49 protein-coding genes (2 of these 49 running past the window's edge) are annotated in these 57,671 nt (G+C 53.3%); 13 read left to right on the top strand and 36 right to left on the bottom strand.

What is annotated here, in order from left to right; all coding sequences use genetic code 11:
• Together ACFVTB_RS08960 and pepT are read left to right on the top strand one after the other, a co-directional pair.
• Window positions 1-309, top strand: partial view of a hypothetical protein gene (locus ACFVTB_RS08960; RefSeq protein ID WP_387747590.1) — the 3' end only. The gene continues 375 nt to the left of window position 1, outside the view; only the last 309 of its 684 coding nucleotides appear in the window; the start codon falls outside the window, past its left edge; the stop codon is at window positions 307-309.
• 279 nt (window positions 310-588) lie between these two features.
• Complete coding sequence (pepT, locus tag ACFVTB_RS08955; protein ID WP_387747588.1) at window positions 589-1,821, top strand: peptidase T; 1,233 nt, start codon at window positions 589-591, stop codon at window positions 1,819-1,821.
• A gap of 150 nt (window positions 1,822-1,971) precedes the next feature.
• Here the strand turns inward: pepT and ACFVTB_RS08950 are convergent, their stop codons facing one another.
• The 9 genes from ACFVTB_RS08950 to ACFVTB_RS08910 all read right to left on the bottom strand — a co-directional run bounded on the left by ACFVTB_RS08950 (window position 1,972) and on the right by ACFVTB_RS08910 (window position 13,382).
• Window positions 1,972-5,610 (bottom strand): S-layer homology domain-containing protein, encoded by a 3,639-nt coding sequence (locus tag ACFVTB_RS08950; protein WP_387747586.1) that lies wholly within the window; start codon window positions 5,608-5,610, stop codon window positions 1,972-1,974.
• A gap of 252 nt (window positions 5,611-5,862) precedes the next feature.
• Window positions 5,863-6,429, bottom strand: a complete 567-nt coding sequence (locus ACFVTB_RS08945) for a flavin reductase family protein (RefSeq protein WP_387747923.1) — start codon at window positions 6,427-6,429, stop codon at window positions 5,863-5,865.
• A 61-nt stretch (window positions 6,430-6,490) separates the two neighbouring features.
• Window positions 6,491-7,099 (bottom strand): alpha/beta hydrolase, encoded by a 609-nt coding sequence (locus ACFVTB_RS08940; protein ID WP_387747921.1) that lies wholly within the window; start codon window positions 7,097-7,099, stop codon window positions 6,491-6,493.
• Between the two features lie 14 nt (window positions 7,100-7,113).
• Window positions 7,114-8,058 carry a ring-cleaving dioxygenase gene (locus ACFVTB_RS08935; RefSeq protein WP_387747584.1) on the bottom strand — a complete coding sequence of 315 codons (945 nt, stop codon included), beginning with the start codon at window positions 8,056-8,058 and terminating at the stop codon, window positions 7,114-7,116.
• A 131-nt stretch (window positions 8,059-8,189) separates the two neighbouring features.
• A complete protein-coding gene (locus ACFVTB_RS08930) occupies window positions 8,190-8,630 on the bottom strand; it encodes a MarR family winged helix-turn-helix transcriptional regulator (RefSeq protein ID WP_387747582.1) in 441 nt (146 codons plus the stop codon).
• A 185-nt stretch (window positions 8,631-8,815) separates the two neighbouring features.
• Complete coding sequence (locus ACFVTB_RS08925; RefSeq protein WP_387747580.1) at window positions 8,816-9,982, bottom strand: amidohydrolase family protein; 1,167 nt, start codon at window positions 9,980-9,982, stop codon at window positions 8,816-8,818.
• Window positions 9,983-10,190: 208 nt separating this feature from the next.
• Entirely contained in the window at window positions 10,191-11,273 is a 1,083-nt protein-coding gene (locus ACFVTB_RS08920) for a peptidoglycan-binding domain-containing protein (protein ID WP_387747578.1), read from the bottom strand.
• A 214-nt stretch (window positions 11,274-11,487) separates the two neighbouring features.
• Window positions 11,488-11,769 (bottom strand): hypothetical protein, encoded by a 282-nt coding sequence (locus tag ACFVTB_RS08915; protein WP_387747576.1) that lies wholly within the window; start codon window positions 11,767-11,769, stop codon window positions 11,488-11,490.
• A 107-nt stretch (window positions 11,770-11,876) separates the two neighbouring features.
• A complete protein-coding gene (locus ACFVTB_RS08910) occupies window positions 11,877-13,382 on the bottom strand; it encodes a DUF4153 domain-containing protein (protein WP_387747574.1) in 1,506 nt (501 codons plus the stop codon).
• Between the two features lie 117 nt (window positions 13,383-13,499).
• Here ACFVTB_RS08910 and ACFVTB_RS08905 point away from each other — a divergent pair, with 117 nt between their 5' ends.
• The 3 genes from ACFVTB_RS08905 (at window position 13,500) to fabI (ending at window position 16,876) form a co-directional block, all read left to right on the top strand.
• Window positions 13,500-15,176 (top strand): ABC transporter substrate-binding protein, encoded by a 1,677-nt coding sequence (locus ACFVTB_RS08905; protein WP_387747572.1) that lies wholly within the window; start codon window positions 13,500-13,502, stop codon window positions 15,174-15,176.
• Window positions 15,177-15,274: 98 nt separating this feature from the next.
• On the top strand, window positions 15,275-15,976 hold the full coding sequence (locus ACFVTB_RS08900) for a lysoplasmalogenase (RefSeq protein ID WP_387747570.1): 702 nt from the start codon (window positions 15,275-15,277) through the stop codon (window positions 15,974-15,976).
• A gap of 123 nt (window positions 15,977-16,099) precedes the next feature.
• Window positions 16,100-16,876, top strand: a complete 777-nt coding sequence (gene fabI / locus ACFVTB_RS08895) for an enoyl-ACP reductase FabI (protein ID WP_387747568.1) — start codon at window positions 16,100-16,102, stop codon at window positions 16,874-16,876.
• A gap of 106 nt (window positions 16,877-16,982) precedes the next feature.
• On the opposite strand, the gene ACFVTB_RS08890 is transcribed toward fabI, so the two are convergent.
• The 5 genes from ACFVTB_RS08890 to ACFVTB_RS08870 form a co-directional block, all read right to left on the bottom strand.
• Window positions 16,983-18,371 (bottom strand): polysaccharide deacetylase family protein, encoded by a 1,389-nt coding sequence (locus ACFVTB_RS08890; RefSeq protein WP_387747566.1) that lies wholly within the window; start codon window positions 18,369-18,371, stop codon window positions 16,983-16,985.
• Window positions 18,372-18,436: 65 nt separating this feature from the next.
• Window positions 18,437-19,150 carry a hypothetical protein gene (locus ACFVTB_RS08885; RefSeq protein WP_387747564.1) on the bottom strand — a complete coding sequence of 238 codons (714 nt, stop codon included), beginning with the start codon at window positions 19,148-19,150 and terminating at the stop codon, window positions 18,437-18,439.
• A gap of 242 nt (window positions 19,151-19,392) precedes the next feature.
• The gene (locus tag ACFVTB_RS08880; RefSeq protein WP_387747562.1) at window positions 19,393-20,220 is read right to left on the bottom strand and encodes a sugar phosphate isomerase/epimerase family protein; all 828 of its coding nucleotides are present in this window, start codon (window positions 20,218-20,220) and stop codon (window positions 19,393-19,395) included.
• A gap of 167 nt (window positions 20,221-20,387) precedes the next feature.
• Window positions 20,388-21,461 (bottom strand): dual-specificity RNA methyltransferase RlmN, encoded by a 1,074-nt coding sequence (gene rlmN, locus ACFVTB_RS08875; protein ID WP_387747919.1) that lies wholly within the window; start codon window positions 21,459-21,461, stop codon window positions 20,388-20,390.
• Between the two features lie 132 nt (window positions 21,462-21,593).
• Window positions 21,594-21,971 carry a winged helix-turn-helix transcriptional regulator gene (locus ACFVTB_RS08870; protein ID WP_387747560.1) on the bottom strand — a complete coding sequence of 126 codons (378 nt, stop codon included), beginning with the start codon at window positions 21,969-21,971 and terminating at the stop codon, window positions 21,594-21,596.
• A gap of 264 nt (window positions 21,972-22,235) precedes the next feature.
• Between ACFVTB_RS08870 and ACFVTB_RS08865 the strand changes: the two genes are divergently transcribed.
• The 3 genes from ACFVTB_RS08865 to ACFVTB_RS08855 all read left to right on the top strand — a co-directional run bounded on the left by ACFVTB_RS08865 (window position 22,236) and on the right by ACFVTB_RS08855 (window position 24,676).
• Window positions 22,236-23,420, top strand: a complete 1,185-nt coding sequence (locus ACFVTB_RS08865; RefSeq protein WP_387747558.1) for an MFS transporter — start codon at window positions 22,236-22,238, stop codon at window positions 23,418-23,420.
• 21 nt (window positions 23,421-23,441) lie between these two features.
• Window positions 23,442-24,290, top strand: coding sequence for an aldo/keto reductase (locus ACFVTB_RS08860; RefSeq protein ID WP_387747556.1), 849 nt, complete (start codon window positions 23,442-23,444; stop codon window positions 24,288-24,290).
• Window positions 24,291-24,496: 206 nt separating this feature from the next.
• Window positions 24,497-24,676 carry a DUF2524 domain-containing protein gene (locus ACFVTB_RS08855; protein ID WP_387747554.1) on the top strand — a complete coding sequence of 60 codons (180 nt, stop codon included), beginning with the start codon at window positions 24,497-24,499 and terminating at the stop codon, window positions 24,674-24,676.
• 182 nt (window positions 24,677-24,858) lie between these two features.
• On the opposite strand, the gene ACFVTB_RS08850 is transcribed toward ACFVTB_RS08855, so the two are convergent.
• Window positions 24,859-25,611: an SDR family NAD(P)-dependent oxidoreductase gene (locus ACFVTB_RS08850; protein ID WP_387747552.1), complete on the bottom strand. Its 753-nt coding sequence runs from the start codon at window positions 25,609-25,611 to the stop codon at window positions 24,859-24,861.
• Window positions 25,612-25,831: 220 nt separating this feature from the next.
• On the opposite strand from ACFVTB_RS08850, the gene ACFVTB_RS08845 reads away from it, so the two are divergent.
• Window positions 25,832-26,473 (top strand): TetR/AcrR family transcriptional regulator, encoded by a 642-nt coding sequence (locus ACFVTB_RS08845; RefSeq protein WP_387747550.1) that lies wholly within the window; start codon window positions 25,832-25,834, stop codon window positions 26,471-26,473.
• A gap of 131 nt (window positions 26,474-26,604) precedes the next feature.
• Here the strand turns inward: ACFVTB_RS08845 and ACFVTB_RS08840 are convergent, their stop codons facing one another.
• Complete coding sequence (locus tag ACFVTB_RS08840; RefSeq protein ID WP_387747548.1) at window positions 26,605-27,138, bottom strand: GNAT family N-acetyltransferase; 534 nt, start codon at window positions 27,136-27,138, stop codon at window positions 26,605-26,607.
• 57 nt (window positions 27,139-27,195) lie between these two features.
• Between ACFVTB_RS08840 and ACFVTB_RS08835 the strand changes: the two genes are divergently transcribed.
• Window positions 27,196-28,734, top strand: a complete 1,539-nt coding sequence (locus ACFVTB_RS08835; protein ID WP_387747546.1) for an MDR family MFS transporter — start codon at window positions 27,196-27,198, stop codon at window positions 28,732-28,734.
• A gap of 110 nt (window positions 28,735-28,844) precedes the next feature.
• On the opposite strand, the gene ACFVTB_RS08830 is transcribed toward ACFVTB_RS08835, so the two are convergent.
• The 9 genes from ACFVTB_RS08830 to ACFVTB_RS08790 form a co-directional block, all read right to left on the bottom strand.
• On the bottom strand, window positions 28,845-29,300 hold the full coding sequence (locus ACFVTB_RS08830) for an acetyltransferase (RefSeq protein ID WP_387747544.1): 456 nt from the start codon (window positions 29,298-29,300) through the stop codon (window positions 28,845-28,847).
• Window positions 29,301-30,097: 797 nt separating this feature from the next.
• The gene (locus tag ACFVTB_RS08825; protein WP_387747542.1) at window positions 30,098-31,627 is read right to left on the bottom strand and encodes a M20/M25/M40 family metallo-hydrolase; all 1,530 of its coding nucleotides are present in this window, start codon (window positions 31,625-31,627) and stop codon (window positions 30,098-30,100) included.
• 30 nt (window positions 31,628-31,657) lie between these two features.
• Complete coding sequence (locus ACFVTB_RS08820) at window positions 31,658-32,509, bottom strand: carbohydrate ABC transporter permease (RefSeq protein ID WP_387747540.1); 852 nt, start codon at window positions 32,507-32,509, stop codon at window positions 31,658-31,660.
• Window positions 32,509-33,393 (bottom strand): carbohydrate ABC transporter permease, encoded by an 885-nt coding sequence (locus ACFVTB_RS08815; RefSeq protein ID WP_387747538.1) that lies wholly within the window; start codon window positions 33,391-33,393, stop codon window positions 32,509-32,511. Before ACFVTB_RS08815 ends, ACFVTB_RS08820 begins: the two co-directional genes overlap by 1 nt.
• A gap of 95 nt (window positions 33,394-33,488) precedes the next feature.
• On the bottom strand, window positions 33,489-34,763 hold the full coding sequence (locus tag ACFVTB_RS08810; RefSeq protein WP_387747536.1) for an ABC transporter substrate-binding protein: 1,275 nt from the start codon (window positions 34,761-34,763) through the stop codon (window positions 33,489-33,491).
• Window positions 34,764-34,796: 33 nt separating this feature from the next.
• The gene (locus ACFVTB_RS08805) at window positions 34,797-36,128 is read right to left on the bottom strand and encodes an ABC transporter substrate-binding protein (RefSeq protein WP_387747534.1); all 1,332 of its coding nucleotides are present in this window, start codon (window positions 36,126-36,128) and stop codon (window positions 34,797-34,799) included.
• A gap of 126 nt (window positions 36,129-36,254) precedes the next feature.
• Window positions 36,255-37,433 (bottom strand): acyl-CoA dehydrogenase family protein, encoded by a 1,179-nt coding sequence (locus ACFVTB_RS08800; protein ID WP_387747531.1) that lies wholly within the window; start codon window positions 37,431-37,433, stop codon window positions 36,255-36,257.
• 118 nt (window positions 37,434-37,551) lie between these two features.
• A complete protein-coding gene (locus ACFVTB_RS08795) occupies window positions 37,552-38,460 on the bottom strand; it encodes a response regulator transcription factor (protein WP_387747529.1) in 909 nt (302 codons plus the stop codon).
• On the bottom strand, window positions 38,457-40,193 hold the full coding sequence (locus ACFVTB_RS08790; RefSeq protein ID WP_387747527.1) for a cache domain-containing sensor histidine kinase: 1,737 nt from the start codon (window positions 40,191-40,193) through the stop codon (window positions 38,457-38,459). Before ACFVTB_RS08790 ends, ACFVTB_RS08795 begins: the two co-directional genes overlap by 4 nt.
• A 434-nt stretch (window positions 40,194-40,627) precedes the next feature.
• Here ACFVTB_RS08790 and ACFVTB_RS08785 point away from each other — a divergent pair, with 434 nt between their 5' ends.
• Window positions 40,628-41,035, top strand: a complete 408-nt coding sequence (locus tag ACFVTB_RS08785) for a hypothetical protein (RefSeq protein WP_387747525.1) — start codon at window positions 40,628-40,630, stop codon at window positions 41,033-41,035.
• Between the two features lie 101 nt (window positions 41,036-41,136).
• Here the strand turns inward: ACFVTB_RS08785 and ACFVTB_RS08780 are convergent, their stop codons facing one another.
• Window positions 41,137-41,355 (bottom strand): hypothetical protein, encoded by a 219-nt coding sequence (locus ACFVTB_RS08780; protein WP_387747523.1) that lies wholly within the window; start codon window positions 41,353-41,355, stop codon window positions 41,137-41,139.
• A 296-nt stretch (window positions 41,356-41,651) separates the two neighbouring features.
• Window positions 41,652-42,866 carry an MFS transporter gene (locus ACFVTB_RS08775; RefSeq protein ID WP_387747917.1) on the bottom strand — a complete coding sequence of 405 codons (1,215 nt, stop codon included), beginning with the start codon at window positions 42,864-42,866 and terminating at the stop codon, window positions 41,652-41,654.
• 247 nt (window positions 42,867-43,113) lie between these two features.
• Here ACFVTB_RS08775 and ACFVTB_RS08770 point away from each other — a divergent pair, with 247 nt between their 5' ends.
• The gene (locus ACFVTB_RS08770) at window positions 43,114-43,536 is read left to right on the top strand and encodes a MarR family winged helix-turn-helix transcriptional regulator (protein WP_387747521.1); all 423 of its coding nucleotides are present in this window, start codon (window positions 43,114-43,116) and stop codon (window positions 43,534-43,536) included.
• Between the two features lie 836 nt (window positions 43,537-44,372).
• Here ACFVTB_RS08770 and ilvN read toward each other — a convergent pair.
• The 8 genes from ilvN to ACFVTB_RS08730 form a co-directional block, all read right to left on the bottom strand.
• Window positions 44,373-44,858, bottom strand: coding sequence for an acetolactate synthase small subunit (gene ilvN / locus ACFVTB_RS08765; RefSeq protein ID WP_387747519.1), 486 nt, complete (start codon window positions 44,856-44,858; stop codon window positions 44,373-44,375).
• Window positions 44,858-46,762 carry a thiamine pyrophosphate-binding protein gene (locus ACFVTB_RS08760; protein ID WP_387747915.1) on the bottom strand — a complete coding sequence of 635 codons (1,905 nt, stop codon included), beginning with the start codon at window positions 46,760-46,762 and terminating at the stop codon, window positions 44,858-44,860. Before ACFVTB_RS08760 ends, ilvN begins: the two co-directional genes overlap by 1 nt.
• 1,398 nt (window positions 46,763-48,160) lie before the next feature.
• Window positions 48,161-49,393: a pyridoxal-phosphate-dependent aminotransferase family protein gene (locus ACFVTB_RS08755; RefSeq protein WP_387747913.1), complete on the bottom strand. Its 1,233-nt coding sequence runs from the start codon at window positions 49,391-49,393 to the stop codon at window positions 48,161-48,163.
• 14 nt (window positions 49,394-49,407) lie between these two features.
• Window positions 49,408-50,697, bottom strand: coding sequence for a M20 family metallo-hydrolase (locus ACFVTB_RS08750; RefSeq protein WP_387747517.1), 1,290 nt, complete (start codon window positions 50,695-50,697; stop codon window positions 49,408-49,410).
• Window positions 50,698-50,711: 14 nt separating this feature from the next.
• Entirely contained in the window at window positions 50,712-52,100 is a 1,389-nt protein-coding gene (locus tag ACFVTB_RS08745) for an allantoinase (RefSeq protein ID WP_387747515.1), read from the bottom strand.
• Window positions 52,101-52,175: 75 nt separating this feature from the next.
• Window positions 52,176-53,249, bottom strand: a complete 1,074-nt coding sequence (locus ACFVTB_RS08740) for an ABC transporter substrate-binding protein (RefSeq protein WP_387747513.1) — start codon at window positions 53,247-53,249, stop codon at window positions 52,176-52,178.
• Between the two features lie 104 nt (window positions 53,250-53,353).
• A complete protein-coding gene (locus ACFVTB_RS08735; protein ID WP_387747511.1) occupies window positions 53,354-54,214 on the bottom strand; it encodes an ABC transporter permease in 861 nt (286 codons plus the stop codon).
• The gene (locus ACFVTB_RS08730) at window positions 54,211-54,978 is read right to left on the bottom strand and encodes an ABC transporter ATP-binding protein (protein WP_387747509.1); all 768 of its coding nucleotides are present in this window, start codon (window positions 54,976-54,978) and stop codon (window positions 54,211-54,213) included. The genes ACFVTB_RS08735 and ACFVTB_RS08730 overlap by 4 nt, the downstream gene beginning before the upstream one ends.
• A gap of 214 nt (window positions 54,979-55,192) precedes the next feature.
• Here ACFVTB_RS08730 and ACFVTB_RS08725 point away from each other — a divergent pair, with 214 nt between their 5' ends.
• A complete protein-coding gene (locus ACFVTB_RS08725) occupies window positions 55,193-56,863 on the top strand; it encodes a PucR family transcriptional regulator (protein ID WP_387747507.1) in 1,671 nt (556 codons plus the stop codon).
• Here ACFVTB_RS08725 and ACFVTB_RS08720 read toward each other — a convergent pair.
• Window positions 56,860-57,671, bottom strand: partial view of a D-arabinono-1,4-lactone oxidase gene (locus tag ACFVTB_RS08720; RefSeq protein WP_387747505.1) — the 3' portion only. The gene runs 550 nt beyond the window's last position; the window shows 812 of its 1,362 coding nt (coding positions 551-1,362); the start codon falls outside the window, past its right edge; the stop codon is at window positions 56,860-56,862. The genes ACFVTB_RS08725 and ACFVTB_RS08720 overlap by 4 nt on opposite strands.

Genomic DNA, 57,671 nt, shown 5'->3' with positions numbered 1-57,671 from the left:
CTGAGCGACGGATCGATCTTTCAACAGTTCGTGATCTACCTGCTCGTATTGCTTACGACGTTTTTCGGCGGGTTCACGATCGGCAGCTTCTATCGCAAATTCCGCAATACCGGAATGCTGCTGCTAGCCATCGCATCTGTCTTTGCCGTTACCGTCCTTTCTTATTTCATGACGAAAAACGACTGGTGGATGGACGTATACGAATGGCTCATCGACCATACGGCGTTTCAATTGGCGCTTTGGCTGATTCCGATTATTCTGGTGTGCAACCTGATATCCTTCTTGTTTCTCCGAAGATCGACCGTTTAAAAAACAAAACCGCTGCGTTTTCTTCATATAGAAGAAGCGTCTGCGGTTTTTTGCTGCAAAGATATTGCACCTGAAGAGCTTAGCGGCGCAAGTTTCTGCGTATTGTTTTCTTCATTTTACGGAAAGCGTTTCGCAACATGGCCAATCACTTACACTAATTATCGGTTCGCCACCGCGTTATCCACCCGACCAGAGTCCGAGCCCCGGGCATTCGTGTTCTCTCGCCCTCTGGTCTATAATAGATTCAAAAAGCATGCATTCCGGAAGGAGATCCGATCGATGAAAGACGATTTAATTGCAAGACTGACCTCTTACGTCATTGTGGACACACAATCGGACGGAGATAGCGAGACCTGCCCATCTACCCCAGGTCAATGGACGCTGGCCCGCCAGCTGGTCCAAGAATTGAAAGAAATCGGCATGGAAGAAGTAACTATCGACGATAACGGCTACGTGATGGCGACGCTGCCATCCAATTCCCCAAACGAAGTCGATACGATCGGCTTTCTCGCTCATGTCGACACGGCAACCGACTTTACAGGCGCCAACGTCAAACCGCAGGTCGTTCAATACGAAGGCGGCGACATTACACTGAACGAATCGCTGGGGATTAAGCTTTCGCTGAGGCAATTTCCTGAGCTTGCCGGATATAAGGGCCACACGCTGATGACGACCGACGGCACGACGCTGCTCGGCGCTGACAACAAAGCCGGCATCGCGGAAATTATGACCGCTATGGCCTACTTGATCGTCCACCCGGAAATCAAACACGGCAAAATTCGCGTCGCTTTCACTCCAGACGAAGAAATCGGCCGCGGCCCGCATCGCTTTGACGTGGCGGCCTTTGGAGCCAAATACGCTTATACGGTAGACGGCGGTCCGCTAGGCGAGCTGGAGTACGAAAGCTTTAACGCCGCTGCTGCCAAAATCGTATGCCGGGGCACAAACGTCCATCCAGGAACGGCCAAAGGCAAGATGGTCCATTCGACTAAAATCGCAATGGAACTGCATGGCAAGCTCCCTGCCGCCGAGGCTCCTGAATTTACGGAAAGGTATGAGGGCTTTTATCATCTGCTCTCGTTCAACGGAGACGTAGAAGAAACCAAGCTGAGCTACATCATCCGCGATTTCGACCGCGACTCCTTCGCAGAAAGAAAACGGACGATATCGGATATCGTCGCCGAGCTGCAAGCCAAATACGGTCAAGATGCGGTCACACTCGAGCTGAAGGATCAATATTACAACATGCGCGATAAAATCGAGCCGGTTAAGCATATTGTCGATATCGCCCATGCAGCGATGGAAAGCCTCGGCATCACGCCGATCGTGAAACCGATCCGCGGCGGCACCGACGGCTCCCAATTGTCCTACATGGGATTGCCGACACCGAATATTTTCACCGGCGGCGAGAACTACCACGGCAAATACGAATACGTCTCCGTCGACAACATGGAGAAATCGGTTCAAGTCATTATCGAAATTATTAAGCGGTTCGAACAGCAATCCGCTTAACCCTTAACCGATCCACAACACAACTTCACCTTTCAAAAAGAAAACAGCCCGCCTGCGTATCGCAAATGTGCGAACGCAGGCGGGCTGTTTTGCATGAGCGGCAGCGACACCACTTCGGGCGACTGCCGCTCCGCTCGCAATCATCCAGAGCTATAACTTTAACGACTGCAATACGATAACAACTGCTTCGGCGCGAGTCGCCTTGGCCTGCGGCTCGAACTTGTTGCCGCTGCGGCCGGAGAGTACGCCTTGCCGGCGCAGCGTCTCAACCGCGCCCTTCGCCCATTTCGGTATCGAACGATCGTCGGCAAAGCCGGTCTGGCTGTAACGATTATCCGGAATGCCGATGACGCGTCCCACAATAGCGGCGATCTCCGCTCGCGTAATGGTAGCGTTCGGACGGAAGCTTCCGTCCTCGTAACCGTTCGCGAAACCGCGGCGAACCGCCTCCGCGATCGACGCGCGCGCCCACGATCCGATCTTCGCCTCGTCGGAGAAGTACAGGTCGCGCTCGACCTTGCCGTCATCCAGCGCATTCATGACCATGACGATAAATTCCGCCCGCGTAATGGAAGCGTTCGGGCGGAATCGTCCGTCCGGGTCTCCGTTCACAATACCTTTGCGGGCAGCTTCGCGGATGCCCGATGCCGCCCAGTGGCCGTTAATGTCGGTAAAGCTCACCCCGCCAGGCTTTGGCGGCTCCGGCTTCGGAGGCTCCGGTTTTACAGCCGACCGAGCGAATACCGCAAAGACCGTACCCGTCGCTTTCACGCCGGACAGCTGAATGACGATATTTCTGCCGTCAGCCGTTCCACCGACCTCCGTCCATTGCGATCGGTTCAGATCATAGCTGTATAAGCTAGGAATCTGGTTGCTGCCGAGCAAATATCCGTCGTAAGCGACCGTTAGCGTCAACGACTTCTTGAACGAATAATCATATTCCGCACTGAAGTGATAGTAGCTGCTCAGAATCCGGTCGCCGGAGCCTTGCGAATTGAACGGCGTTGTCGTTTTCCCCGCTTTAAAGCAAATGTCGCTATCCGTTGCATCCCAAGGAACGTCGATAGTCATCCCCGTATCTTTCAAGGAAGCCGACTGCCCCTTGCGTACAATAAACCGCGGCGATTCGCACCAAGGCTTAGGCGTAACAATGTTGCTTACTTGGATGGTCAGCACAGCTGCGTTCCCGGCCGTATCTTTGGCATAAATCGTATACAAGCCGTTCGCCCCTACCGTAAATTTGCTCGCCGAGGTAATATCACTTCCGTTGGAGTTGAAGTAATCAACCGCCCGCGTACCGTTCTCCCATTTCAGCTTTGCCAAATTGTTGCCTGTTCCTTGAACAACGGTTGTCACCGTCACCTGTACGGAACCTGTCGTCTCCGTCGGCGGGGTAATGGAAGCTCGAATCACCGGCAGGCCGGCCAGTATGTTGGAGACTGTCACCGTGGCGACCGCTTCATTGCCCGCTGTATCCCGCGCGTAGACGGTATAGATGCCGTTTTTCGCCACTTTAAACGTATTATTCGTAATTGCGTTACCGTTGGCCGCGAAATAAGCGGTGTCTCTCGTGCCCTCCGACCATCTCAACCGCGACAATTCGGCTCCCGGCTCCTTCACGTCGACGCGCACCGTCACTTCCACCGGACCTGTCGTTCCGCCTTGCGGTGAAATGGATGCGGCAATGACAGGCGGACGTTTGGCAACGTTCGTGATCTCAATTGTCCTCACGGTCTCGCCGCCTGCGCTGTCTCTGGCATACAGTGTATAAACACCATTTTCCGTAACGTTGAATTTGCCGCCGTTCGCGAGGCTTGCCCCCCTATTGTCGAAGTACGCCGCATTGCGGTTGCCTTCTGCCCATTTCAGCTGAACAATTTTGTTGCCCGCCCCCTGCGCTTCCGCCGCCACGGTCACCTCCACCGTCTGCGCCGTACCGTTTGCAGGAGAGATCGCGACATTAATGACCGGCTGCCCTTTTGTAATATTGGTGATCTCAATCGTCTTCACCGCTTCATTGCCCGCCTTGTCGCGGGCGTATACGGTATAAACGCCGTTTTCAGTTACTGTAAAGAAGCCTCCATTCGGCACAGCTGCACCTCTCGTGTCAAAAAAGGCTTCGTCTCTGCCGCCGTCAGCCCATTTCAATGCCGCCAGCTCATTGCCATTCCCTTGCAGACTGACGGAAACTTTAATATCGACCGATCGGGCCGCTCCCGTCGTACCCGGCGTTAATTGAATGACCGGTCGATCCGACCAAATCGTAGAGATGGCAATCGTTTTTACTGCTTCGTTACCTGCTTTATCCTGCACATAAAACGTATAAGTGCCATTCTTCGCAATGGTCGCTTGACCTGCAGAAGTAATATCGGCGCCCTCCTTGCGGAAATAAGCCGCATTCCGTTGTCCTTCCGCCCACTTCAGCACACTTACGCCATTGCCCGGACCGTCGGCTTTGACGACAGCCTTAACTTGCACCGGTCCTTGCGTCGGGCCGGCCGGATCGGCGGTAAGCTCGATGGAGACTCCGGTTTGAGCGGCAAATTCCGATTCGTAAGCCCCTAGGTCTACCTGCCCGCCCGAAAACCGCGGCTTGCCGGCCCGATCCGTGGAGATGGCGGACAAGTCGGGCGATGCGCCCTGTTCATAGAAGCGGTTCGAGCCTCGATCAACCGCCGGAGATTCCTTGCGCAGCCTCAAATCCCTTGACCAGTTTGGATCTGCATCCAGATTGCCCTCAACGCTGTTGCCTACGCCGTTAAGCTGTCCGGCCGCGGCAACACCCTTTACGATGCTGAAATAGATATCGACCGTACCGCCGTCTACATTCGCAATATCGAGCCTCGCCGGATCGTTATTGCCATATACAATGCTGTTTCTTAGCTGCGGCTTGCTGCCGGAGGCGTTATAAATGCCGCCACCGCTAACAGAGGCTCGGTTCCCGCTAATCGAAACATTCGTTAATATCGGGCTGCTGCCTTCATTGTACAAGGCGCCTCCCCGTTGAGCGCTATTGCCGCCGGTAAATACGGCATTTGTAATAATCGGATGGCTGTTGCTGCGATTGGCGACGGCTCCGCCACCGACCCCTGCAGCCTGATTGTCGGTAAACGTAACGTTCGTTATTGTCGGGCTGCTGTTCCAGTTCGATATGCCTCCTCCGACAGCGGCTGTATTATTTTTAACAATCAAATTCACCAGTGTAGGGCTGCTGTTCGTGTTGCGTATTCCGCCCCCGTCGGTCCCTTCTTCTCCTCTTCCTCCTGCCCCGCTGCCTCCGCTAACGGTAAAACCGTCGAGAACGGCTGACGAATTGATCCCGTCATTCACAATAACGCTTCGTGCGTCGCGATCTCTGCCGCGATCCGTATCGCCGCTCAGCACCGTCTCGTTTGCCGCAAAATTACGGCGTTCAAGGACGGTTCTCGCTTCAGCTGCGTTGCCAGCCTGCTCGTTCCCGGCGAAACCGCCCCGGATGGCTATGCCGTTTTTCATCGCAAAATACTTGTCAGAGGCGCCGTCTTCTCCATTTCCGCTCGGATAATAGGTGCCCTTGGCTACCCATATCTCTTTCCCGCTGTTTTCCGGGGTTTGCGTTAACGCTTCGTCTAGACCGCGGTAGGCGTCTTTCCAGCTGGTTCCGTCATTCGCTCCTTTCGCCGAGGCTCTTACGTACACAATATCGCTGCCCGACGCCGGTTCAGCCGCCGTTACCGCACCGGCGGGGCCGACAGCGGTGCCCGTGACGAGCGCGAGTACTAGACTTAAACTGAGCCATTGCTTTCTCAACGTTACTCTACCTCCTTATCCTTTACCGGACTTGTTATATACGTTTCGTATCGTACAAGCTGTTTTTCGTCCGTCCGGTCTGTATAATTGATACGAAATGTATATTATTTTTGTTGCGCTCTTCCGGATTATTTTCAAAAAAATGGTCGTTCGCCTAATTCCCATTCCATGGCCCATCTACAAAAAAGCCCATGCCCATACATCAAAAAAAAGCTGTGAAAACGAGCCTTTGCGCTCGTTTCACAGCTTTTCTTACTCTGGACGTTGCAGTGTAAATCTTTCGCCGAGCTTGACATAATCATTGCCGGTCATCCGGCCGACAGGATTCAGCGCAACCGGATCGATGTGCCCCTGTTCGTCATACAACGTTTCGTCGATATGGTAGAGCACGATCTCCCCGATCAGCAAGTCGCAGGCCGGCTCTTCCTCAGTCCCGCCGAGCGGAATGGAACGCACCAGCTTGCACTCCATCCGAATCTTCGCCTCCGCCAGTCCGGGAACGACAACCCGTTCGCTGCTCGCCGGAGTCAAACCGGCCCATTCCACCTCGCTCTCCTCTGGAGAAAGCGAAGCAGCCGTTCGATTCAGCTGTTCCACATAGGATGCGTCGGCAATATGGATGACAAACTCGCCTCGGGCGGCGGCATTTCTCGCCGTATCCTTTTGTTTTCCGCTTCTTCGCTGTACGGATATGGATACCATGGGCGGATTGTCGGCTACGATGTTGAAATAGCTGAACGGAGCGGCATTCAATGTCCCGCTGTTCGACAGCGTGGTGACCAGAGCAATCGGCCTTGGCACGATACTGCCGATCAGCATTTTATAATTGTCCCGTTTGTTGAGCTCATTAGGATCAATCGAGCGCACCGCTGTCCCTCCTTTATTGAATCGTGTTGCGGAACCATGACGCTGCAGCTTGGGCTTCGGAACCCGTTAATTGGTGTCCAAACTGTTCCCAGTGCACGCTTACCTCCGCTCCGGCTCCCTCAAGCAAAGCGGCCAGTTCCTCCGTCTCATGCGGCGGACAAATCCGATCGTTCGTGCCAGCTGCAATAAAGACGGGCTTTCCATGCAAATCCGGCAGCTCCTTGCCGCGGATCGGCACCATCGGATGATGCAGCACAGCGCCTCTCAACGAGTCGCGTTCATGGAAGAGCATGCTGGCTGCAATGTTCGCTCCATTGGAATAGCCGACGGCGACAACATTGTTCCTGTCAAAGCCGTACTCGGCTGCGGCCTGATCGATAAACTCATTCAGCTCCTGTGTACGGAAAACCAAATCCTCTATATCGAATACGCCCTCAGCCAATCTGCGAAAAAATCGCGGCATGCCGTTCTCCAGCACATTGCCTCGTACGCTAAGCACGGAGGATTCAGGGGAGATCATCTCCGCCAGCGGAAGCAGATCGTTCTCCGTTCCTCCAGTTCCATGCAGGAGCAGTAATACCGGAGCCGAGTTATCGGCCCCTTGGACAAATATATGCTTCATATTCATATTTTCGCTCATAGCTGATCCTCCTCCAGCACCCGCACCTCAATGGGAGGCAGCAGAGCCACGATTTGTTCGCGGTATTTCTCATACCATTCCGGCAGCATCAGCTGCTCGCCGAGATGCGCTTGGTCCTCGTCGCGGGCAAAGCCCGGAGGATCGGTTGCGATCTCGAATAAAATGCCTCCCAGCTCGCGGAAGTAAATCGCATTAAAGTATTGTCTGTCGACAATCGGGGTCGGCTGGTAGCCGCTGCTCTCCACATGAGCCCGCCATCTTTCATGCTCCGCGAAGTCTTTGGCGCGCCAGGCGATATGGTGGACCGTTCCTGCCCCGCCAGCACCGCGCGGCATTTCATTCACGTTCACGTCAATAATATTGCCCAGCTCGCCGAACGAACGGAATCTTGCGTATCCGGCGTCCTCACCGGTTTTCTCCAGACCCATTACCTGTTCCAGCAGGCTGGCCGTGCTCGCAGGCGCCAAGCTGAACAGCACCGCACCGCCAAAGCCTTTAATCGCTTTATCCGCTGGAATGCCTCCGAACGTCCAGGTGCTGTTTGGCCCCTCTTGACGGGCGACCAGCTCCGCTTGCATGTTGTCGGGATCTCCGAATTGCAGATATGTTTCACCGAAACGAGTTGTCTCCAGCACTTCTACGCCGAATTTCGCCAGACGCTCGCGCCAGAAATCAAGCGAACCCTCAGGAACGACATAAGTCGTAATGCCGACCTGCCCGGCGCCAATTGTTCCGAGACGGGAGCCTGCCGAAGGGAAGAACGTAATTATCGTTCCCGGGCTGCCTTGCTCGTCGCCAAAGTACAGATGGTAAACTTCTGGCGCATCGAAGTTAATCGTTTTTTTCACGAGGCGCAGTCCAAGCAACCCTGCATAAAAATCAACCGTTGCTTGCGCATCTCTTACAAATGCCGTAATGTGATGAATTCCTGCTGTTTTCATAATGTACACTCTCCTTAGTTTATAAAATGGATGCTGCGCACTGCCTGATCTATCGCGTTATAGCAGCCGCATTTACACTTGAGTTATTTGCTTTGCGGACATGTTCGCTCTACAACACTCGCAACGCCCAGCTACTTGTAAGTGCCCTGAGCGTGCTTGCCTAGCTTCTTCAGCAAGCTGCTGGCCAATCGCTTCTCTTCGGCCGTTAAGCCGTCAACCGCTTGCTCGATGACTGCCGTATGAACCGGGAAAACCTGTTCGATAAACTGCCGGCCAGCCTCGGTAATTTCCGCATAGGTTAGCCTCCGGTCTTCGGTGGAAGCTTTGCGGCATACCAGCTCCTTCTTCTCGAGCTTATCGACCACGTAAGTGATATTGCCGCTGCTCATCAGCACCTTCTCTCCGATCTGCTGCAGCGGCTGCGGCCCCTTATGATGAAGGAGCTCCAACACGCCGAACTCCGTGCGGTTCAATCCATGCTTGCGGATGTCGCGATCGGCATGAGCGTTCACCCATTGGCTGGCGCGAGACAGTGCGATATATAAATCCAACGATTCGTTTGAATTTCCCATAATCGTTTTGGCCTCCCTTGCGAATATCTTAAATTTAATTATCTTAAATTAAAGATAAATGATAAACCGATCTTTGTCAAGCATAGTCTCTCCAGATTTTCTAAAATGAATCAGCGCCTTTGACCATCCATAAAAAATCCGCTGCCGCACCATTACTTGAGTGGCGCAGCAGCGGTATCCTTACATTATTTAAGCCACTGGCCTCCCGCCAGCTTTCCTTTGGCGAACACCGCTTGGCGTAAAGGCGCCGCTGCGATCGCATGCTCCGGGTTCATGGCATCGACCAGCATAAAATCGGCTTTATCGCCCACTTGCGGCACAAAACCGCCGTTTGAAATAAGCGGGTAAATTTGCAGCAGTTGATCGCTTAGCGTCCACCCCAGCTTCTCTGCCAAACGAGAACCTCGCGCCAGCAAGTCGCCGCTGCCGAATGGGCTCCATGCATCCAAAATATTGTCGCAGCCCACGCCGACTTTAACCTCTGCGGCAATCAGCCGATCGACTGGAGGCATCGGACGATCAATCGGCACGCTCGTAATAATCGCCACTCCTACCTCTCGCAGCCTCAGAGCCAGCTCTGCCAGCTCATCCTCCCCGACTTGTCCAAGACCGTAAGCATGACTAACTGCGGTTCTCCCTTGCTTGCCCGCTTCCGCCGTCATATCCGTGAACCGGTCGATCGTATACAGGCCAAGATGAGCTGCATCGTGCAAATGCAAATCGACCCCTGCGTCGAATTCGACGCTCAGCTCAAACATCGCTTCCAAACTTCGCTCCAGCTGCCTGTCGAGGCCCGCCGGGTCGACGCCTCCTACTAGATCGGCGCCCGCCCGCAGCGCTTCCTTCATCACTTGCCTGGAGTCCGAACGCAGCAGACCCTGCTGGGGGAAGGCGACGATCTCGATATCCATTAAACCTTTGTACTGCTCCCTCACCGCCAGAACGTCTTCCAAATGGCGGAGACCGATGACCGGGTCGACATCGATATGCGTCCGTATAGACGTTGTTCCGTAATCAAGCAGCCTGTCCAGCATCCTTCTCGCGCGTTCTCCTGCCGTCGTCGGAAGCTCGGACAGCATTCGCTTTTCGAACGCAAGCTGTCCCGGCAGCGTAACGAACGGCTGCAGCGGCTTCCAAGGCTCACCCAAAAAATGCTTGTCCAAGTGGATGTGATGATCGTGCAGAGCAGGCAAGTAGAGCAGCCCTTGCCCGTCCAAGTCGTGATCTGACGCTTTCTCCCCTGCGGCTTGGTCAGCAGGTTTAATATCAGCAAAGACGCCCGCCTTTTGATCCAGCACGAGATTGTACAGACTTTGGCCAATCCGAACGCGATTCAGCTTTAACGTCGTCATATTCGCAGCACATCCTTCCCGTTTTCGCTCAAACGATCCCATTTTCTCTTCTCTATCATCATACATTCGATTGTTGGCGCTGTCATTGTTCATAACAGCTAAAAAAGCGATGGGTGCATGAGACTTTGCCGCCAATTCCAATATGCCGCTTAACGCAAAGAGAAGCTGTCCTTCGAAAAGGACAGCCCCGCTTCGTAACTGCTTCCGCTTATTGCGAGCCTTTGCCCGGTTTATTCGGGTTCGGGTTCGACTGGCTGCCGCCTACGCCGCCCTTGCCTTGATTGCCCGCGTTGCTGCCGCCGACACCGCTTTTGCCTTGGTTGCCAATATTGCTTTGGTTGCCGGTGTTGTTGCCGGCGTTGCTGCCACCTACGCCGCCTTTGCCTTGGTTGCCAGCGTTGCTGCCGCCGATACCGCCTTTGCCTTGGTTTTCGGTTGTGCCGCCTACGCCGCCTTTACCTTGGCTGCCGCCAATGCCGCCTTTGCCTTGGTTCTCGGTCGTGCCGCCGATACCGCCCTTGCCTTGGCCGCCGCCGATTCCTTGGCCTTGGCCTTCACTGAAGCCTCTGCCTTTAAATTCGACTCCGCCTTTGCCGCCGCCTGCACCGCCGCCTGCGCCACCTCCAGCTCCGCCGCCTGCGCCACCACCAGCTCCGCCTCCAGCTCCGCCGCCTGCGCCGCCTCCAGCTCCGCCGCCTGCACCACCACCGGCTCCGCCGCCTGCACCGCCTCCAGCTCCGCCGCCTGCACCGCCACCAGCTCCGCCGCCTGCACCACCACCGGCTCCGCCGCCTGCACCACCACCGGCTCCGCCGCCTTTGCCGCCTCCAGCTCCGCCGCCTGCGCCAGCTCCAGCTCCGCCGCCTTTGCCGCCTCCAGCTCCGCCGCCTGCACGGCCTCTGCCGATCGCTTTCGCTTTGCCTTTAGCTTGGCTTTTTACCAAAGCCGGGTATTTGACTTTGTTGTACGAGTAAGTAATGGATTGAAACGTTTTGCCATCAACTTTGCCGGTAACGGGTAAACCGTGCTTCTTCTGGTAATGCTTTACACCTTTCGCAGTCGTAGCATCGTATTTGCCGTTAATCGGGCCGGAATAGCTGCCAACCGATTTCAGCATACCTTGGATGACGTAAATGTCCGGTCCTTTTGCTCCCTTGCCGACAGCCAGCGCCGTATGGGGAACGTTGACCATCAGCACGAACGCAAGCGCAAACATCCCGATCAACTTACCTATGTTCCGATAATGTTTCTTCTTATCTCCGCGGGAGGAAGTGCTCCAATCCCATTTCATTGACTAACACCGTCCTTATCTCTGGTTGAAAGTATTTTTACAACCCTTACTATTTCCCATCTTTATATTTTCATTACGTTCTAGGCAATCTTTTTCAAAATTATCTACAGGCTTCCTAGAAAGCCTTCTCCATCCTTGCAGCCCCCTCGTATACAAACGCAAAAAAAGCCCCGAACCGCAAGTTTCGGAGCTTTCTATTGTGCAGAAAAGGCTGTTAATCCAAATATCCAGCCAATCCGGCATCAGTCAAATAATCCATTTCAGCTTCCAGTATCGTTTCAATCGCAAGCTCATCCAGCTTGACATCCGGCCGCCCAGATACGTAATCAACAAGATCGTCAATGTCGATCTCAATATCGCCTTTTGAATTTTTGCTCGCTTGCTTCTGAATAAACGCTTGCTCGTGACGAAGCACCAGCTCAATGGAATTGGCGTCAACGCCCGTCTTTTCTTTCAAATATTGCAGCAGCTCTTGTTCGTTGATTGGCTCGCTCATTGCAGTCATCTCCTGTTCTATGCCTTTCGGACATTGTACCATGCAAACGGCCGTTTAGCATCTCAGGGTAAAAGGCAATCCTGAAGCTCGCTACTCATAACCATTCATTAATCGAGATAGGCATCAAGCGCTCGCTCCGCCCGGAATCGCGGCCAACTCCAGGCCTGCCAGCTGCGATCCCGCGCGGCCAGTTCTTCCCGTCGGGCGGCCAGCTCATCTCTCAACTGCGGATAGCGATCCTCCGCAAACCGAATGACCAACGGCATCGCATCCGCCGACAACCCCGCCAAGTAGCCGGCGTCAAGCTTGCCGGTAGCTTCGTACCTTGCGATATTGCGCGAAGCAATCGCGTGGTCAATGCCTGCATAGTTTATCGCAACGTAAGCGAGCAAACTGATTGCAATGTACCAGCGGAACAGCGACAGCTTCTCCTTGGCGATGCGGATGCCGGCGACCGCGAGCAGCAGCGCCAAATAGATCATAAAGGCATGCACAAGAAAGCGCGTATACGTATAACCATATACGTCCTCGTACAAAGCCAACCTTGAATATGCGGAAATGAGCATGACCCCGGTACAGCCGACCAGCGTGTAGAGCATCGAACGAACAACGAGCCGCATTCCCTTCGTTTTCGTGCCCACAAACAGCAGCGCTCCGATCAATAACGCGAAATTGATGGCGGCAACGATGACAAGCTCGATAAAGCCGCTTCGCGCATATTCGGCATACGTCCGGTCTCCCGGCACAATTCCTTTTAGCACATCGAATAAATAAGAGAACTGCAACGAAACAAATAACAAGTAAACCGCGTTTACGGATATAAGAACAGTTAGCGCGATTAGAGGATCGAGACGAGGCGCTTCAGGCCGTTCTACCTCCGTTACCTGCTTCTCCCGGTCCTCCCGGACAGGCTGCACGTACCCCCAGACATAGCCGAAAAAGCAAAGTCCAACAGCGACGATCCACACTAGTCGGCCAATACCGTCCGCCAAGGACAAGTTGCCGAGCCATAGCGGGATGTGGTTCATCGCCCGCATAAAGGTCGTATCAGCGGAAGCGAGCAGCGTCACAACGATAATCAGAAGCGGCACCGTAAACCCGAGGCCGATCAGCACTTTGGATATGGCGCTCCGGTATCGGCTGTCCATCCTGGAGAAGGCGGCGCCTTTCGTTAATCGAAAAGCGGTCCCCCAATGGAGAAATGTTCGGAACAGGAGGTGCTCCGCAGCCTTCCCGAGCAAGCGAGGATCGGCCCAGTCCGGCCGGTTGCGGCCGAGCAAATAAGTCATATGGAAAGCGATCAGGATCGGAATCGCCAGCGCGTTCAAGCTTTGCAAGAACGAATTGTCAAACCATACGTATGTAAAAGAAAGCAGGACCACCGCTCCGGTCGTCAGCCAATGAAACAGCGTAAAGGGACGGCGCCGGTCTCTGGCGTTGCCAAGCATGAATAGATAGAAACACAAGACGAACAAAGGATACGAAACGCCGAATTCTCGTCCGTAAAACAGATATTGGTGCAGGATGGCTAGCGCTGCCGAACAAAGGCCGACTATCACAGCTCGCCGCTTGTCGGATTCCATAATCCGCTCCTGCAAAATCGTTTCCGTCATCAACACAACCCCCACGTTTTTGTTAAGCCTTATTTTAGATGGTAAAATAGGAAAATAAATAGAAATAATTCGGTTCGTTTTTTCCTATTTTACGAATAGAGAGGAGTTCGGTTCGCCATGAAGCTGCACGGTCAATACTTGCGTTTGCATTCAAGGTTCGGCCTGACGGGCGAAGCTGAGGTGACAATGGACGAGCTGGCGGCTGTACTGGACTGTACAAGACGAAACGCGATGAATATCGTTCAGAGCATGACCGAACGAGGCTGGATCGATTGGCAAGCCCGGCGCGGCAGGGGGTTGCGATCCACTCTCACGTTCCTCGCTCCGCCTGAGGATATCGCTGCCCAAGCGATGCTGCACACGATGAACCAGCGTGATATCGGCCGCGCTTTGGACCAGATCAGCGCTCACTCAGATGCAACGGCGCTGCAGGATCGTCTGCAAGGCTGGCTGCTCTCCTACTTCGGCCACCACTCCGAGACGCAGACCGGCAAGCGAATCGACACGCTGAGACTGCCGCTGCGGGAGCAGATTCAGACAGTCGATCCTTTGTCCATCAATTTGCTGGCGGAATCTTTCGTTGCGAGCCACGTCTTCGACGGCCTCGTTCGCCGGGCGCCGGAAGGAGGCAGCATTTTGCCCAATCTGGCTCATGCTTGGGAAACAGATGCGGAACGGAAGCGATGGACTTTTTATTTGCGCAAGGAAGTACTCTTTCATAACGGCAAGGTGATGACAGCCGACGATGTCGTTTACTCGCTTCAACGGCTTGCCGGCACCTCGCGCCGGATGCTGTACAGCTCTATTATTAAAACGGTGGAATCGGTGAATTCGCCTTATCCGCATACCGTCGTCGTCGTTTTGAAAGAGCCAAACGAGCTGTTTCTGCCCTTTCTGTGCACGACCCGCGCAGCCGTTGTTCCTCGCGATTTGGAACAGCTCGGAGAGCGGTTCGGAACCGCCCCGGTCGGCACCGGTCCATTCAAGTTAACTGCCCTAAACGGACGGCGCTGCGTTCTGGAAGCTTTCACGCATTACTTCCAAGGCCGCGCCCATATCGACCGCGTTGAAATCTTTCATGTACCATGGAACTTGCCTGACGAAACGGACGACAAGGCCGAGCAAGCATCGCCTTTCCATGTTGTCCATAACCCGCAAGATGGGACGGACGGCGATTGGAGCCAGATCAACTCCCCAGCCTCCGTCCGCAAGTTCATGACGTGTAATACGCATCGTCCTGGAGCTTTAGCCGATCCGCAAGTGCGGGCCGGTCTGTTCGCCTGCTTAGAAGGAATCGAGCCGGACAAGAGCCCAGCAGCCGACATTCCTGATAAAACGATTCGAATGGCAACGATCGACTCCTATCGCCACGATGCCGAGCTCGCGGCGGAACGGCTAAGGCGCTGCGGCTACTTGATAAGCGTAACGGCTGTTTCGGCTGAGGAGTTCAAAGGCCCCATACGCATGGAGGCGGATCTGATCATTTTCTCTCTGCTGCGCGACCGGGACGAGCAGCTTCGATTGTTCGACCTATACAGGACGATCGCTTCGCATATCGATCCTCATATTCGGCTCGATATGGAGCTGCTGCTGACGCATATCGCCAAGCAGCCTGACCCTGTGCTGCGAGAAGAAGCTTTCCGTAAAATCGAACGACAGCTTATCGCCGAGCATCAGCTTCATATTTTGTATGAAAAGCCCGTCCAGACCGCTTACCTGCCCTCCGTTCGCGGCGTTACATTCAACGCCCAGGGCTGGATCGACCTGCGGCATCTTTGGTTTCCGCCTCAATAACGGGAACTGGAGAGAGCCCTGCGAGAGATGGCAGAAAGGAAATCCGTGAAGCTGCAGCGAATACAACATCACAACCTTACAACCTATTTGAAGGAGAGATGGATTTGCTGCGCAAATACGGCCTGCCAGTGCTCATTCTCATCATGAGCGCCCTGTACATTTTTGTCGTTCCCGACGAGCCTTTCGCCGTCAAGCTGCTCTTCAAGCTTGTCCCGATGTGGCTCATTATCGCTTACGCTTGGCTGGAAAGCCCGAAGAATCGTAAGCGCTCTCATATCTTGCTTTTGCTTGGCTTGTTTTTCTGCATGCTGGGCGACGGCTTGCTAGTCTGGTTTGTCGTCGGATTGAGCGCTTTTCTGATTGGACATCTCTTCTACCTGTCCGCCTTCCTTGGAAAATGGCGATTTACCAAATGGCGCTTCGCTTCCGTTGTGCCAATTGCGGCGTATTCCATCGTTATGGCCAGCTATTTGCTGCCGGCAGTGAAGGACGGGGGTAACGGCGCTCTGCTTATTCCGGTGCTGCTGTATCTCATTGTTATTGCGCTAATGTGCTGGTCAGCCATTATGACCGGGCGGCTCTGGGCCGCCGTCGGCAGCGTCTTGTTCGTCATCTCCGATTCCGTTCTCGCGTGGAACAAGTTCGTCTCCGACGTGCCGCATGCCGGCATATGGATCATGGTTACTTACTACGCAGCGCAACTTCTCATTGCCCGAAGCATACGAACGATCGACGGCGGCGATTCCGGTGTATCCCAACCGCGTCCAATAGACGATTCGACGGGATTGCGATTATCTTGACAGTCAATTTAGTACCAGGTTCTATAATCTTGTGTTAAAATAGTCTCCATGAACAGCCGCTGCAAGGATGCGCCGACGCATTTCCTTACAGCGAGCCGTGAAACAGATGGAGGCGTAGTTTCAATGAATGGAATAATGGCCGGAACAAACATAATCGTAATGGGGGTCGCAAACGAGCGCAGCATCGCTTGGGGCATCGCCAAGTCGCTGCATGAAGCCGGCGCGAACCTCATTTTTACTTATCGGAAAGAACGCTCTTATCAAAAGCTGACACAGCTGCTTGCCGCCAACGGCATCGAGCCGCTGCTCTGTGTATCTTGCGATGTCGCTGACGACGCCAGCATTGCGCAGGCGTTCCAAGAGATTAAGCAGCATGTGCCGGTCGTGCACGGCGTTGCCCACTCCGTCGCTTTCGCTGAGAAGGATAATCTGCAAGGCGAATTCGTCGACACCTCGCGCGAAGGCTTCCTGCTTGCACAGGATATTAGCGCCTATTCGCTTGTCGCTATCGCTCGGGAATGCCAATCGCTGATGACCGAGGGCGGCGCAATCGTCACTCAAACCTATATCGGCGCCGAACGAGTGATGAAAAACTATAACGTAATGGGCGTGGCTAAAGCGGCTCTGGAAGCAAGCGTCCGCTACTTGGCCGAGGATCTTGGCAAGCGCGGCATTCGCGTCAATGCCGTTTCCTCCGGACCAATCCGCACGCTTTCCGCCAAAGGTGGCGTCTCCGGCTTCAACGACATCGTCAGCGCGATGGACGAGAAATCGCCGCTGCGCAAAAATGTCGATCAGGACGAAGTCGGCGACGCGACGATGTTCCTGCTCAGCCGCTTGTCCCGGGGCATCACCGGCGAAGTGCTGCATGTCGACTCGGGCTACCATATTATCGGATAATGGCCATGCCCGCCGTACGCGTATCATTGTCTAAAATACAAGAAGGACGCCAGCAATCCGCTCGGCGTCCTTCTTGTTTATAGACATTCTGGAAGCTCCCGTTCTTTTATTCGAAAACGGTAAACTTCAACTCTTTTTCCTTCAAATAATCAAGTATTGCTGGCAGTGCCTCAACGGTCATTTTCTTCTCGTGAAGAACGTAGATTCCTCCGGAAGGATCCGTGTTCTTGAAGTAATCGACGATATCCTCGGAGTTTTTCACATTCCAATCCTCAGGATCGCGATTCCACATCAGCACTTTCATTTGTTGCCCTTCGATCAGCTTCACCAGGCCATCGTTAATAGCCCCATACGGCGGACGGAAGATCGTTACCGGCTTGCCGGTCGTTTCCTCCAATCGCTCGTTGGTTAGATTAAGCTCATCCAGCGCCTTCTCGGCCGTTAAACCAGTCAGATTGCTGTGACGATACGAATGATTTCCGATCGCCATATCGTGCTCGCTTGCGTAAGCAACCGAATCTGGGAACCGTTTCGCATTATTGCCAATGAAAAGGAACGTGGCTGCGGCATCGTTCTGCTTTAAAATATCAACGATTTGCTTCGTATAAGCCGACGGACCGTCGTCAAACGTCAACGCGACATAGCCTTTCGGCAAGCTGTAAAGCGGCTTGTCTCCGCTTAATGCAATGCTCTCATAGCTGGTCTCGGGTTCCTCCGTTAGTTCAGGGGCTTCCGAGTTGGTGCTAGTTTCTTTCGTTTCTGCTGTTAATACTGCGTGCTCCACTTGCACTTGATTAGTTGTGGTCTCCCCAAATGCCGGCACTGCATATCCCATCGCTTGTACGGAGCCGATAAAAGGCAGCCGGGACATTAGGTCGGACTCCGCCGGCTCCCCGGCAGCATCCTCTTCTGAACCGGCCGCTACGACGCGAAAACGCGAATCGTCCTGATCATTGAACAGCTTGCCGTCCAATCCGATGCTTATAAGCGTAATGATCAGAACAAATATAGCAAAACGAAGTGCAATCGAACCGAACGTCCCTCTGTCTCCAAAAGCCAAAGCATTCGCGAACGCATTGCGTGATCGTCTAGCTTCCGCTTGCTGCGAACCGCCAGATGCTTCTGTCGAGCCAGGAGCCGCATCGGAAGGCGTAAAGGCTGTCGCCGGTACGATTCCTTTTCTTAGCTGCTCAATGGTCTCCGCATAGGCGGCGGAGCATTCGAAAGGCACTTGCTCGATGCTGTCTTTCTGAATTCGGCTGTAACTGCTGTTATGTATGTGGCGATAAGGATCCGGTTTCGAATACAGCGACAGGCGGATCCGTTCGCTTTCGCTAGGCTTGGCCGAAGAAAGCTGGTTATAGGTCATTACGTCGATTTCAATGAAATAAACGGCCTTCTCTTCGTCCTTCGTCACGCATATCTCCATGCGATAAGCGGATGGTTCCTGCACCAGCGACAACAGTTCAATCAGCAGGACTGTATTGGTGTTCATGATGTCCGATTTCCCCTTATCGTTTATGTGACGTCATGCCATTAGCCATATGAATGCTTTTCCGATTAATCCTTTGTATTCGCGCTGCCCGAAGAAGCTTGTCCAAACGGCGCCGCCATGCGGTTCGTAAATTCGTTGATCATGTCGGACAAGTAATTCTTTTCTTGACGGATCGTTTCGTATTTTTGACGCATATGAGTGCCCTCGGCCTCCAGCCTTCCGATCTTTTCTTCCAGCTCGGTAACCCGTTTCGCTTGTGCGGCATTCGTTTCGTTATGCTTTTGCAGCAAAGCCGTATATTTCTGCTGTTCGAGATCGATGACGCTTTGCAGCTCCTCGGTTTTGACCGACATCGCCGATTGCAGCTCGCGATAGTCTTCCATTACCTGATCGACCTTCAAATTTTTCTCGATGAGCTTGTTTTCCAGTTCGCGGATGCTTTTTTCCCGCTCATCGATTACTTTATTTAAATTTTTAACATCCCGATTTAAACGCTCAACATGACCGTTTGCATGATTCAATCGGTCCTGCAGCTCCTGGATATTCATTTCGGCATGCTGTCTGGCTTGAATAATTTGCTCGACAGCAAATACGAGATCAAGCGACTTTTTGTCTAAATTTGCTTTATTTGCATTGATGGACGACATGTCCAAAACAGCCTCCTCAAGCTCCTCCGGATCTTGTCCGTCCGTCAGTTGCTCCTCGGCGCCTTCCGCCGCAGCCTCTTGCCGGATCGGCTTTCCCGCCGTATCCTTTTTCTTGAAAAAAGGAGAAATCATTGCCCGCTACCACCCCTGATCGATATGTAAAATACTGTCGAACATAGTTGATAAATATTATAGAATAATTATACATTGTCGAAGCGATAGTTTATATCTCTATTTGATTAAATAGTATATTAGTCCTAGTTAATGGCAGGAATCCGATAGGTAAATACAACTATAGACACAGTTCTCTATCTCAAAATAAGACAAAGAGCGCCTGCTCGGCGCTCTTTGTTTTCTTTAATTTAACATTCTCCCTAGACGTAATCTTTCGCGATCGCCCGAACACGCTCCACGCCTTCCCACATATCGCCGGGACCGTCGTAGATCAGCGTAATCGGACCGTCGTAACCGCTATCCGGCAGAAGCTGCAGCAAATCGCGGAATTCAGCTTCGATTGGGCGACCCTCAACGTCGAACTCCGGTTTCGCATGAACGGAGCCGCAGAACGGCAGAATGGCGGCGAGCTCTTCGCGCCGGACCTCTTTGACGAAATTGCCGAAGTCGCCGATCAGTCCGATCGCATCGCCGAGGCGCGACTTGATCGCCAAGCAATTAGCGGAGGTGGAAGCCAGCGGTCTGAAGTTTTCCGTTACAATGCGCACGCCATGCTTCTCCGCCCAAGCGGCCAGTTCGGCCAAGCTTTCGTACGCCCGCTCCAGCGCCTCGGCCGAATCCGGCTGAGCTTGTCCCGCAATGATGCGGATGTGACCAGCTCCCGCCTGCGCCGCGATGCCGATCCACTCCTTCGCCAGCGCCATATCGGACGCACGCCGTAATTCGTCGCTGGACGATATGTCCCCATAATCGAGCAGCAGCGTATGAAACGCTACGCCGGAAGAGCGAAAAGCTTCGCGCAGCTCAACCAAATATTCGGCATCGGTGCGAGGAATATGAAAATGGCACACGTCAACCGCCCCAAAGCCTTTTTCAGCCAATACGGCCGGCAGTTCCAGCAGCGTTGTGGTCTCCGGCTGCGGATCCACATGCGTATCGTGGCGCTTCTCCTCTTCGTTCCAGACTGTCCATCGCAAAGGACCAAGATGGCGGTGGATGCTCCATGTATTCATCGAGAAATAAGACATTCGAATTCACTCCCGTTTGATTGAAATAAAAGTCTCTTTTCTCCTTTCTTCACCGGCCTCCCTATCCCTTTACCCGATTTTGCCCGGTTTCCATTGTATCTTGTCATTACTAATGCGGGCGCAACAAAAAAGACGGGGATGCCTCCCCGCCTTGCCTATGGCCACCCTTATACAGCAGCCGATTTCTTCATTTGTTTGCTTCGCAGCTGTCCGCATGCCGCATCGATGTCGGCGCCGTGCTCAAGGCGGACGCTGACGCTGATCCCGTTCTTTTTCATCACGTCGTAGAAAGCTTTGACGTCTTCCTTCTCGGTCCGCTGGTATTGACTGTGCTCATCAACCGGATTATACGGAATGAGATTGACGTTGACCAAGCCTTTGCGCTCTCCGTCGCCGATCAATTGAACGAGCTCCAATGCATGCTCGCGCTGATCGTTGACGCCTTTCAGCAAGATATATTCAAGCGTAATGCGCCGTTTCGTCTTCGATAAGTAATAATCGATAGCCGGCATCAGCTTTTCAAGCGGATACGCCTTGTTGATAACCATAATTTTCGTCCGCAGCTCGTTGTTCGGCGCATGAAGTGAAATCGCCAAGTTTACTTGAAGCTTCAAATCGGTAAACTCGTAGATTTTATCCGCAAGTCCGCTTGTGGAAACGGTAATATGCCTTGCCCCGATCGCCAAACCTTTATGGTCCTTGACGACATTCAGGAAGTTAACCAAATGGGTCATATTGTCGAAAGGCTCGCCAATACCCATGACAACGATATGGCTTACTTTGTCCCCGTTGCCCGCTGCGTCCAGGTGCAGCTGCGCTTTCATAATCTGCTCGACAATTTCTCCTGCCGACAAATCGCGGCTTTTCTTCAGCAGACCGCTTGCGCAGAAGCTGCAGCCGATGTTGCAGCCGACTTGCGTCGTTACGCATACCGATAGACCGAACTTATGGCGCATCATGACCGTCTCGATCAAGTTACCGTCGTACAGCTTGAACAGAAACTTGACTGTGCCGTCAGACGACTGCTGCTTCACGTGCTCTTCCATCGTCTTCATCGTAAAATGCTCTGCTAGAAGCTCGGTACAAGCGGGGTTGACCTCGGTCATCTCCGTGAATTGGACTACCCGCTTCCGGTAAAGATAGTCCCATACTTGGGTCGCCCGGAATTTCCGGTGTCCGCGTTCTTCCAGCCAAGCGGTCAGCTGCCCCAATGTAAGTCCATATATAGAAGGCTTGTTCATCATTTTATTGTTATCCTCTTTCCGAAAGAGCTTCCGCGAGCGGCCCAAAGCCGCTATTTTCAGCGAAAGCAGTTATATAGTTTTATATCAAAAATAGGCCGCGAATACAAGAAGAGCGGGCACCTGCCGCCGTTAGTCGTTCAGCCCGTTATCTTCCAGCATCGCGTACTTATCGCCGTATTCCTTCACAATGTGGGTTTCTCCCCAGTTGCAGAGCAGGTCGAGAATCGGTTTTAACGTCCAGCCGTACTCTGTCAGTTCGTATTCGACCTTGGGGGGAACCTGATTGTAGACGATGCGGTTAACAATGTCGTCGCATTCCAGCTCGCGCAGCTGCTGCGTCAGCATTTTTTGCGTAATGGCCGGCATTACCCGTTTCAGATCGCTTGTTCTTTTCTTCCCGTGTGTCAGGTGGCACAAAATAACCGATTTCCATTTGCCTCCGATGACCTCAAGCGTCGCTTCCACTGAAATATTGTATTTCTTCTTGGCTGGCGTTTCCACCGTCATCTTATTAACCTCCTCTGTGCTAGGCGGGCTGCGTCGCATTGGGTATCCGCTTTGCTTTCTTACTGCTTTTATCTTCTTGAAAAATCGTGATTCCTTGCGCCTGGCACTTACCAAAACCGAGCCGTCGGTACAGGCACCAAAAAGTATCTATAATACTTCAAAGTACCTAGAGCACTCCAAAGTACGTACTGTTCATTTCATTCCTCATAAATCATAATAACATCTACCGGCCGGTTGATAAAAGAAAAATAGGGGTGGAACGATATGTCATCTGAACGGAAACAAAGCATGATCGCGCTGCTCGCTTTGGCAGTCAGCGCCTTTGCCATCGGAACGACTGAGTTTATCAGCGTGGGCCTGCTTCCGCTCATTGCCGATGACTTGCATATATCCGTCACAACAGCAGGCTTGACCGTAACGCTGTACGCAGTCGGCGTTATGCTGGGCGCACCGATCCTTACCGCGCTAACCTCGCGCGTATCACGCAAAACACTTTTAATTGCCGTCATGATCGTCTTTATCGGCGGCAATGCGCTCGCTGCGTTTTCAAGCAGCATCGCCGTGCTTCTGACGGCGAGAGTGATATCTTCCTTGTCTCACGGCTTGTTTATGTCTATCGGGTCGACGATCGCTTCGCAATTGGTACCGGAAAACCGCAAAGCGAGCGCCATTGCCGTTATGTTCTCCGGCCTGACGATCGCTACCGTTACCGGCGTGCCTCTTGGCACGTATCTCGGCCAGCAGTTGGGATGGCGAGCCGCTTTCATCGCGATTACGGTGATCGGCATTATCGCCTTGATTGCCAACTGGCTGCTTATTCCTTCGGGGCTGCGCAAGGATGCTTCTGCGCGTATGTCCGATCAGATCAAGCTTCTGAGCAACGGTCGTCTGCTGATGGCCTTTGCCGTCACAGCGCTCGGTTACGGGGGCACCTTCGTTGTGTTCACTTACTTGTCGCCGCTGCTTGAGCAAGTGACCGGCTTCCGTCCGGAGACGACCGCTCTCATCTTGCTCGGCTATGGCATCGCCATTGCGATCGGCAACGTTATCGGCGGCAAGGCTGCCGACCGCAAGCCGGTAAACGCCTTGTTCTACATGTTTGCCGTGCAGGCGGTTGTCCTGCTCGTTTTATACTTCACGGCTCCTTACAAAACAGCCGGTTTATTGACCATTTTGCTAATGGGGCTGTTCGCCTTCATGAACGTGCCCGGGCTGCAAGTGTACGTCGTGACGCTTGCCGAACGAAGCGTACCGCAGGCCGTCAGCGTCGCTTCTGCGTTCAATATTGCCGCCTTTAACGGAGGCATTGCTATCGGCGCTTATTTGGGCGGTATCGTCACCGATCATCTGGGATTAATTCACACCACATGGGTCGGAGCTGTCATGGTGCTTGCGGCCGTCCTGCTTACCGGCAGAATCAAAACGCTGGAGAAATCATTCTTATCCTAAACGACATTGGAGGAATTTATAATGACTACCCCAAACCATTTGCAAGCAAGAACGAAACTGAACAACGGCGTTACAATGCCTTGGCTTGGCCTCGGCGTATTCCAAGTCGAAGAAGGCTCGGAGCTCGTTGAAGCTGTTAAGTCAGCCATTCGCCACGGTTACCGCAGCATCGATACGGCAGCGGTCTATGCCAACGAAGCCGGTGTCGGCCAAGGCATTGCAGAAAGCTTGAAAGAATTGAATCTGCCGCGTGAAGACCTGTTCGTGACCTCCAAAGTATGGAACGCCGACCTCGGCTATGAAGAGACGCTCGCCGCTTTTGACGTAACGCTTGCTAAGCTAGGCCTTGACTATCTCGACCTTTATTTGATCCATTGGCCTGTAGCCGGCAAATACAAAGAAGCGTGGAGAGCGCTCGAAGAGCTGTACCGTAAAGGTAGAGTGAAAGCGATCGGCGTCAGCAACTTCCAGAAGCATCATCTCGAAGACCTGCTGCAGGACGCGAAGGTTGTGCCTGCCGTCAACCAAATCGAGCTGCATCCTTACTTGAGCCAGCAAACGCTGCGCGACTTCGGCAAAGCCCGCGGCATTCAAATCGAAGCGTGGTCTCCTCTGATGCAGGGCCGTCTGCTCGATGAGCCTGTGTTGAAAAGCATTGCCGAACATCACGGCAAATCGATCGCTCAAGTCATTATCCGCTGGGATTTGCAGCATGGCATCGTGACCATTCCAAAATCGACAAAAGAACACCGCATAATCGAGAATGCTTCGATCTTCGATTTCGAGCTGTCAGCGGATGATATGGCCCAAATCGATGCGCTGAACCGCGATACTCGCGTAGGTCCAGACCCCGACAACTTTGATTTTTAAGGAATAGCCTGAAGGGATTGCATCAAACCCCGGCCCTTGCACGCGTACATTTTTGTATGCGGACGGGGGCCTTTTTTCTCGCTCAAACTGTTCTCTGGTTTTTGTCGGTCGTGCTCCGGCAAGGCTGTCGGGCGAATAATTGGCGGCAGAACCTCCATAATAGAAGCGAAGTGTGATTTTATGAAATCGGAGGGGATCAAACGAACATGGTCGACAATCTGGAAAGCAATTATAACTGCGCTCAGGCAGGCGACGACCTGCATCAGCTGAAGCAGGAGCTAGCCGCCCTGCGCGGCAGCGGCAGAGAAGACGAGGAGTCTCAGCAGGAGATTAACCGGCTGGAAAATCAAATTCAGTTTATCCGCAATAAATGTGACTTTCATTAAAAAACAGCAGCCCGGTCCGCTTAAGACGAACCGGGCTGCTGCTTTATGATTGCATGCCTCAAATCAACTGGCATTTGTACCATCAGCTATCTGAAATCTGAATGCTCGGATTGTTCGAGCAGCGGCCGCCCGCAACCTGGATAACTTGTCCAACCGCAACTTCAACTCGTCAGAGGCAAAGCTTATTTGGCTGTAACGCCGCCGTCAACAGGAAGCTCGATGCCCGTTACATAAGATGCATCGTCGGAAGCCAGGAAGAGCACGGCTGAAGCCACTTCGGACGCTTCCGCTACGCGAGGCAGCGCCGTTTGCGACAGGAACCATTGCACCATTTGCTCGTTCGCCATCAAATCAGTCGTCATCGCCGTTTTAATAAAGCCTGGATGCACCGAGTTGACTCGAATGTTGTCCTTGCCGAAATCAACCGCCGCCGCTTTCGTCAGCATGCGAACCGCGCCTTTCGAGGCCGTATAAGCGCCTGCGCCGCTGCCGCCCGTCAAGCCTGCAATCGAGGAAATATTAATAATCGCGCCGCCTTTGTTTTCCTGCATGTTCGGAATGACATGCTTCATGCCAAGGAAAGTGCTCGTCACGTTGATGCTCATCACCCGATCCCACTGTTCGACCGAAGTATCCAATAAACCCACGGCCAGCGAAATACCCGCATTGTTGACCAGAACGTCAACTTTGCCATACGACTCGATAGTCGCTTTGACTACCTTCGCCCAAGCTTCTTCAGAGGCGACATTATGAGCGAATGCTTTGGCCTCGCCGCCAGCCGCTTCAATTTGTTTCACAACCTCTTGTACAGCCGCTTCATTTATATCTGTTGCAACGACCTTTGCTCCTTCTTTGGCAAACAAAAGCGCTTCTTCTCTTCCCATGCCGCTGCCTGCACCCGTAATAATCGCTACTTTATTCGTAAGTCGAGCCATCTTGCAACATCTCCTTAGTTAGAGTAAAAGAACAGAAAATGATAGATATACTATCATTATGATTCATATTATATCACCACTTTGTCGGCAGCTCAATTCCGTCTTTTTCTTGTGTAAAATTTGACAGCTGGATATAATACTTTATATTCGGCCGCTGCTTGCCACAGCCTTTTCGACAGACTCATGAACGCATGCCGATTAGAAAGGAAGGGACTGCTTCATGGACCCTCAAACGAGGTACAAAAAAGAACGCCAAACGAGCAAACAAAACCGTACACGGCATATTTTAGAGACGGCCGAGACCGTGTTTACCGTTAAAGGGATAGAAAAGACAACTATGCAAGACATCGCAAACGCGGCAAATATCGGTATCGCCACGCTGTTTCGTTATTTTCCTAGGAAAGAAAAGCTGATCGTCGCCGCCGCCACCAAACGGCTTGAACCGATGCTTAGCCGTTTTGAAGAAATTGCCGAGTTGGAGGCCACCTGTTTCGAGAAGCTGGATCGATTGTTTGAAGCTTTTATCCACGACAACAATGCGCTCGATATTAAGCTGATGGTCGACTTCGAAAATTACGCCTCCCACTCCTCCGAGCCTCTCGAGGATATTCAGGCTTACAACGCGCTGCATCGCCAAATCTCGGCCCAGTATTCCCGGATTATTCAACAAGGCATGGAGGACGGTTCCATCCGTTCCGATCTGCAAGTGAGGGAAACGCTGACGACGATTATGAATACATTCGGCTTATTTTCCAAAAGCCTCGTGATTCAAAGCAATATCTTGCTGTTGGAGTCCGATCTGGAGTTTGAAAAACAGCTTCGGGTGCTGAAGGACATTTTACTCGGGTACGTGAAAGCATAGTGATGGCGGAAGCCGATTTGCACGATTAAAATGGACTTATTACTCGAATTCTCTAAGTTAATCCCCCCATGGTTAGAAAACAAACAGCCTTCTGGCCCCGTCTTGAAATGGCGGCCGGAAGGCTGTTTGTTTTACCGCTCGGCTTGGTCGGCCGGATGCAGCTCTTTTGCGTAACAATGGCGGGGAAGGCCGCCGTACATGAAACGAGTAAATCTTCTTGTCAGTCCCGCCGCTTCCAAATTGCGAATGCTGTAGGCATTGTCCGGATGAACCGTCGCATACAAATAACGCATACCCCTGCTGCGGGCGATTTGTTCGCGATGGCGGTGGAATTGGAGCTGAAGTCCTTGGCCGCGGGCATCCTCGTGCACAATTGTCGTATCTAGCGACGCAACGAGGGGAAGCTCATCCTCGGATATACCGAGTTCCCTTCCCAAGTTGTCCTCGCTTCGTCCGGGAAACGTCAGAATGGTGTAGGCGGCTATTCGCCCTTGTTCATCGCATGCGCCCGTTATCACGCCGACTTCGTCATGCAAGTAGTTAACAAGGCACTCTTCATCAGTGCTAACGAAATGCGAAGGCTCCGGCATTCTAGTCGCCACCTCGCGCGTTAAGGCGACAATCTCCGGGATATCCGCATATTCTATGTTGCGAAGCTTCAACATTGTTGATAACCTCCGGCCGTTATAATCGATTTCTTTACCTCAAGGGGGATTGAACCTATGACCTCACCAATAGCCGGGACAAAAACCGGATGGATTACCGCCGGTCTGCTCCTAGCCATCCTCATGTCCTCCATGGACAATACGATCGTCGCTACCGCGATGGGCACCATTGTCGGCAAATTGGGAGGGCTAGACCATTTTGTCTGGGTCACTTCCGCTTACATTGTAACGGAAATGGCCGGCATGCCGATCTTTGGCAAGCTGTCCGATATGTATGGCCGCAAGCGTCTTTTTACAATCGGAATGATCTTTTTTCTCGTTGGATCCGCTTTGTGCGGAACCGCTCAGTCCATCGTCCAGCTTAGTCTGTATCGCGCTGTACAAGGCATTGGAGCAGGAGCGCTCGTACCTATTGCATTCACGATCTTGCTGGATGCCGTTCCGCCGGAGAATCGAGGCAAGCTGCTGGCCTTGTTCGGGGCGACCTACGGTATCTCCAGCTTGTTCGGTCCGCTGCTGGGCGCTTTTTTGACCGATACGTTCAGCTGGCGATGGATTTTTTTCGTCAACCTGCCGCTTGGCATCGCCGCGCTTTTTTTAACTAATCGCAACTATAAAGAATCAATCAACCGCTCCAAACAGCCCATCGATTGGCAAGGAACAGCAACGCTGGTCGGTTCGGTTGTGTGCCTTGTCTTCGCGCTCGAACTAGGCGGCAAGCTATTCGCCTGGAACTCTCCTATTATCTTGGGCCTGCTTGCCGGATTCGCCGCGCTTGGCGGGCTATTTGTGCTGGCGGAACGGCGAGCCTTGGAGCCCATCGTTTCATTCAGCATGTTCCGGGACCGCATCTATGCAAGCAGCGCCCTGATCGCGCTGCTTAGCGGCGCCGCTTTTATCGCTGCCACCGTCTATTTGCCCATCTACATCCAAGGAGTGCTCGGCGGCTCGGCTACTTACTCTGGCTTTATGCTGCTGCCAATGATGATCGGCACTGTCGCTTCAGCGGCGATTGGCGGCTTCGTAATGGACCGGACATCCTACCGATCCATTCTCGTTACAACGCTGGCCCTACTTGTGCTTGGCCTCGGGTTGCTGGCGACCATCTCGCCCAATTCGCCTCCGCCGCTTGTCACCTTCTATATGATTTTCGTAGGCATCGGCATCGGCGCCTCATTCTCCGTGCTCGCCAACGCCGCCATACACAGCGTCAGTCCAGCCAATCGAGGAGCCGCAACGGCAACGATTAATTTTTTGCGAGCCTTCGGCATGATGCTCGGCATTACGCTGTTTGGCATTTTGCAAAACCAATTGATGAATCGCAAACTATCGGCGATTTTTCAAGCTAACGGTGACGCGGTCGCCGCCATTCCCCCGGGCTTAAACCTGACCGACCCGCATGCCCTCATGGAGCCGACAGCGCGATCTGCCATTCCAGGCGGAGTGCTCGAGTTACTGCAAAACGGCGTATCTGCGTCCATCACTGAAATTTTCCTTTGGGGGCTGCTTCCTGCCGTACTCGCCCTCGCCGCCGCATTCGCAATGGGGCGCGCGAAGCACGATCCGAAAGCGGAAGCGGATGTTTATGGGCATTAACGCGCAAGACTGTAACGAATAAACATACTGACGACAAGCGTCTAGAAGCAGTACGTTGACGGCTGTCGTACGCAAGTAGGTTGCTCATGAACTGACTCGCCTAGGCCGACCTATTCCCCTCGACGCAGCTCCAAATGAAGGATCGGAAAAGGCTTGCCGGATTCGTCCAGCTCAGAGCGGCCAATCTGCACGAAGCCGTATCGCTTATAAAAGATGGCGGCTTCTTCATTCTGCTCGTTGACGTCAACCTGAAGCCCATTTCCTTTCAATTGCTCAGCATGACGGATAAGCCTGCTCCCGATGCCCATGCCTCGGTAAAGCGGATCAACGAACAGCATCTCGATCTTCGTATCGGCAAGCCCGATAAATCCGACCGGCAGCCCTTGCTCATTCCATTCAACCCAAACTTCAACCGCCCGAAGCGCTTCGTCTCGTACGATTTGACGGTAAAAAACAATGTCCTCTTCACTCAAAAAATGATGCGTCGCGCGGACGGCCTTCTCCCATATCTCAACCAGCCTGTCATGCTCGGCTGGACTGTAAGGCATAATGCGATGTGTTGACATGTATGTTCTCCTCTTCACTACAGAATTTCATCTATTCTAGCATGTTCGATCTTACGATTCAAAAACAGGGGAAGAGTGTGAAATAAGAAGGCCCAACTCAAGCGAATTTGCTTGATTGGAGCCTTCGGATGTAGCTCGATTAAGGATAAATAGGAAAGAGTACCGCGCCGTTGCCAATATGATCCTCATCGAACAATATCGTATGGACGTAGTAGCCGATCGGTCTCTTATCGGCATCGTAGAATATTACGTACAATTGCTTGTTTGGAGCCACTGCTTGCTGTGTACCTTGACCAATAACTGCCTTTTTGCAGTTATTTCTGCCCATCATAGCTATTCAGACAAAAATAAATGCTTTTAGGCCGTTATTTTTGTCCTCGCGACGCCATTTTCATTAATTACCCTTTGAATAAATGCAATTTGGCATTTATTTATTTGCATTCGCTTGAAAAGAGAGAAATAACGGCTTTTTAGCAGTTATTCCGGGTCAAAATTAAAATCAGAGATTGATGGAAAAGGAGAGAGAGCGGAGGATCAGCGGAATTCTGGAGAAACGACAGTGGTCGCTTTTAATCAGGCTTTAATGGCGATTGGAAGAATTCTCTGACCCGCAGCACTTCTCCTCACTTAAAGTCATGCGCTGGTTTCGGTTTAGCAGTTATTCCCTGAATCACTCCAACTCTTGTCCTCGCTATTGCACATATAAACAAAAAAAACCCAACGCCATTGTTAAATGACCGGGTTTCCTTTAACAATCTATTTGCTGACGCCTAGAGCGACAATACCTGCATATCCACTTATGCCGTCTCGTTCAAAGCAATGAACGAGAGAACATATATTTTCAACGCGGTCAGCAGGTTCGGCACCGACTGCGCTTCGTCAGGGGCGTGCACGCCGCCATGGCCGGGCGGCAGCCCAAGCGGCGCAAGGTCGGCGGGCATGCCCGGGCCGAAGGCGACTGCGTTCGGGATTTTGCGGGCATATGTGCCGCCGCCCATGACGAACGGCTCGGCTTGCCCGCCCGTGACGCGGTTATACGTGTCGGTCAGCAGTCGCACCTCAGGCGCGTCCTTGTCGCCGCGATTGGCTTTGTTGACATGCACGTGCGCTAACGCGAAGCCGCCTTCCGATGCGGCTTCGCCAGCTCCCCGCAGTATCTCATCCGGGTCCGCTGTAATCGGGTAGCGGATATTGACTTCGAGGCACAGCTCACCGTCCTGCAAGCTGCCGACAGCGCCGACGCAGGTGAGCGGTCCGGACAGCTCGTCCCGGCACGCGATGCCTAGGGCGGAGCCATCGTTCGAGGAGCATACGCCGCAAATGAAACGGAGCAGCCGCTCATCCTCGCCATCGCCATCCAACAGCCCTGCATCCAACACGGCATCCAGCAGCAAGCCTATAGCGTTGACAGAGCCTTCCGGGAATCCGGCATGGCCGGATTTTCCTACTGCCGTCAGCCGGACAATCGCGCCGTCATATCCCCCAGCTTCAGCGCCTTCGACTCTCTTATGCCCTACTGTCAGGCCGTCGGAAAGACTCTCTCTGTCCAGCAGCTTGACTAGCCCGCCATTAGGCGACTCCACCTCAACCGACACCCCGGCAGGCAGCGCCGCCTCGGCCAGCTTAGCCGCCCGCCGGGCATCGAGCCGAAGCGTCAGCTCGGCGTCGCCTGGCACGATATTCGAAGCGCTGCCCGCGCGGAAGCCAAGCACCGCGCCGCTGCCGCCACTCCATCCGGCGGTCCGCAGCTCCGCTTCAATAATTCCTTTCTCGCCGTAGCAGACGGGAAAGCCGCTATCGGCGACAATATTGAAATCGGGCACGTCGCCGTGCTCGACGAAATACGTCGCGTCGTCCATGCCTGCTTCTTCTGAACTCCCGACGATTTGCTTCAGCGTATAGCGGAGCGGAATGCCCAGCTCCCGAATACAGCGCATCGCATACAGCACCGCAACCGCCGGCCCCTTATTGTCCTGCACGCCGCGGCCGATCAGAAAATCGCCCTTGAGCGTCGCTTGAAACGGCGGATACGTCCAATGATTGCCCGCAGGCACGACGTCGACATGGCCCCAAATACCAACGGTTCTGCCGCCGTTCATTCGTTCGCCTTCGATAACGCCGCAGCGATACTCTGCATTGGAGACGGCAAAGCCGTACTTCTCGCCAAGCGCCAGCATCGCCTCAAGCGCGGCTGCGCTGGCTTCCCCGTAAACCTTCGGCTCCGGCCCGGGCTGCGACACGCTCGGAATGGCGACCAGCTCGCCAATATCGGCAAGCAGTTCCTCCTTATGATCGGCGATCCAACGATCGATTTTTTCCTCCCACATCGCGCTACGTCCCCTTTTTCGCAAAAAAGATTAGCCTTTTACCGCACCTTCCGTCAGACCGGCGATAATATGCTTCTGCCCGAGCGCGTAAACCGCGATAATCGGCAGCATTGCCATCAAATACGAAGTGAAGGCCATTGTGTAGTTAAACGAATACTCCGTTTTGAAATTATATTGGAACAGCGGCAGCGTCCAAAACTCCTTCGCCTTATTAAGCAGCAGGAGCGGCAGCATGAAATCGTTCCAGAACCAGAGCGCGTCCATAATAATAAGCGTCACGAGCATCGGAGCGATCAGCCGCAGGATGATCGAATGATAAATTTGAAACGTACCGCAGCCGTCGATGCGAGCTGCTTCCTCGATTTCCATAGGCATTTGCTTGATGTAATTGACCAGCAGGAAAACGCCCTTCGTCAAGCTGAGCGCCCCGTACAAAATAATGAGGCCGAACGGGTTCAATAGGCTCATACTCGTCATAATTTTCGTCAACGGGAGCATGATGACCTGAAAAGGCACGAACAAGCCGAGCAAAATGTAGGCGTAAATCGTTTTGTAGTACGTCTTGTGCGGATTTCTCGCAATTGCATAAGAAACGGATGGATTAATCAGCACGACAAGCAAAATCGAAAAAACAGTAATGTAGGTCGTATTCCAGACAAAGCCCCAGTAATCGCTTTTCGCAAACAGCTGCGCGTAGTTGTCGAAGTTTAAGCTTTGCGGCAGGGCGAAAAAGCTTTTCCCCGCTTCCGGCAGCGTTTTGAACGTATTGATCAGAACGAGATACAACGGACCAAGAATCAGGATGAAGCCAAGCGCAAGAATGACGTTGCGGATGATCCGCCAGCCCAGACCTTCTCTATTGATGCTTAACTTGAAGCTCATCAGCCGTTCACCCCGCCTCTCCGCGACACCCATATTTGTACGAACGACAATATCGCGATAATAATGAACAAAATAACCGATTCGGCGTTCGCCATCGCAAACTTCATATTTTGGAACGCGTCGTTGTAGATCATGATCCCAATCAGATTGCTCGCTTTGATCGGACCGCCTCCGGTCAGCGTATACGCATAATCGAAGGAAGTGACACCAGCCTTGATCGCCAGCACCATGTTGACGGTAATCGTAGGCACGAGAAACGGCATCGTAATAAAGCGGAATCGCTTAAACGTCGAAGCTCCGTCAATCCGCGCCGATTCGTACAGCTCGTCCGGCACCGACTGCAGCCCCGCGATAAAAATTAGCGTCGGCAGCGCCACCGCCTGCCAGATGTTGACGAGCACGATCGCAACAAGCGCATACTTTGGGTTCCCCAGCGGGCTTTGCATGAACATAGCGATATCAAGCGCTTTGCCGATTTGCGGCACGATCCGATAAAACATTTGGTCCCAGATGAGCGAGATCGTAACGGCGCTAATCATTCCCGGCAAGAAATAAACCGATTTCGTAAACGTTTTGAAACGTTTCAGCGAATTGAGACTGACCGCCAGAGCAAGCGACAGCACCATGACGCCGACGACAAGCATAATCGCGTATTTGCCCGTTACCTCTAGCGACTGCCAGAAATTCGGATTGCGGAACAGACTTGCGTAGTTGTCAAAGCCGATATAATTGTAAGTTTTACTAATGCCGTTCCAGTCCGTAAAGCTGTATTGGATACCTACGATGACGGCATACGCGAAAAAGACGGTATACAAAATCACCGCCGGCAGCGAAAACAAAAAATAGGTGAAACGGTCGAAGGAGAAAGCCATCTTTTTGTTCATGCCGCACCTCGTTTCTTTCGAATCAAGAGCAAGAAGGGGAGCATAATTCGAATTCGAATAGGATTCAAATTATCCTCCCCTAGCCTTTGCGCCGATTATTTGCCGGCGTTCAATTTAATCGTTGCGTCGATATTTTTCAAATACTGCTCTGGGCTTTGCTTCTCCAGCAAAAACGCTTGCGTTGTGCTGTACAGCTCGGTTACAACGTTGCCAGGAAGCGTCGACGCCATCCAGTCATGAACTTGGCCTTTATCGATGAAATCGAGTAGCGGCTGCAAGTTCGCATCCTCGTATTTCGTACCTTCGATGATGGAAGGCTCGCCCGACAGATCGGACCATTTTTGCGCTACTTCTGGACGCGCCAGGTAGCTGATGAACGCGATTGCTGCTTCTTTTTCTTCCGGCTTCGCTTTCGCCGATACCGACAGCGCTGCGTTAACGCCGCTCAATGCATGCGTCGTTTCTTGCGTATCGTTCGGCAGCGGGAATGCGCCGAATTTCAGATCCGGGTTAGCCAGCTTGATGTTGCCGCGGCCGTAAGAGCCGGAAATAACCATCGCTGCTTGACCGTTCGCGAAAGCCTCCTGCATCATCGCCGTGCTTGCGCCGAATGCATCTTGGTTCGCATAAGTCGTCAGCTCGTTCAGCTTGTTAGCAAATGCCAGGAACGCTTGATTGCCTTCCACTTTGCCCTCGCCGTCGACTACCTTTTTCATTTCTTCTACACCGCCTGGTACATACGCGATGTTTGTCGATTGGAAAATGTGGCCTACGTCTTTCAGAGGCAGGTACAGCGGCAAAATGCCTTTGGCTTGGAACGTTTTGCACGCTTCGATAAACTCGGCATACGTCGTCGGAATGGAGACGCCGTTTTGCTCGAACAAATCAATGTTGTAATAAACGGCCATGTAGTTGCGGGCGTAAGGCAGCGAGTAGTATTCGCCGTCTTCCGCAGGCGTCATCGCCAAGTACGATTTGTTTACTTTATCCAGGAACGGCTGACCGCTCAGTTTCTCGATATAACCGTTTTTCACTTTTTCTTTGAACTGCAGCTGCGTCGGCCAGTCCGTGAACAGCGGCGGAATATCGTCGGATGCAATACGGGCCGTCAGTACCTTCACCGAATCCGGCACCGTGTTCATTTCGATTTTGATGTTTGGATATTCTTTCGAGAAATCATCGATAATGGCTTTATAAGCGCTCTGAATCGCTTCCTCGCCTTGCTGTTGGAAAAACTCGATTTTGACGACCCCGTCGCCCTTCTTACCTTCGCCGGCATTTCCGTTATCGCCCGATTTTCCGCATGCCGCAACAAAGATAAAGGTCATCAGCAGCAAAATCGTAAGCGACGCTTTAAACGTTTTTTTCATTTCATCCGAACCCCTTTTACATAGTAGTTGTGCCTAGCCGCCGGACAGTTTGTCTGTCGCCTCGGACCGGAATTTCTCCGCGCCCGCCTCCGGCGTAATCCGTTCGTATAAAATCTCCCGCTGCAGCTCGTTATACAGCTTCACCAGCTCCGCTCCGGCCGCCGTCTCCGGCGGATCGATCGGACTGCCTCTCTGCTCGACAAGGTCCAAATAATCCAGTACTTTTCGCTGCGTCGGCGAGAGCGAATTTTTAATGCTGGCGATTACTTTCGGGTTGTACGGCAAGCCGAAGTACCCGTTTAACGTTTTCGCCGCCTCAATGTTATTGGTGAAGAAGTTGATGAAGAGCGCAGCTTCGTCGGGATGCTTCGAATTTTTAGCAATCCCTTGATAGAAGGAAGGCTTAATATACATGCCCCGTTCGCCCGAGCCCGGATACATCGCGAGTCCGACCGGGAAGCCAAGCTGCCGCTCCATAATGTCGATCTGATTGCTCCAGTACGTCTGTGCGCCAAACGCCGTCAGGCCTTTCGGAAACGCTCCGTCGTCCAATCCTCGCGGATTTTGCTCCAAAGCGGCCGAGCTGATCAGCCCTTCTTCCCGCCACTTCAACTGCTGCCGGAAAAAGGAGACGAACAGCTCGTCATCGTCGTAGCCAAGACCTGTTTGCTCCGCGTTATACAGCGACTTGCCGTGCTGCCTCAGCCAGACTTGAAAATGCTTGAACGTCAGCACCGTATCGCCATGTACGCCGGTTTCCCGCTTGATCGCGCGAAGATCGCGCTCATATTGCTCCCAAGTGTAATCCGCCCCTGGCTCCTCGACTCCCGCTTCCTCCAGCAGCTTCGGATTATAGAACATGACGAGCGCATTATTGCCTATGTTCACGCCATAAATCGATCCGTTTGCCGAAGCTCCTTCATGCGGCGCTTGATTGATCTCCCCGCCCAAATCGATTGTTTTGTCATCAATGTAACGATTCAGAGGCAGCAGCAAATCCTTCTCGATGTATTCCGAGATACTGGCGTAATCAATCCTGATAATATCCGGCAGGCTGCTGGTCGCCGCCATGACGGCCATGCTGCCGTTGTAGGCGTCGCCCCAAAAATACTCGGCCTTCACGCGAATATTCGGATACGTTTTCTCGAACAGCCGAATAACGGCCTCATTCTTCTCTACAGTCAACTGGGAGTTGGCCCAATAGGCCATCCGAAGCGTGATTGGCTCCGGAATTTCGGGCGCGTTTGAAGAAGACATGCGGTCGCGGCTGCCCGCCGCTCCCGTGCCTATCTCGCTCATGCATATCGTCAGCACGATCGCCGACACCAGCAATAAACCGATTCCGATTGTTCTCCAGTTCCCCATAGCCATGCATCCTTCGGTTCGATGCGCGGTGGGCTCCCTTTAAGGGCGTCGCAGCCCCCTGCCGCGCTTCTCGCTTTCTTGTCGCTCTAATGAGAAATCCGCTCTTCGAGCCGATTCATTGCGTCTCTACTCGGCCTCGCCGATGGCCCGATTAGCCAAATTCGTCAGAACAACATCGTCCATTGGCGGATTGTGCAAGCCGGCGCGCACGTCGCGATACATCCTCTCGAGCGGATGATTTCTTGACAGGCTCAGTCCCCCGACGATTCGCATCGCTTGATCTACAATGCGCAGCGCCGAGTTTGTCGCAATATACTTCGCGAGCCCCAGCTCCGGCCGCAGCGCCGCGCGCTGCTCGGGTTCCTTATCCCAACGGTCCGCAATTTGGTAGAGAAAGCTTCGAGCCGCGATCAAATCAGTTTCGATCAATCCAAGCTGCCGTTTGACGTTAGGCAGCTCGGCAATCGGCACTGTCAGCGAGTTCGGCTTATGCTTGCGCGCAAAGGCAAGGGCAAAATCTCGCGCCGCGTAAGCAATGCCAATGTAGCAGGCCGGGATATGCAGCATCGTCGCCTCCGTTGGTACGGCAGGCACTCCTGCTGCCGGCTGCTCCAGTCCTCTGATCGTCTCTTCGTCGGGCACAAAGACGTCATTCAAAACAACGTCATGGCTGCCCGTCGCCCGCATCCCCATCGTGTTCCAGGTCTCCTCGACCTGTACGCCCGGTCCGGTTCGCACGAGGAAGGAACCGACCTTCTCGCTGCCCTCGATACCGGCCGATACAACAAACTGCTTCACAATCGGGCTTAGCGTGCTGAATGTCTTGCGTCCGGTTAGCCGCCAGCCGCCTTCAGTTCTAATCGCCGTCGTCTCGGGTCTGCCTCCGCGGGTCGGACTGCCCGTCGCTGGCTCGCTGGCAAACTCGTTGATCAGCGCCCCTTCTTCGACTATATCCTTGCAAAGCTTGGCAAACAGCGGTTCGGGCCAATGCCGGGCCAGTCGAAGCTGCATCAGCATATGAACATGCCAGCCGACAGCGAGCGCCGTAGAGCCGTCGCCTCTAGCCAGCCGTTCCTGCGACAGAACGAGCTCGTAAGCCGACGCCTCTTCTCCTCCGTACAATTCCGGCACGGTCAGCTTCAAATACCCGGCCTCTCTCAGGTCCTCGAAGTTTTCGAAAGGAAACGATCCCTCCAGATCATGCTTGGCTGCTCTCTCAGCGAACAACGAGGCAAGCCGATCGGCTCTGTCTGCGATTGCAGCCTCGCGTTCGTTGCGGATGAATGGATCTGGCCATCGAGTCATTATCCCTACCGCCTTTCCTATATTTCTGATGAAATTACTCTGGTTTCTATTTATATTAAACGTAAAGAGCCTGCGAGAATAGGTAAAAAACCGAACTCTTTCTTGTAAAAACCCGCTATTATGCTTTCCCCCGGCTCAGCCGCTTGCGGTATTCAACCGGTGAAACGCCAACTTCCTTCTTGAATACGTTCGTAAAATATTGCGGGTCCTGCTCGAAGCCGCATCTTTCCGCAATTTCGTAGATTTTAAGCTGCGAATGCGCCGCCATCAGCTCTTTCGCCTTCTCCATACGCATCGCCGTCAAATAGCGGGTAAATTTCTCGCCCGTCTCCTGCCGGAAAAGCTTACCTAAGTACTCCGAATTAAGAAACAGATGATGCTGGGCCATCCATTGCAGCGATAGCTGGCGATTCTCCAAATGCTCCGCCGTCAGCTGCTTGATCTTGGAAACGACGACCTGCGCCCGGCTGTCGGCGCGAGCAGGCTCGTTCTCGGCTGTCGCCGAATCGTCAGTCACGGCAAGCGCGGACGGGGATGCGAATGCAGATGCGGACGCGGATACAGTCATAGGTTCGCCAGCCCCCTGCCGCTCGCGCTGTTCCAGCTGCCGCCTCATCCCTTCGATTTGGCGCTCCTTCATGCGCGTCGCGTCAAGCTCGGCGGTTACCTCTTGCAGCACTTGGATAATCTCTTCCTCGTTGCTCGGCTTTAACAAATAATGCTTCACGCCGAACCGCATCGCCTGCGCCGCCAGCTCAAATTCGCCGTAACCGGACAGAACGATGAATGCGATATCCGGGCATTCCTTCTGCGCTTGTTGAATCAGCTCCAAGCCGTTCAGCTTCGGCATTTTAATGTCGGTTATGACGATGTCGGGCTGCTGCTGTACAATATCCCGGAAGGCAGCGGCGCCGTCGGGCGCCGTTCCCGTAAGCGTCAGGCCGAGTTCTCCCCAGCTGATCATCTCTGCGATCCCTTCGCGGATCATCCGTTCGTCGTCCGCCACCAATACTTTATAGTTGCTCATCCCGCTACCTCGCTTTCGCTTTCCGTCATGACCGGCAGCGACACCCGTACCGTCGTGCCGTGCTCCATGGCCGGATGAAGGCTTATGCCGTAATGCTCGCCGTACAGTAAATGAATGCGTTCGTGAATGCTCCGGAGACCGAAGCCACCCCCCGTCGCCTCCCGGTCGGACGTCAAATAGCTCGTATCCATGCCCGGACCGGAATCGGTAATCCACAAATCAAGACGGTCACCAAACCGCTCTCCACTAATTGCAATATCGCATTGCCCCGTTTCTTCGTCCACTCCATACTTCAAGCAGTTCTCGACAATTGGCTGAAGAATCATACTAGGCAATCGAAGGCCGTACAGTTCAGGGGCGATATCGATCCGATAACGCAGTCGTTCCTCGAACCGAAACTTTTGTATAAAGAAATAGTTGTTCAAATGATCGATTTCGTCCTGCAGCGTCACGATTTCCTTTCGTCCGATCGTATTCCGCAGCATGTCGCCGAGCGCCTTCACCATCTGCGAGATCGACGTCTGCCCGTTGCGGCGGGCCAGCCAGTTGATCGAATCGAGCGTGTTGTACAGAAAATGCGGATTCAGCTTTGCTTTTAACGCTTCGTATTGCGATTCCTTCAAATGAATTTGCTTTATATAGTTGTCTTTAATCAGACGCTCGAGCCGGTTCGTCATTTTCGTAAAATTAAGGTTGAGCAAGCCGATCTCGTCCATCGTCTGGGCCGTCTCCGGCCGTGGGGAAACGAAATCCCCTTTCTCTACCTTACTCATTCGCCTAGCCAGCTCTTCCAGTGATCGCGTAATGTTTTGCGAAAAAATAAATCCCGACCAGATGAGCAGCGCAAAAATACAGCCGTACAGCACAAGCAGAATGCGCCGCATCAGTTGCGCCGTCTCGAACAGCGATTCGTAAGGGACGAGATGAATGAACGTCCAGCCTGTATAATCAAGTTTGAAATAAGCGGCTAAATATTTATGATTCTTCATATGAACCATACTGAACCGGCGTTCGGATTCCGCATTGGAGGATAGCTCGTCCGGCAGCTCAACCGCCAGCGACTCCCCTGTATCGGAATAGACCGGCTTGTCGCCGTCTTGAATAATAAGCGATGTATCGTAACGAGGGCTTCTATTGTTCTTCTCGCTGCGCTTGACGACTTGTCCGGCTTCCACCCGGATAATGAGCGTGCCGAGCGGCTGCAGGTCCATATTTTGAACAGCCCGGATTTGCCGGAGCGACAAGAACGTCATCGGCTCCTTGCCCCCGACCCACAGGCTTGCTCCCTCTTTGTCTGCGGCGAGCGCAAGCATCTCTTGGTCGTGCGCCGGCACCGGCGCATCGGCGAGCGAGCCCGCCAAATATTCGTTGCCCTTGGCATCGACGATAACGATCGATTTGATCGAGTAGTCGTGGAATGGATACGCGAGCAGCTTCTGCTTCAGCGAGCTGACGGCAGTCAAATTTTCGAGCGTTCCCTTGGCGTACTTAATCTGCTTCAAGCTCTCTTGAATGTCGGGATCGCTGACGACGGTGAGCGTGAACTTGTCGATCTCATTCAGCTTCTCTTCCATCCGCTCCGAATACAAATAGAGCTTGTCGCTTGCTTCCTCGTACACCAGCCGTTCATAAAGCGTCTGCATGCGCTGCACGTACAGCAAGCCGACGAAGCTGACGACAACCGCCCCAATAATGACGAACAGCACCAGCTTATGCTTCAGCTTCAGATTCATCGCTCACCTACCCGCCCGAGACTTCCATTGATGGTTGGACAAAAAGGCTTCTCCGGCAAACGGCTGGCAAGCCGTTCCCTTTAAAGCCCTCTGAATATACCTATTATTCCGATAAACTTTACTAAAAAGTGTAGCAACGTTAGTCCCAAGTGTCAATCGAGGTCAAAATGGCATTTCTTGACTCCATTGTACACAGAGCATGTCCGTTACGGAACCTATTTTTTCTCCCGAATGGGAGGAAAAGGGTCATGTCTGGGTAAGGCAGGGATAATCAGGTTATGAAGATTTAATCATGATATTATTGAGTCACGCCGCAAAACATTGTGATATGTTTTAGCTTTGATTTCTTTTTCAGCAGCTTCAAACAAAGCTTGATGAGACAGAAATCCATTGCGCAAGCTTTTAGAACGGCATTGTATTTGGAGGTGTAGAGGATGATTAGCTCTGCTGAAGAGTTTGTTAGATTGCGACTTAGCGAAGATATGGACGAGCACCTTAAAGCTGCATGGGATGATGCACCTTTAGTGGTTTGGTTAGAAGTGATTGAAAAGTACCCCGATATGCGCGAATGGGTAGCTCACAACAAATCAATTCCTGTTGAGATAATGGAAATACTCGCTCTTGATACAGATACAAGAGTTAGGTTTACTATTGCAACGAAAAATCGTCTGCCAGAGCACTTACAAATAAAACTCGCTAAAGATTCGGATTCCTCAGTTAGAAGTCGGATTGTCTATAACAAAAAGTCTACATTCCAAACCCTAAACCTATTAACAGTCGATGGAGATGAAGAAATAAGAACATTAGCAAAGAGCAGAATTGATGAAGGACGATATAAATAATTATTTAGCAACAATCTTTACGAAAGTGTTTTCTTGAACGCGAAACGCAAAGAAAAAGACCGCCTCATTCGAGACGGTCCCTGACTGACACAGCGTTCATTCTAAATTTGAGGTTCTTTTCCGACGCCGTAAGTCAGCTCTACCACCCATTCCTTAGACACTTGCAAATCCTTTTCACGGTCCGGCCCTTCAATATTGACGAGAATAAATTCGTACTCTTCGCCGGTCAGCTTGTCGAAATTAAGCATGTAAAAGCCCGGGGTAGACACATCGCCGCCTTGGTAGCCGTCTTTCGCCGCGTCCGTATAGAAGGTTTCCAAGTCTTGAAGCTTGCCCTCCCATTTGAAGCGGACCTAATGAGCGGTATAGCCATCCTCGGATCGCTTGTCATGGACAGTCGACTTGCTGCCTTTCGGTATCCATTTGTCCGGTATTTCCTTTGGCCAATCTGCGGCTCCATCGCTTTTATCGTTTACTTTCGGCTTTTCCGTTGGCTCACACCGGAAGCTGCAGGGATAATATTCGAGTGGCGTATAGAAGTAGATTATGACTCGCGGCCTGCAAAAAGTCCGTTAGATTGACCTGAATGTAATGCGACGCGGCTGCCAAATTTGTACTAGTGCGCTTCCAGATCGTCAACATGACGAATATGCTTATGGTTCGCAAAAATATAAGCGATCGCAAGCAGCACGAATGCGGAAGCGACGTAGAACGGCACATGCGGATTAAAAATCTCGGACAGCTTACCCGCCATATACGGCGCGACGGCAGCGCCCAAAAACCGCAAAAAGCTGTAGGCGGCCGAAGCGGTCGCGCGCTCAACCGGAGCCGCACCCATGACCGCCGTTGTAATGAGCGTATTATTGTTGCCGAGTAGCGCGCCTGCGAAGATGACCGCTCCGATGACCACCCATTGATTCGACGTAAAAATGCCCATGACGAGCAGATCGAGCACGAACAGCAGCAGCATGAACGCCATCGGCTTGATGATGCCGAATCTTTTTTGCAGCTTTGGCGCCATAAAGACGGAGGTCACTGCCAGCAGCGAGCCCCAGCCGAGGAATACATAGCCCATTCCTTGCGGCTTCAATCCCATCACGAGAGGCGCAAACGCCATGATAGTGAAGAAGCCGACATTGTAAAAAGCAGCCACAATGCCAAACGTCAGCAGCGAACGATGTCTCATCGTTTTGAACGGAGCGAGAATGGACGTTGGCTTCGACGCAGACGGCTTTCCGTCCTTTTTGGCCGCTTTCGGCATTAGAATAATCAACACAAGAAAGGCGACCGCCATCAAAACTGACACGCCGACAAATGGCGCTCGCCATGAAATCGATCCGAGCGTTCCGCCAACCAGCGGACCTATTGAGATGCCGAGACCGACTGCCGCTTCATATAAAATAATGGCTTTGGCAGGAGCCCCCGTCGACAGCACGATAATCGACGTTAGCGCAGTGGCGACGAACAGCGCGTTGCCCAGTCCCCAGCCGCCGCGCAATCCGACCAGCGTCCAGATGCTCTCGGCGGAGGCCGCGAAGCCGGATACGATCGCGATAATGACAATGCCGAGCAGCAGTGTCCCTTTTAACCCCAGCCTGGAGGACACCGTTCCTGTAATCAGCATGGCAAAAGCCATAATCGCGTTATAACTGGTGAACAGCAGCGTTACCTCGCTTGGCGCGGCGTTCAGCTGATGCGCCAGCTCGCGAAGGATCGGATTGACCAGCCCCATTCCCATAAACGCGATAATCCCTGCGAAAAACACGGCCCACACGGCAATAGGCTGCTTCAGAATACTTTCATTCGAGACGCTTAGCGGTGATTCGGGCATAGCGTCCGCAGCCGAAGCAGAAGACTTCTTTTTAGACGAAACGTCCTGTGCACTTGGCGATGTTTGTGACATAGCTTCCCTCTGTCTCCTTTTCTTATAACACCCTAGATCCTTATATAGTTGTATTAAGAAACTATTTAATTGTATGATACAATTAAATGAAATGTCAACGAGTCCCTTTATTTCCCTTCTTGGCTTCATCTGTGCTACGATCATACTAGTGAATCGCAAAGAGAGGTTACCGTTTATGAACAAAGAAGCGCTTCAGTCGATCGAATTCGAAATCGCCACTTTAATAAGACGCATTAATGCTTCCAATAAAAAAGCCGGCTCGCTCGACCGGTCCGCTTATTTGCTGCTGCATCATATTTCCTCCTACGGCTCGGCCGGGGTTAAAGCGCTCTCCGAGGACTTCCGTCTCGATATTTCCACGGTCAGCAGGCAAGCTGCAGCCTTGGAACAGAAAGGTTATGTGACCCGCCATCCCGATCCAACTGATGGGAGAGCTTTTTCCCTTGCCATCACGGAGCTCGGTATGAAGGAATTGCTCGAAACGCGAGAGCAGCGCCAAGCGCTTGTCGCTCGTCGGATTGAAGATTGGCCCGAGGAAGAAAGCTTGCTCTTCGGTCAACTGCTGCGCAAGTTCAATGACTCGCTGATGAAGGAGTAAGCGACTGGAATCACTGCAAGAATATACAAAGAGGATCTGCAATGGCAGATCCTCTTTGTAATGGAATGACTATATTAACAATGTCGACTATGGAAAGCATTCTGAGCATATCGTTTCGCTGAACCATACAAAAAAAACGGACAAACATTTGCTGCCGCCCGAATTATAAGTTTATCCAATTTTCGAAAAAAAGATTCATTTTAGGTATTGACGAAACCAAAACAAGCCCATATAATGGACTTAGATACAACAACTAAGTACAGACATCATACAGGAAGTTGTGGTATTACTATATTAGGTGCCTTGACGGGTTTCTGATGTTGGTAGCATCAGAATTTACGTTTCTTTTTGTGCCCCAAAACGTTTACAGTCATAAATATATCAACTCCTGAGGGGTATTGTCAAGCTTTTCTGTTGTGCAAACCCATAAAGTGACGATATAAGGAACATGTAAGCGTAACTAAAAAAAGTGCGACTGTCCAAATCACCGGCTCCTAAGGAAAGGATAAGGTGTAAATAGAATACCTGACCTCCGAGTTTCTATCAGAAGGAGGTCAAGCCCAACATGACTTGCAGTTTCCCTAAAGCAACTCATGTGAGAGAGCACGACAGACGGTCGCACACCGTTCGCGGTCACTTTCGCAATACGCGATATGGACGCGTTTGGATTCCTGCGCACATTCGTAACGGCTCTCTCGTCAGCGAACATTGCCGTAGTTAGGTAATAGCTGACTTATAACCCGTCGCACCGCCTCAGAAAAACCCCTTAAATCACATTTTGTGATTTAAGGGGTTTTTCCATTTTTATGTCTCATAATATCCACTCACTCAGTCCTTCAAAACTCCCCCCGCCGCAATGCCGTGGCCCCCGTTCGGCTAAGCTCGGCAATGCCGTAAGGGGCGAGCAAGGCGATCAGACGCTCCAGCTTGACGCTTTCTCCCGTCGCTTGGATCGTCATCGTGTCCGTCCCAATGTCGATGACTCCAGCGCGGAACGCTTCAACCGTCGCCGTTACTTCGGGTCGCTCTGACGGGGCGACGCGAACCTTGATTAAAGCCAGCTCCCTCGAAACCATCGGTCCGTCGCTTAGACGGTCGACGCGAACAACATCGATCAGCTTATACAGCTGCTTCTCAATCTGTTCAATTGTCCGCTCGTCGCCTTCTGTGACAATGGTCATTCGCGACAAACCGGACTCCTCGCTGTTTCCTACCGTAATGCTGTCGATGTTGAAGCCCCGACGGCCGAACAAGCCAGCCACCCGCTGCAACACGCCCGGCTGGTCGTTCACAATTACCGCAATCGTATGTTTTTGCTCCATTACTCCTCATCCCCCGTAATCATTTGATCCAAAGTCGACCCGTGCGGAATCATCGGATAAACATTTTCCCCTCTCGGAACCGTAAACTCCACCAATACCGGTCCTGGCGCAGCAAGCGCCTCCTGCCAAATACGCTCCGCATCCTGCTTGTTATTAGCCCGCATTCCTTTTACCCCGTATGCTTCCGCCAGCTTGACGAAGTCAGGACTGCCAGCCAAATCAATCTCGCTGTACCGGCTGCTGTAGATAATTTCCTGCTGCTGCCGCACCATGCCCAGCACTTGATTGTTGATGACAACGATCTTCACCGGTATTTGATGAATCGCGCATATCGCCAGCTCCTGCGCACACATCTGCATGCCTCCGTCGCCGTTGACAGAGATAACGAGTCTTCCGGGATTTCCAGCCTGCGCGCCGATTGCCGAGGGAAAGCCAAATCCCATCGTGCCTAACCCGCCCGAAGTAATGAGCGAGCGCGGATGCTTGAACCGGTAAAACTGCGCCGTCCACATTTGATGCTGGCCGACGTCGGTCGTTACAATCGCTTCGCCCTGCGTCGTTCGCGAGATCATTTCGAGCACGTACTGCGGCTTTAACTCATCGTCGGCATCGCGATAGGTTTGTGGATGCTCCTCCCGCAATCGCCGCACCCGATCCAGCCACTCCTGTCTAGGCCTGCTAAGGCCAACCGGTTTGGCCGATTCACTCTCGCCCCAGCCCCTTCCATTCGCATAGGCGAGCACCTCTCTAACGTCTCCGACGCAGGCGATATCGGCTCTGACGTTTTTGCCTATTTCGGCCGGATCGATATCGATATGGGCGATCATTCTCGCCTGCGGCGCAAAGCCGTCGATTTTCATCGTAATTCGGTCGTCGAGACGGGAGCCGATGACGAGAAGAAAATCAGCGTTTTGTATCGACTTATTCGCTGCGTACAAACCGTGATGTCCAGGCATGCCCAGCCATAAATCATGACCGCTCGGGAACCCGCTAAGCCCCATCAAGGTTGTCGTTACCGGGATGCCATGCCTCTGGGCAAATTGGATGAGCTCGTCGGAAGCGTCCGCGTACACCACCCCGCCGCCAGCAATGATGATTGGCCGCTCGGCCGCCGCCAATGCTTCGAGCAGCCGGTCAATCGTTCCGAAATCCAGTTCCGGCGAAGCCTGATAGCCCCGAACGGAAAGCGGTCTGCCGCTGCCTGTTTGGACCCGGGAGGCTAGGTTGTCGCCGGAAGAAATCGCCTCAATGTCACCCCCCCGTTTCAGTGCGGCCTCGTCGCCCCCAAGGGAAAGCCTTACGGTATCGCTACTGCCAGTCAAGTGCGCCTTACCACTACCGCCTGTCATCTCCGAATCAAGACTCAGCCTCTGATTAGACACATCCTTTGGTATATCGATCAGCACCGGTCCTTTCCGACCCGTGTTTGCAATATAAAAAGCCTCCCGCACAATACGCGGAATGTCTTCGGCCTTGCGCACGAAATAGCTGTGTTTGGTAATCGGCATCGTGATGCTGACAATATCCGCCTCTTGAAAGGCATCGCTGCCTTGCAGATGAGTCGAAACGTTCGCCGTAATCACGACGAGCGGCACCGAGTCCATATAGGCCGTCGCGATGCCTGTAACCAGATTGGTGGCTCCCGGACCCGATGTAGCGATGCATACTCCAACTTTTCCCGTAGAACGTGCGTAACCGTCGGCCGCATGAACCGCCCCCTGCTCATGGCGCGTCAAAATATGTTTGAAATCCGGGTTGTACGTCATCGCATCGTATATATACAGTGCACTCCCGCCAGGATAGCCGAATACGCAGTCTACCCCCTCATCCAGCAAGCCTTGCAGAAGCGCATCTGCGCCCGTCATCTCATCCGGCTTTTTTCTAACTCCTTGCCGCTTTTTCATTTCCTTCTCTTCGTGTGCGCGTGCACTTGTGATCTTCATCATCGCATACCCCTCCTTTATCATTGCAAAAACAAAAAGCCTCTCCGTCCTCTGGGCGCAGACAGCCGTTTAAACTGTCTGACCCAGGGACGAAGAGGCTTGCAGACTCTTCGCGGTACCACCCCGGTTCACCGCATCCTTACAGAATACGGCCTCATGAAGCAAACGCTTGGACTTGCTTCGGGCACTTTAACGTGCGCCACTCCGTTTGAGTCTACCGGCCGGCCGATAAAGAGGAGCGCGCTTCCTCCATTCGCCCGGCTTTCTTTCAAATAGCTCCGAGAATGACATCGCAGGGCCGGGTTACGGCGGAGGTTCCAGCTTTCCCTCCGCTCTCTGGGCATAAGAGCCAGCCGAGTTTTTTTCTCATCAACGCTTGCTTATAGTACGTGTTCAAAAAGTCCGGTTTTCAGCACCAAGAAGGTTGGATGAAGCTAGGGAATGAGGAGCGGAGCGTAGTGAGAGCTACGTGAGCACCGGAAGTCCCGGCTGCATGCAAGATTCGATGTCGAGTTGACCTCTTGGTAGACTTCGTGATCAAAAGTGGACTTTTTGAACAACCTCTTATTGAAAAACCCCTCCGTCTCTGGACGCAAACGACCAATAAGCCGTCTACGCCCAGGGACGAAGGGGTTTGATGTCTTCGCGGTACCACCCTGGTTCGCCGCATCCTTGCGGAATGCAGCCTTGTGAAGCAAGCTTGCAAGCCTGCTTCGGCGCTCTAACGTGCGCCATCTCGTCCGGTTCTACTCACGCCCTAACCTTGCGGCTTTGAACGCCGCTTGGAACTCGTTTTCTTCCGGAATGCTTGGAGGCGACCTTTGCAGGTTCGGATTATGGCGGAGGTTCCAGCTTTCCCCCCGCTCTCTGGACATAAGAGCCAATCCCGCATCTTCCTCTTCATCGCATACATATAAAAAACCCCTTGCCCGCCGGGCGCATAGAGCCTATCGGCCGTATGCGCCCAGGGGCGAAGGGGTTTGAATGTCTTCGCGGTACCACCCTGGTTTGCCGTCACCTTACGGTATGCGGCCTCGTGAAGCAAGCTAGCGAGCTCGCCTCGGCGCGTTAACGTGCGCCAACCCGTTCGATTCTACTGACCGTCTCCCAAAGCTAAGGAAGCTCGGCTTTCCGTCGAATTGCTCCGAGGCGACTATCGCGGCATGGATTACGGCGAAGGTTCCAGCTTTCCCTTCGCTCTCTGGACATAAGAGCCGATCCCGCTTTTTCCTCATCAATGCAAACTTGATTGTCACTCATCATAGCATACGCCAAAACGCTTTTCAATATATCAATTACTCAACCGAACGCTACTTCACAAAATCCATATTATGCAAAAATCACACATCCCGCAACCCTTCACACACCGTAAGCATCCAGTGCCGCATGCAAAGCGTCTCCTGCCGGCAGCTCAAAGCCATGGCGCAGCAGCACCGCTTCGAGCGCGCCAAGCGTCAGCAGCACATTGCGCTTGCTGCAGCTATACCCCATCGTGCCGATGCGCCAAATCCGGCCTTTCAGCGGGCCGAACGAGCTGGCGATCTCGATGCCGAACTGCGCAAGCAGCATGGAGCGCACCGATTCGCCGTCGATGCCGGACGGAATCTCGACGCAGGTGACGACCGGCATTTTGCAGGCCGGATCGCCGAACAGCTTCAGCCCCATCGCTTCGAGTCCGGCCACGAGCGCTGCTTCGTGAACACGATGGCGGGCGAAACGTTCCTCCAGCCCCTCCTCCAAAACAACCCGCAGCCCTTCGCGAAGCGCATAAAGCATCGAAGTCGACTCTGTATGATGGTTCAGCCGCGCCGGGCTCCAGTAATCCTGCAGTTGGCTCAAATCGAGATAGTTGCTTTGGATTAGCGCCGACAGCCCTTCATGTTCCCCATCCTCACCCGGCATACGCAGTCCTTGCTCAATCCGTTTCCGCTTCAGCAGTTTCGCCTCGGCACGCGAATTGTACGTGATTGGAGCCGAGCCGCTCGGTACTGACAGGCACTTCTGCGTGCCGCCAATCACGGCGTCGATCAGCCAATCGTCGGTTGCCACCTTCACGCCGCCGATCGTAGCGACCGCATCGACGACGAATAATGCGTCAACCTCACGGCAAGCTTCCCCAATGCCCTCGAGCGGCTGCATCCGGCCGGTCGAAGTTTCGCCATGGACGAGCGCCAGCACGTTGGGCTGATGCGTACGGATCGCGGCCGCAATCTCTTCCGGCGAAAACACCGTTCCCCATTCCGTCTCTATCGTCACGATATCCGCGCCGCAGCGGCGGGCGATTTCGACGAGCAAATGCCCGAATCGCCCATAGATCGGCACAAGCACTTTATCGCCCGGCTCGATGAGACTCACCAGCACCGCCTCGATGCCCGACCGCGATGTGCCGTCTACTGGAAACGCCCACTCGTTCGAGGTCATAAACAGCTGCCTCAGCATCCCCATCGTCTCATTCATCAAGTCAGTGAACTCGGGATCGAATTGCCCCAGCACCGGGTAGGACATCGCCCGCAGCACGCGTGGCTCGGCTTCAACCGGCCCCGGCGTCATAATGATGCGCGGCGTCGGCGATAAATCTTTATAAGGCTTCACATTCACATTCACACTCACAACAGCTCCCCCTCGTAACCCAGTTTGTACAATAGCTTGGCCAGCGCCATAATGCCGATGGCCAGCTCCTTCGGTGATGTATACTCGTCCGGCGAGTGCGAAATGCCGCCCCGGCTAGGCACGAACAGCAGCGCGGTCGGACAGCTGTGATGAAACATTTGTCCGTCGTGCCCCGCTCCGCTAACCATCCGCTTCGACGGAATGGCGAGCTCACGGCAAATGTCGTCCAGCTCCTTCTTCAGCCTCTCGTTCATTGGAACCGGCTCTTCGCGGAACCATTCCTCGCAGGCAAAGTCGAGACCCCGCTCCGCCGCGATCCGCTCAAAAGCATCCACCGTCCAGCGGCAAAACGCATCCAGCTGCTGACCGTCGGCGTGACGGGCATCGACCGTAAACTCTACCTTGCCTGGCACGACATTGACCACGTTCGGCAGCACCTGCAGCCGCCCGACCGTCGCAACGAGCGGCGGTCCTAATCGCACCGCTTCCTGGCGCAGCAAGCCGATCATCGCACTCGTTCCTTCAAGCGCGTCGCGGCGCATATGCATCGGCGTCGTGCCCGCATGATTCGATTCGCCGCCAATCGTAAATTTCAAGCGGCGCTGGCCGGCGATCGCTTCCACGACGCCGAGCGACAGCCCTTCCCGCTCCAGCACCGCCCCTTGCTCGATATGCACCTCGATATAGGCCGCCATGTCGGCACGGCGGGCTGGCGCACCCGCTCCTTCCCCAAACCCGCAGTCCGCCATTGCCTCGCGAAACGAAATGCCTTCCTCGTCCTGCAAACTGTCGATTTGCGCAAAGCTCCGTTTGCCGACGACGCTTCCCGATCCCCAGTAGGCCATTGGAAAGCGGCTTCCTTCCTCCTCGCAAAGCGAGACGACCTCAAGCGACCGTACCGGCTGCCCATACGTCCGCTGCAAATAATCAATGGCAAGCAATCCGGCCACAATGCCGTATGCCCCGTCATATTTGCCTCCCTGAACGACAGTATCGATATGCGAGCCTGTTATGATAGAAGGCGCAGTCTCCTGAACGCCCTTTATTTTCCCGTATAAATTACCGATTTCATCAAAAGACGGGACTAATCCCAGTTCCGTCATTTTCCCTTCCAGCGCCCGTTGGGCGGCCAGCCACTCCTTCGTGTACAACAGCCTCGTTACGCCGGGTTCGCCGCCGCGTGTAAACGACGCGAGCCAATTCAGCCACAATTCGGCTTCTTGCTCGAAATAAGCAAGCAGCGTCTCTTTTTTATTCGTATCGGTCAGCAGCCCCAGCTCCAACATGACGTCCACTCCCTCTATCGTCCGGTCTCTCTATAACCCATCCATTTGCCTTCCTTCGCTGCGGAAAGCCCGGCCTCTTCATCGTAAACTTTAATGCCTCTCACATAAGTGGCAACCACTTTGCAATGCATCTCTTCTCCGATGTAAGGATTATGCTTATGTTTATGCAGCAGCTGCTCCTTAGTCAGCGTATACGTGCGTTTCAAATCGACTATCGCAAAATCGGCGTCAGCCCCGACGCGAATTTCGCCCTTTCGATCCGCCAAACCGAATCGCTCAGCCGGTCCTGAGGACAGCATGCCCGCCAAGAGCGGCAGCGGCAAGCGTCGCTTCACATGCCCTTCGCCCACAATCAGCTCAAGCGAGTTCTGAGCGCCGGCAATGCCTCCCCACACTTCGAAGAAATGAGCGCCGCGTTTCAGCTCCTCCGGGCAAGGTGAATGATCGGAGGCTATAATGTCGATATTCCCCGCTGCAACGGCCTGCCACAGCTTCTCCCTCTCCTCCTCGCTGCGAAGCGGCGGCGCGCATTTGGCGGAAGCGCCCTTCTCGGTCATTGAATCGGACGTCAGCTTCAAAAAATGCGGACACGTCTCGACTGTAACATCGATTCCCCGCGCTTTCGCCGCCATAATCGCCCGCACGCCCGCTTCGCTGCTAATGTGTACGAAATGGAGAGCGCAGCCCGTCTGCTCGGCGTAAAACAGCGCACGGTTCACCGCTTCGAGCTCGGCCAGAATCGGCCGGGAGGCCACATAATCAGCAGCCGTCGTCCGCCCCTCGCGAAGCATTTCGGCGCTCAGCTTCGACACAATCGGTTCGCTTTCCGCATGCAGCGCCAACACCTTGCCGACCGCAGCGATTCGCTTCATGCCCTCGTACAGCGTATAGTCATCGACCTCGCGGAAAGCGTCCTCGCTTGGATCGCCCGGAGACGACATGAATGCTTTGAAACCGATGACCCCCGCCTCATGCAGCGATTCGATATAGTCCAGTTTACCCGGCACCAGGCCGCCCCAGATCGCATAATCGACACTCGACCGCCCTATCGCCGCTTCCTGCTTCATCTTCAGCGCATCCAGCGTTACGGTTGGCGGAATGCCGTTCAGCGGCATATCGATATACGTTGTACAACCGCCCGCTGCGAGCGCCGCAGACCCGGTTTCGAACCCTTCCCAGTCCCCCAGTCCCGGCTCGTTCAAATGGACATGCGCGTCGACCATACCCGGCATAATTGTCAGTCCCGTCGCGTCGACCACCTCGACAGAAACTGCCTCCTCCGCCAATCCGCTGCCAATTGCGATAATTTGGCCGTCACGGACTGCCACGTCGACCGCAGCCGTCCGATCCTTCAATACGACCGTACCGTTCTTGAATAGGGTAATCGCTGCTTCGTTTGTCACTGTCGCCACCGCCCATCTTCCATAGTTGCAGGATGGGCCGCCGACCGGAAGGTCAACGGCCCGAAATCCTTCGGTTTATTTGAATTCGGACGTAATCAGTTTGCCGTCCACATCTTTCAGCAAGCTTAGATCATGGTAGGAGGTCGGAGCCGGAATCGACTTAATGTTGCCGACCGACTTCAAATACTCACCGACTGCCGGGCCATTGGAGCCATTCACGTACGTATCGCTTACTTCCATCGTATACACGTTTCGGGACATAATTTCCGTCAACTCCGCTTCGGTCAAATGAAGCTCAGGCGCGAGCACTTTAATCGCTTCTTCGCGGTTGTTGTTGATGTAGTCAGTCGCCTTCTTCAAGCTGCGCAGCACAGCTTTCAGCGTATTCGGATTTTTCTTCAGGAAATCGTCCGTTACTTGGATGGACGTATGTACGCTCATCCAGTTCACGTCGCCTTGCTTCTCCGGCAGATCGCTCTTCGTGCCGCTAAACAAGAACTTGCCGCCGCCTTGAATCGCCTTCGTAATGAACGGCTCCCATGCCGCCATTGCGTCGATGTCGCCTTTCTCCAGCGCAACAACCGCATCGCTTGGCGCGAGGTTGACGTATTTGATTTTGCTGGCGTCTACGCCGAGCTCTTTCGCCATGTTGTTGATGGCAATTACGACGTCGGCTCCGCTCGGAATACCGATTGTTTTGCCTTCCAAATCCTTCGCGCTTTTAAGCTCCAGCTTGCTTGAGCCAACCACCGCTTGCGTGCCGGCGATTTGCGCCAAAGGAGCGATAATTTTCACCGGTACCTCTGTCGATTTCAAAATAATATCCATAAAGTTCGTTTGAATGCTGACCGGCGCGCTGCCGCCTGCTACCATCGGCCCAATATCCGGACCGCTTTCGATCAGCTTGCTTGTTACGTTAAGTCCTTCTTCTTTGAAGAAGCCCATTTTGTCGGCAATAATTTGCTGCGAGGAAATTTGCGCGTCACGGACGCCAACGAGCGTCAGGTCAGTCATTTCAAGCTTCGTGCCGGAGTCTGCGCCGCCGCTTTCCGAAGCCGGCTTGTCGCCTCCTCCTCCGCATGCTGTCAGCATAAGCATAAGCGCCGTTCCGGCAATCCCCGTCTTGAACCATTTGTTTCCCTTTTTCATCTCGATCCCTCCACTTTTCTCTTTAAAATTCGCCTCTATCCATTACCCGAAAGGCAGCTTGCCGCATTCGGCGGCAAGGCCGGCCCTCACGCGAGCGCTGCGGTTTATTTCTGAACAGCTTCCCGCAAACCGCCTTTGCGCCAAGCAAGCACCTTTTTCTCCACCAGCTTGAGCAAATAAGACAACAAACTGTATTCCAATCCGATAAGGATGATGGCTACGAACATATTGGTGATTTTGAAATAGTTGCGCGCGTCTACGATGATGTAGCCGAGGCCCGAATTAGCCCCCATCATCTCGGATACGATAAGCGCTCCGAAGCTCAAGCCGAGCGATACCTGCGCACCGACGAGAAAGTTCGGGAAAGCCGACGGCAGCATCACGCGCAAGAAAATTTGTCTTTCCGAAGCCCCTAGGCTCATAGCCGACCGGATTAGCGTCGAAGGCACCGACTTGAAGCCGTCGAGTGTGTAGACGAGCACCGGTATAAATGTCGTCCAGGCAATGAGCAGCACCTTCGGAAACTCGCCGATGCCGAACCAGATAATGAAGAGCGGCAGCAGCGCAAGCGCCGGAATTGGGCCGACCAGATTAAGCACCGGCGACAGCCAATACTCGACGATTTTGAACTTGCTCATCAGCACGCCCAGCGCAAGCGCAAGCACACTGCCGATGGCGAATCCGATAATAATTCGAATCGTACTCGCTACGATACTGTCGAGGATGATGCCGGTTTTCGCAAGCTCAATACCTTCCTGAATTAGCACGGTTGGAGCCGGCAAGAAATTCGGATTAAACAGCTTTACCGTCACGTTGATTCGGGAGAAAATTTCCCACAAAACAAAGAACAGAATCGACGGCAGGATCGTCCATTGCTGAATGGAAAAGCGCTTGCGAGCCGCCGGCAAGCTTGCCGCCGTCAGTACGCCCTCTCCTCCGCCAGCAAACGTTTTCGCTTCTTTCATACAACCCCCACCTTTATCTCAGCCAGCTCTTGCTCCTCATCCATCAGCACCCGCTCAATCCGGCTCATCATTTCACCAAAACCTGCTGAATGAGACGTTCTCGGATGCTTGATCCCAATCTCGAAAATTTCCGCTATCGCCCCATGCTTCATCACGACAACCCGATCGGCTAAATAAACGGCTTCGCTGATGCTGTGCGTGACGAACAGGATCGTCGGCTTCAGCTTGCTGCAAATCTTTTGCAGCTCGACGCGCATCATCTCCCGTGTTAGGACATCCAGTGCGCCAAACGGTTCATCCATGAGCAAAATATCTGGCTTACCGGCGAGCGCCCTTGCAATGCCGACCCGCTGCTTCATGCCGCCTGACAGCTCGCCCGGGTAGCTGTTGGCATGCTGCTCCAGACCGACCAGCTTTAGAAACTCCACCGCCGTTTCCTTCGCCTTCGCCTTCGCCTTCGGAACCTTCTGTACTTCTGGGCCGAACGCGATATTATCCAGCACCGTCATCCACGGGAACAGCGCATGATCCTGAAACACCATACCTCTTTGCTTCGAAGGGCCGCTAATCGCTTTTCCGTCCACCGTAATTTCGCCTGTGTCCGGGGTCATGTAGCCCGCTATCATATTAAGCAGCGTCGATTTTCCGCATCCGCTGTGGCCTAGTATGCAAATAAACTCGTGTTCCTTGACCGTGAGGTTGATGTCACCCAATATCGTTCGTTCACCGAACCCTTTCCCCACGCCGCGCACTTCCAACTTCATTTCCTCAACCCCTATCGACTTATTTGTTAGATATCCTTACACGAATAAGTGATTTATGTTATACATCATAAGCGGAACTCGAACTTCTGTCATTATGCAATTTAGCCAAATAACCTGCCTTTTCATTGGTTAACTTAGACAAACCGCGTATTTACAACCTTTTTCACCCGTGTTATAAATGTTATATAATCTGACACAAAAGAAGGCGTGTGCGATGCAATTAAAAGAACTGATCGCTCTTCCGATATATACGAACGCCAAAGTGATCGCCGGCCATTCCGGCATAGGCAACACCGTACAGTCGCTTACCATCATGGACGCCCCAGATATTATTCATTTCTTAAAGCCGCAGGAGCTGCTGCTGACGACCGGCTATGCGCTGAAAGATCAGCCCGGCGCGCTGCTCGCGCTGGTCACTAATATGGCGGCGGTTGGCTGTGCCGGGCTGGCCGTCAAGACGAGGCGCTTCATTGCCGAAATGCCCGCCGACGTGCTGCAGCGGGCTGACGAGCTGCATTTTCCGATTATCGAATTGTCGCTTGAGCATTCACTGGGGGACATTGCCAATCAGAGCCTGAGCTGCATTTTAGAGAAACGGACAGACGAACTGCATTACGCGCTCACAACGCATAAGCAATTTTCCAAAATGATTATGCAGGGCAAGACGCTGTCCGACATGCTCGAAGAGCTTGCCGAGCTAACGGCCTCGCCAATCATGCTGATTGGAACCGATTGCGAGCTCCTGCTCGCCTCCTCCGGATTTCCCGGACCATGCGAGCAAAGCTGGCTGGAAGCCGTAAGAACTTACACAGAGACGACTGCGCCGGATTCAGCGGTGGAGCTGCCGCTCTCGGACGGGGAGGATGGCGCAAAGCCCGCCAAGCTCGAGCTGCTGCCGATCTTTACCTTCCAGTTGGAGGGCTACTTGGCAGCAGCCTCACCGGAGGACGGAAGCCGTCACTTCCGCAATCTTGCCAAGCATGCGATGGAGCAGGCGGCTAACGTCATTGGCCTCGAACTGATGAAGCGGCAGGCCGTCAAGGAACGTTCGCGCCGGTACAAAAATGAATTTTTTTCCGACTTTGTGGATGGCCTTATCACCTCTGAGCAGGAGCTGATGCATCGCGGCAAGTATTACAACCTGCTTAATCAGCCTTTCTACATTAGCGGAGTCGCAAGAAGCGACGCCCCCTTCGAATCGACAGGCTCGCGGGCACAGGAAGCGGACGGCCGTTCCATCTCCGAACGAGACCGCCACTATAATGCGCTCAAATCAGAAATCGCCAAACTGGAGCTGCGTTTTGTGCTGTTTACGAAAAGCGATTATTTTGTCCTCATCATCGCTCCCCACTCTCCTAGCGACCTATCCGAGAGGAAGGAGAATCGGCTGCTCGAGCAGCTGGAGGAGGTCATCGTCCATATGAGCGCCCAGCATGGCATTTCGCTGTCAATCGGCGTCGGCAACCCCGTGTCAAAACTGACCGACGTGCCGCTCTCCTACAGGGAGGCGGTGGAGGCGCTTCAAATTGGTTATAGTGAGCGGAAAAAGCAATTCGTGCAGCCCTATCGGGCCAAAAATTTCAATTATTTGCTGAGAATGTTGCCGAGGGAGGAAATGAAGGAGTATTACGAAGAGACATTTCGAGAATTGCTGCTAGTCGAGGACAGAGAAAAAATCGATTTACTGAAGACGCTGCGCGTCTTTTTCGATACGCATTGCGGGCTTGCCGAGACGGCAAAGCAGTTGTTCGTTCACCGCAACACAGTGACCTACCGGCTTGAAAAATGCGAAAGGCTCACCGGCCGGAATTTACGCGATTCCGCCGAGAGCCTTCGTTTCCGCACCGCTTTCGCGATGGAGTCCCTGCTCGCCGAGCAGGGCTAGAGAAAGATTTTTCGTAAATAGTCGTTCAACAGCAGGCCGTCGGGATCGAGCTCCTCACGAACCGCCTTGAAAGCCCGCCACATTGGGTAGCGCTCCGCTAGCTGACCGGCTTGCAGGCCGTGCATCTTTCCCCAGTGCGGCCTGCCGCCGTAACGAAGAAAGATTTCTTCCATGTCGGCAAAATACCGCTCGTGCGGCATCCCTTTGAACATATGAACGGCAATATAGGCAGAATCGCGATCATAAGCCGGGCTGAGCCATATATCGTCGCCCTTGGCGTAGCGGCACTCGATCGGAAAATGAACGCGATATCTCTCGCGTTCGATCTTTTCCCTCATTTCGCGAATGACATCCGCCATCGCTTCCGCCGGCAGATTGTATTCCATCTCATTGAATCGCACCAGCCTCTGTGTAGCAAAGATCCGATGGCTATAGTTAACCTTGCGCCCTACCGGCACCTGCGAAGCCGACAGACGGCTGATCGCCTTGCTCGTACCGGGAAGCTTACGACTCATTTCCGACAGCAGGCCAAACAGCGAGTTCTCAATCCATACGTCGCTGATATGGTCCCATACTTTGCGACCGGTCGCTTCCTTATCGGTTATGTTCATCACCTTGATTTGACTCGGCTTGGCATAAGGAAACCAATAAAATTCAAAATGTCGATTGGCTTCGCGGAGCGGCTCCAACTGCTGCAGACAGTCGTCCAGCAGCATTCGGCGGCTTTCGTATTCCAGCTTATAGCTCGGACGAAGCTTCAGCGTCAACTGGACGATAATACCCAGCGAGCCAAGCGATACTTGCATCG

The sequence above is a fragment of the Paenibacillus sp. NPDC058071 genome, from assembly GCF_042885235.1.
Classification (GTDB): Bacteria; Bacillota; Bacilli; order Paenibacillales; family Paenibacillaceae; genus Pristimantibacillus.
This window is presented reverse-complemented; position numbering and strand designations above follow the sequence as displayed.

What these genes read in the sequence shown, in the direction of transcription:
- pepT (WP_387747588.1), top strand. Translation starts at nt 589, where the DNA reads ATGAAAGACGATTTAATTGCAAGACTGACCTCTTACGTCATTGTGGAC.
- ACFVTB_RS08945 (WP_387747923.1), bottom strand. Translation starts at nt 6,429, where the DNA reads ATGCTGATCGGCAGTATCGTGCCAAGGCCGATTGCTCTGGTCACCACG.
- ACFVTB_RS08940 (WP_387747921.1), bottom strand. Translation starts at nt 7,099, where the DNA reads ATGAAGCATATATTTGTCCAAGGGGCCGATAACTCGGCTCCGGTATTA.
- ACFVTB_RS08935 (WP_387747584.1), bottom strand. Translation starts at nt 8,058, where the DNA reads ATGAAAACAGCAGGAATTCATCACATTACGGCATTTGTAAGAGATGCG.
- ACFVTB_RS08930 (WP_387747582.1), bottom strand. Translation starts at nt 8,630, where the DNA reads ATGGGAAATTCAAACGAATCGTTGGATTTATATATCGCACTGTCTCGC.
- ACFVTB_RS08925 (WP_387747580.1), bottom strand. Translation starts at nt 9,982, where the DNA reads ATGACGACGTTAAAGCTGAATCGCGTTCGGATTGGCCAAAGTCTGTAC.
- ACFVTB_RS08920 (WP_387747578.1), bottom strand. Translation starts at nt 11,273, where the DNA reads ATGAAATGGGATTGGAGCACTTCCTCCCGCGGAGATAAGAAGAAACAT.
- ACFVTB_RS08915 (WP_387747576.1), bottom strand. Translation starts at nt 11,769, where the DNA reads ATGAGCGAGCCAATCAACGAACAAGAGCTGCTGCAATATTTGAAAGAA.
- ACFVTB_RS08910 (WP_387747574.1), bottom strand. Translation starts at nt 13,382, where the DNA reads ATGACGGAAACGATTTTGCAGGAGCGGATTATGGAATCCGACAAGCGG.
- ACFVTB_RS08905 (WP_387747572.1), top strand. Translation starts at nt 13,500, where the DNA reads ATGAAGCTGCACGGTCAATACTTGCGTTTGCATTCAAGGTTCGGCCTG.
- ACFVTB_RS08900 (WP_387747570.1), top strand. Translation starts at nt 15,275, where the DNA reads ATGGATTTGCTGCGCAAATACGGCCTGCCAGTGCTCATTCTCATCATG.
- fabI (WP_387747568.1), top strand. Translation starts at nt 16,100, where the DNA reads ATGAATGGAATAATGGCCGGAACAAACATAATCGTAATGGGGGTCGCA.
- ACFVTB_RS08890 (WP_387747566.1), bottom strand. Translation starts at nt 18,371, where the DNA reads ATGAACACCAATACAGTCCTGCTGATTGAACTGTTGTCGCTGGTGCAG.
- ACFVTB_RS08885 (WP_387747564.1), bottom strand. Translation starts at nt 19,150, where the DNA reads ATGATTTCTCCTTTTTTCAAGAAAAAGGATACGGCGGGAAAGCCGATC.
- ACFVTB_RS08880 (WP_387747562.1), bottom strand. Translation starts at nt 20,220, where the DNA reads ATGTCTTATTTCTCGATGAATACATGGAGCATCCACCGCCATCTTGGT.
- rlmN (WP_387747919.1), bottom strand. Translation starts at nt 21,461, where the DNA reads ATGAACAAGCCTTCTATATATGGACTTACATTGGGGCAGCTGACCGCT.
- ACFVTB_RS08870 (WP_387747560.1), bottom strand. Translation starts at nt 21,971, where the DNA reads ATGACGGTGGAAACGCCAGCCAAGAAGAAATACAATATTTCAGTGGAA.
- ACFVTB_RS08865 (WP_387747558.1), top strand. Translation starts at nt 22,236, where the DNA reads ATGTCATCTGAACGGAAACAAAGCATGATCGCGCTGCTCGCTTTGGCA.
- ACFVTB_RS08860 (WP_387747556.1), top strand. Translation starts at nt 23,442, where the DNA reads ATGACTACCCCAAACCATTTGCAAGCAAGAACGAAACTGAACAACGGC.
- ACFVTB_RS08855 (WP_387747554.1), top strand. Translation starts at nt 24,497, where the DNA reads ATGGTCGACAATCTGGAAAGCAATTATAACTGCGCTCAGGCAGGCGAC.
- ACFVTB_RS08850 (WP_387747552.1), bottom strand. Translation starts at nt 25,611, where the DNA reads ATGGCTCGACTTACGAATAAAGTAGCGATTATTACGGGTGCAGGCAGC.
- ACFVTB_RS08845 (WP_387747550.1), top strand. Translation starts at nt 25,832, where the DNA reads ATGGACCCTCAAACGAGGTACAAAAAAGAACGCCAAACGAGCAAACAA.
- ACFVTB_RS08840 (WP_387747548.1), bottom strand. Translation starts at nt 27,138, where the DNA reads ATGTTGAAGCTTCGCAACATAGAATATGCGGATATCCCGGAGATTGTC.
- ACFVTB_RS08835 (WP_387747546.1), top strand. Translation starts at nt 27,196, where the DNA reads ATGACCTCACCAATAGCCGGGACAAAAACCGGATGGATTACCGCCGGT.
- ACFVTB_RS08830 (WP_387747544.1), bottom strand. Translation starts at nt 29,300, where the DNA reads ATGTCAACACATCGCATTATGCCTTACAGTCCAGCCGAGCATGACAGG.
- ACFVTB_RS08825 (WP_387747542.1), bottom strand. Translation starts at nt 31,627, where the DNA reads ATGTGGGAGGAAAAAATCGATCGTTGGATCGCCGATCATAAGGAGGAA.
- ACFVTB_RS08820 (WP_387747540.1), bottom strand. Translation starts at nt 32,509, where the DNA reads ATGAGCTTCAAGTTAAGCATCAATAGAGAAGGTCTGGGCTGGCGGATC.
- ACFVTB_RS08815 (WP_387747538.1), bottom strand. Translation starts at nt 33,393, where the DNA reads ATGAACAAAAAGATGGCTTTCTCCTTCGACCGTTTCACCTATTTTTTG.
- ACFVTB_RS08810 (WP_387747536.1), bottom strand. Translation starts at nt 34,763, where the DNA reads ATGAAAAAAACGTTTAAAGCGTCGCTTACGATTTTGCTGCTGATGACC.
- ACFVTB_RS08805 (WP_387747534.1), bottom strand. Translation starts at nt 36,128, where the DNA reads ATGGGGAACTGGAGAACAATCGGAATCGGTTTATTGCTGGTGTCGGCG.
- ACFVTB_RS08800 (WP_387747531.1), bottom strand. Translation starts at nt 37,433, where the DNA reads ATGACTCGATGGCCAGATCCATTCATCCGCAACGAACGCGAGGCTGCA.
- ACFVTB_RS08795 (WP_387747529.1), bottom strand. Translation starts at nt 38,460, where the DNA reads ATGAGCAACTATAAAGTATTGGTGGCGGACGACGAACGGATGATCCGC.
- ACFVTB_RS08790 (WP_387747527.1), bottom strand. Translation starts at nt 40,193, where the DNA reads ATGAATCTGAAGCTGAAGCATAAGCTGGTGCTGTTCGTCATTATTGGG.
- ACFVTB_RS08785 (WP_387747525.1), top strand. Translation starts at nt 40,628, where the DNA reads ATGATTAGCTCTGCTGAAGAGTTTGTTAGATTGCGACTTAGCGAAGAT.
- ACFVTB_RS08775 (WP_387747917.1), bottom strand. Translation starts at nt 42,866, where the DNA reads ATGCCCGAATCACCGCTAAGCGTCTCGAATGAAAGTATTCTGAAGCAG.
- ACFVTB_RS08770 (WP_387747521.1), top strand. Translation starts at nt 43,114, where the DNA reads ATGAACAAAGAAGCGCTTCAGTCGATCGAATTCGAAATCGCCACTTTA.
- ilvN (WP_387747519.1), bottom strand. Translation starts at nt 44,858, where the DNA reads ATGGAGCAAAAACATACGATTGCGGTAATTGTGAACGACCAGCCGGGC.
- ACFVTB_RS08760 (WP_387747915.1), bottom strand. Translation starts at nt 46,762, where the DNA reads ATGAAAAAGCGGCAAGGAGTTAGAAAAAAGCCGGATGAGATGACGGGC.
- ACFVTB_RS08750 (WP_387747517.1), bottom strand. Translation starts at nt 50,697, where the DNA reads ATGTTGGAGCTGGGGCTGCTGACCGATACGAATAAAAAAGAGACGCTG.
- ACFVTB_RS08740 (WP_387747513.1), bottom strand. Translation starts at nt 53,249, where the DNA reads ATGAAAAAGGGAAACAAATGGTTCAAGACGGGGATTGCCGGAACGGCG.
- ACFVTB_RS08735 (WP_387747511.1), bottom strand. Translation starts at nt 54,214, where the DNA reads ATGAAAGAAGCGAAAACGTTTGCTGGCGGAGGAGAGGGCGTACTGACG.
- ACFVTB_RS08730 (WP_387747509.1), bottom strand. Translation starts at nt 54,978, where the DNA reads ATGAAGTTGGAAGTGCGCGGCGTGGGGAAAGGGTTCGGTGAACGAACG.
- ACFVTB_RS08725 (WP_387747507.1), top strand. Translation starts at nt 55,193, where the DNA reads ATGCAATTAAAAGAACTGATCGCTCTTCCGATATATACGAACGCCAAA.